We start from the raw sequence: 53,112 nt of genomic DNA on the forward strand, positions 1-53,112 counted from the left end.
TCCTCGACGGTGCGCTGCGCCCGGAACCGCGGCTCCGGCTTGCCGAACGTCGCGACCGTCGACGGCAGCGGCTGCCCCAGCGCGCTGGTCATCACGTCGAGCCGGGCGACCGCGTCGTCGTAGGCCTCGTCGACCCGCTCGTCGGTGCCGTTCCAGTTCACGGCGTTGGCGATCAGCGTGATGGTGCCCTCGTGGTGGTCGACGGCCGCCAGGTCGGTGGCCAGCAGCAGCAGCATGTCGGGCAGCCGCAGGTCGTCGACGGCCAGTTCGGGCAGCCGCTCCAGGCGGCGCACCAGGTCGTAGGCGAAGAACCCGACCATGCCGCCCGACAGCGGCGGCAGCCCGGGCACCGGTTCGGTCGCCAGCAGCGCCAGGGTGTCCCGCAGCGCGCGCAGCGGGTCCCCGCCCGTCGGCGCGTCCTGCGGCGCGGTGCCCAGCCACACGGCCTCGCCGTCGCGCACCGTCAGCGCCGACGGCGCCCCCGCGCCCACGAACGACCATCGCGACCACGACCGGCCGTTCTCGGCGGATTCGAGCAGGAACGTGCCGGGCCGGTTCGCGGCGAGTTTGCGGTAGGCCGAGAGCGGAGTTTCGCTGTCGGCCAAGACCTTGCGGGTCACCGGAACCACACGGTGCTCCGCCGCGAGGTGGCGGAACTCCTCCCGTGACGTGGTGGCGGCGAGGTGGGCGTGCACCGACCCATCCTCCCAGATGGGTCGCCGAGCCGATCGGGCGTAGCGTGACGCCCATGAAACCTGGTGACACCGTGGCCGACTTCGAGCTGCCTGACCAGACCGGTACGGCCCGCACGCTCAGCGCCCTGCTCGCCGACGGGCCCGTGGTGCTGTTCTTTTACCCCGCCGCGATGACGCCCGGCTGCACCAAGGAGGCCTGCCACTTCCGCGACCTGGCCTCGGAATTCGCCGCGGTCGGGGCCAACCGGGTCGGCATCAGCGCCGACCCGGTGGAAAAGCAGGCCAAGTTCGCCGACCTGCGCAAGTTCGACTACCCGCTGCTGTCGGACACCGACGGCACCGTCGCCACGCAGTTCGGCGTCAAGCGCGGCCTGCTGGGCAAGCTGATGCCGGTCAAGCGCACGACCTTCGTCATCGACACCGATCGCCGGGTGCTCGACGTGATCGCCAGCGAATTCAGCATGGACACCCACGCCGACAAGGCGCTGCAGACGCTGCGGGCGCGGTCCTCCGCCTAGCGCGTCAGGGGATCGCCGCCAGGAACAGGTACGCGGCGAGCAACACCAGGTGCACCTCGCCCTGCAGCCGCGTGGCACGGCCGGGCACCACGGTCAGCATGCTGATCACCACCGTCAGGGCGAGCAGCACCAGTTGGGACGGCGCGAGGCCGAGCACCAGCGGGCCTTTGAGCCAGATGCTGGCCAGCGCGATGGCCGGGATGGTCAGCCCGATGCTGGCCATCGCGGAGCCGTAGGCCAGATTCAGGCTGGTCTGGATGCGGCCGCGCCGCGCCGCGCGCACGGCCGCGAGCGTCTCGGGCAACAGGACCAGCATCGCGATCACGACCCCGACGAACGTCTGCGGGAATCCCACGGCGGTCACCAGGCGTTCGACCGCCGGCGATTCCTGTTCGGCCAGGCCCACCACCGCGACCAGTGCCACCAGCAGCAGCACGAGGCTGATCAGCGCCGAACGGGCGGTCGGCGGGTCGGCGTGGTTCTCGTCCTCCTCGAAGAGCCGTTTTTGGCCCCGCTGCGCGACCGGCAGGAAAAAGTCGCGATGCCGGACGGTCTGGGTGAAGACGAACAGCAAATACAGCAGCAGCGACGCGACCGCGGCGAAGATGAGCTGCCCGGGCGAGAACTCCTTGCCCGGGTGGCTGATGGTGAACGCGGGCATGGCGAGGCTGAGCGTGGCCAGCGTGGTGAGCGTGGCCAGCGCCGCCCCGCTGCCCTCGGCGTTGAACAGCGTCACGCCGTACCGGCGGGAGCCCCACGACAGCGACAAACCCGCGATCCCGTTGGTGGTGATCATGAACGCCGCGAAGGCGGTGTCCCGGGCCAGCGTCGCCGCCTCGTTGCCACCCGACGCCATCAGCTCGACGATGAGGGCCACCTCGATGATCGTCACCGCGCCCGCGAGCACCAGCGACCCGAACGGCTCTCCGACGCGGGCCGCGACCACCTCGGCGTGCTGGACGGCGGCCAGCACCGCACCGATCAACAGCACGGCCTGCAGCGCGACCAGCACCGCCCCCGGGTGCTCGCCCCAGGTGGCCGTCAGCACGACGACGGCAACCAGGGGCACCGCTGTGGTCCAGGACGTCCAGGGCAGCCGTTTCAACATCGCCCCGCCATTCTCATTCAAGATGGCCGCCGGCGCCCGACACCCTGGCGCGCATCACAATTTGGGGTTTGCCGCGCCCGCGACCTCAGTAGCATGCTCCCATGCCAGAAAGCGAAGGCCTGACCGAGGGACAGGTGTTCGCCGGATACACGATCATTCGTCGGCTCGGGTCCGGCGGCATGGGCCAGGTGTATCTGGCGCAGCACCCGCGGCTGCCCCGCCGCGACGCCCTGAAGATCCTGCCGCGCGAGTTGACCGCGAACGACGAATTCCGCCAGCGCTTCAACCGGGAGGCCGACCTGGCGGCGAGCCTGTACAACGAGCACATCGTCGGCATCCACGACCGCGGCGAGTACGACGGGCAGCTGTGGATCTCGATGGACTACGTGGAGGGCACCGACGCCGCGAAACTGCTGCGCACGAAATACCCGTCGGGGATGCCGAAAGCCGATGTCGTCGAGATCATTTCGGCCGTCGCCGACGCGCTCGACTACGCACACGAACGCGGGCTGCTGCATCGCGACGTCAAGCCGGCCAACATCCTGCTGACCGACGCGAGCCCCCGGCGGCGGATCCTGCTCGCCGACTTCGGCATCGCCCGCGAGCTCGGTGACATCAGCGGCCTCACCGCGACCAACATGCTGGTGGGCACCACCGCGTACTGCGCGCCCGAGCAGCTGCAGGGTTCGGATCTGGACGGGCGGGCCGACCAATACGCGCTGGGCTGCACCGCGTTCGACCTGTTGGCCGGGTCGGCGCCGTTCCGCCACTCCAACCCGGCGGTGGTCATCACCCAGCACCTGTCCGCACCGCCGCCGCACATCAGCGAGCGCCGGCCCGAGCTGGCCGACCTCGACGGCCCCATCGCCAAAGCTCTCGCCAAGAAACCCGACGACCGCTACCCGACGTGCGCCGACTTCGCGGCGGCGCTAGGCAGCCAGCTCAACACCGCCCCGTCCGAGGCGACGGCCGGCGCCACCGAGGTCATTCCGGCACCGACCGAGGTCATCGCCAAGCCGCGCCCCGCGCCGGCGCCGAAGGCGCGCGGCGGATCCCGCGGACCGGTGGTGGCGATCGGTGCGCTGGTCGCCGTCGCGGTGGTGGCGGTGGGCGCCTACTTCGGCGTCCGGGTGCTCGGCGCCCGAAACCACCCACACAACAACGCCACCTCCCCCGCGCAGTCGGCCGCGCCGCCGGCGTCCGGCGCCGCCCCTGCGGCACCGACGACGCCGGTTCTCAGGTTGTCCGGCCAGATCACCGATCAGGCGGGCGTGCTCGGCCCCCTCGAGTACGACGCCGTGAACCGGGCGCTCACCAGGCTCTACAACGGGCGCGGCACCCGGCTGTGGGTGGTCTACATCCAAACCTTCGGCGGCCTCAAGCCGTTCAAGTGGGCCGAAAACGTTATGGTCGCCAACAATTTCACCGACAGCGACGCCATCCTGGCCGTCGCCATCGACGGGCCGGCCTTCTCCTTCCGGGTGCCCAACGCGGTGATCACCGGGAAGGCCATCGACCTCGAAATGATTCGCCGCGACCGCATCTCGCCGGCCGTGTTCCGGCACGAATGGGCTCGCGCGGCCATCGCCGCCGCCCAGGGACTGGACGTCGCGCCCAGTTAACCGTCCGGGTCCAGCAGCACGTCGGCGTCGAAGCAGCTGTGATCGCCGGTGTGGCACGCGGCCCCGACCTGGTCGACCGTCAGCAGCACGGTGTCGCCGTCGCAGTCCAGGCGCACCGAGTGGACGCGCTGGGTATGGCCGGACGTCGCGCCCTTGATCCACTGCTCGCCGCGGGAGCGCGAATAGTACGTGGCCTCACGGGTTTCCAGGGTGCGGGCCAGCGCGTCGTCGTCCATCCACGCGACCATCAGCACGTCGCCGCTGCCGCGCTCCTGCACGACGGCGGCGATCAGACCGTCGGCGTTGCGCTTGAGCCGCGCCGCGATGTTCGGGTCGAGCGTCATCGGACCGTGATCTTTTCTGCGGCCATGGCGGCCTTCACCTGGCCGATCGTCAGCTCGCGGAAGTGAAAGACGCTGGCCGCCAATACCGCATCCGCACCGGCGGCGACCGCGGGCGCGAAGTGTTCGACCGCCCCGGCGCCCCCGCTGGCGATCACCGGCACCGTGACCGCGTCCCGCACCGCGCGCAGCATCGGCAGGTCGAACCCGGCCTTGGTGCCGTCGGCGTCCATCGAGTTGAGCAGGATCTCCCCCACCCCGAGGTCGGCGCCGCGGGCCGCCCACGCCACGGCGTCGATGCCGGTGCCGCGGCGCCCGCCGTGGGTGGTGACCTCCCAACCCGACGGCGTCGGCGCCGACCCGGCGGGAACGGTGCGGGCGTCGACGGACAACACGATGCACTGCGAGCCGAACTGCGTTGCCATTTCGGCCAACAGGTCCGGGCGCGCGATCGCCGCGGTGTTGACCGAAACCTTGTCGGCCCCGGCACGCAGCAGCGTGTCGACGTCAGCGACGGTGCGCACCCCGCCGCCGACCGTGAGCGGAATGAACACCTGCTCGGCGGTGCGGCGCACCACCTCCAGCATCGTCGCCCTGCCCGACGAGGACGCGGTCACGTCGAGGAAGGTCAGCTCGTCGGCGCCCTCGGCGTCGTAGGCCGCCGCCAGCTCAACGGGATCCCCGGCGTCGCGCAGGTTTTCGAAGTTGACGCCCTTGACCACCCGCCCGGCGTCGACGTCCAGGCACGGGATCACGCGCACGGCCAGCATCTCAGTAGTCCCCCGGATCGCCGACGGCGCTGAGGATCTCGAGGATCTCGGCGTGCGCGCCGGGCGCGGCGGCCAGCACCGAGTCCGACGTGGGGGTCCACGGTTTGCCGGCCAAATCGGTGACGATTCCCCCGGCCGCCCGCACCTGAGCCACCCCGGCGGCGTGATCCCACACGTGGCCGCCGAAACTTATTGCGGCACCCACTATCCCGTCGGCGACGTAGACGAGGTCGATCCCCGTCGACCCGTGCATGCGCAACCGCGAAGACACCCGGCTCAGGTTCTCCAGCAGCGCGATCCGGTAGCGCCCCGGGAACCGGCCCCGCGAGTCGGCGCTGAACGTCCCGACCGCGAGCAGGCTCTCACCCAGCTCCGTGGTTTCCAGCGGCGGCTGCGGCGCACCGTTTTTGACGAGCTGCCCTCCCGCGACGGCGGTGTAGCGCTCGTCGATGAACGGCAACCAGGTCAGGCCCGCCACCGGATCGCCGTCGTGCAGCAGGGCCAGCAGGATCGCCGCCATCGGCGAGCCGGCGGCGTAGTTGAAGGTGCCGTCCACCGGATCCAGCACCCACACCCACGGCGAGTCGACGTCGGTGCCGCCGAACTCCTCGCCGTGCACGCCGATTCCGGTGGTGGCCTGCAGCGCGGTGACCACCTGCCGCTCGATCGCGAGATCGATCTCGGTGGCAAAGTCGTTGCCCTTCTTGGCAACCGCGGATTCGGCGCGATGCCCGTCCAGGAAGCGCGGCACGGCGGCGTCGAGGATCTTCGACGCCACCGACACCAGCGCGTTGAGGTCCATGCGCTTACGCCCTCACCGCGGCCAGGGCCTCCGGCAGGGTGAACCGCCCCGCGTAGAGCGCCTTGCCCACGATGGCGCCCTCGACCCCGCGGTCGGTGAGCGTGGCGATGGCGCGCAGGTCGTCCAGGCTGGACACGCCGCCCGACGCGATCACCGGCGCCTCGGTGCGGTCGGCCACGGCGGCCAGCAGCTCGAGGTTGGGGCCGCCCAGCGTGCCGTCCTTGGTGACGTCGGTGACGACGAACCGCGAACACCCTTGGCTGTCAAGGCGTTTCAGCACCTCCCACAGGTCGCCGCCGTCGGTCTCCCAGCCGCGCCCGCGCAGCCGGTGCTCGCCGTGCACGATCTGGACGTCCAGCCCGACGGCGACCTTGTCGCCGTGCTCGCCGATCGCCCGGGCGCACCATTGCGGGTTCTCCAGCGCCGCGGTGCCCAGGTTGACCCGCGCGCACCCGGTGGCCAGCGCGGCGGCCAGGGAGTCGTCGTCGCGGATGCCGCCCGAGAGCTCCACGTTGACGTCGAGCTTGCCCACCACCTCGGCGAGCAGCTCGCGGTTGGAGCCGCGCCCGAACGCGGCATCCAGATCGACCAGGTGAATCCACTCGGCCCCGTCACGCTGCCAGCCCAGCGCGGCGTCCAGCGCCGAGCCGTACTCGGTTTCGCTGCCGGCCTTGCCTTGCACCAGGCGCACGGCGCGGCCGTCGACCACGTCGACCGCCGGTAACAGAATCAACACAGTCCCTCCCGCGCGCCGAAAGTGCTACTGGCGACACCGCTTCTCGGCGTTTGCGTCGCCAGTTGCACGTTCGCGACGTTGTTCACAGTCCCTCAACCCAATTGTTCAACACTGCCGCGCCGGCATCGCCGCTCTTCTCCGGGTGGAATTGGGTGGCGGAAAGCGGCCCGTCCTCCACCGCGGCCAGAAAAGGCACCTGGTGGGTGGCCCACGTCAGCACCGCCTCGGACGCACCCTCCCAACGCTGCGCGGCGTAGGAGTGCACGAAGTAGAACCGGGCGTCGGCGTCCAGCCCCTGAAACAGGACGCTGCCCGGCCCGGCCTGGACCACGTTCCAGCCCATGTGCGGGATCACCGGGGCGTCCAGGCGCGTGACCGCGCCCGGCCACTGGCCGCAGCCCTTCGTCTCGACCCCGAATTCGACGCCGCGAGCGAACAGGATCTGCATGCCGACGCACACGCCCAGCACCGGGCGCCCGGCGGCCACCCTGTCGGCGATGATCCGCTCGCCTGAGATCTTGCGCAGGCCCGTCATGCACGCCTCGAACGCGCCGACGCCGGGCACCACCAGCCCGTCGGCGGCCGCCGCGGCGCCCGCGTCGGCCGTCACCTCGACCGACGCCCCGACCCGCTGCAGCGCGCGCTGGGCCGATCGCAGGTTGCCCGAGCCGTAGTCTAGGACCACAACCGATTTCGTCACAGAACACCTTTGGTGGACGGCACGCCCGAGACCCGGGGATCGAGCTCGACGGCCTGGCGCAGCGCGCGGGCCACCGCCTTGTATTCCGCCTCGGTGATGTGGTGCGGGTCGCGACCGTGCAGCACGCGCACGTGCAGCGCGATGCGGGCGTTGGATGCCAGCGTCTCGAACACGTGCCGGTTGACGACGGTGTGATACGGCACCGAACCGCCGGTGATCGTGGTGTGCTGCAGGTGATCCGGCTCCCCCGTGTGCACGCAGTAGGGTCGGCCGGACACGTCGACCGCGGCGTGCGCCAGCGCCTCGTCCATCGGGATGAAGGCGTCGCCGAACCGGCGGATGCCCTTCTTGTCGCCCAGGGCCTGCCCGAGCGCCTGACCCAGCGTGATCGCGGTGTCCTCGATGGTGTGGTGGCCTTCGATCTCGACGTCGCCCTTGCTGCGCACGGTCAGGTCGAAGCTGGCGTGGCTGCCCAACGCCGTCAGCATGTGGTCGTAGAACGGCACACCGGTGTCGACGTCGACCTGGCCGGTGCCGTCGAGGTCGAGTTCGACGACGATGTCGGATTCCTTGGTACGCCGCTCGATACGCGCGCGTCGGGCTTCGGTGCTCACTGGGCTCCTACGGGTGTGGCGGGGGCCAATTCGGTGGCCGCGATCTGGGCGCTGACGCGCAGGAACGCGTCGTTCTCCTCTGCCAGCCCCGTGGTGGCGCGCAAAAAACCGGGGATCCCGACGTCACGGATCAAGACGCCGGCCTCCAGGTAGCGCTGCCAGGTGGCCGGGGCGTCGGCGAACTGTCCGAACAGCACGAAGTTGGCGTCGCTGGGGATGACGCGAAACCCCATGCCGCTCAACGCCTTGGTTACGCGCTCCCGCTCGGCGATCAGGGTGGCGACGCTGCCCAGCGTGTCGTCGGCGTGCCGCAGCGCGGCGCGGGCCGCGGCCTGGGTGACCGCCGACAGGTGATAGGGCAGCCGCACCAGCAGCATCGCGTCGATCATCGCCGGCGTGGCGATCAGGTAGCCGAGCCGCCCACCCGCGAAGGCGAACGCCTTGCTCATCGTGCGGGTGACGACGAGCTTGGTCGGATACTCCTCGATCAGCGCCACCGCGCTGGGCTGCGAGGAGAATTCGCCGTAGGCCTCGTCGACGATGAGGATGCCCGGCACCACGTCGAGCAGCCGACGCAGGTCGGGCAGCGAAACGCTTTGCCCCGACGGGTTGTTGGGGCTGGCGATGAAGACGACGTCGGGCTTGCGTTCGGTGATGGCGGCGACCGCCGCGCCCACGTCCAGGCCGAAGTCGTCGGCGCGGGCGGCTTCGAGCCACTCGGTGCGGGTGCCGTCGGCGATGATGGGGTGCATCGAGTACGACGGGACGAACCCGATCGCGGCGCGGCCCGGCCCGCCGAACGCCTGCAGCAGCTGCTGCAGGATCTCGTTGGACCCATTGGCGGCCCAAAGGTTTTCGACGGTGAGCGGAGTTCCGGTCTGCGCGGTCAGGTAGGCCGCCAGGTCGCGGCGCAGCGCCACCGCGTCGCGGTCGGGATACCGGTGCAGCTCCGCGGCGGCCTCGCCCACCGACCGCACGACGTCGTCGATGAGCGCCCGCGTCGGCGGGTGCGGGTTCTCGTTGGTGTTCAGCCGCACCGGAACAGCCAATTGCGGTGCCCCGTAAGGGGATTTGCCGCGCAGGTCCTCGCGCAGCGGCAGGTCGTCCAGCGTCGGCTTGTTGGGTTCGCTCATCGCTCGAACCTCCGCCGTACCGCCTCGCCGTGCGCCGGCAGGTCCTCGGCCGTGGCCAGCGTGACGACGTGTCCGGAGACGTCCTTGAGGGCCGCCTCGGTGTAATCCACGACGTGGATGCCACGCAGGAACGTCTGCACCGACAGGCCGCTGGAATGCCGGGCCGAGCCGCCGGTCGGCAGCACGTGGTTGGACCCGGCGCAGTAGTCGCCGAGGCTGACCGGCGCGTAGGGGCCGACGAAAATCGCTCCCGCGGAACGGATTCGCCCGGCGACCTGCGGCGCGTCGACGGTCTGGATCTCCAGGTGCTCGGCGGCGTAGGCGTTGACGACCTCGACGCCGGCGTCCAGGTTGTCGACCAGGATGATCGCCGACTGGGGTCCGCCGAGCGCGGTCGTCACGCGTTCGCGGTGCACGGTCGTCTGCAGCTGGGCGACCAGCTCGGCCTCGGTGGCCGCGGCCAGGTGCTCGCTCGCGGTCACCAGCACGCTGCCGGCCATCTCGTCGTGCTCGGCCTGGCTGATCAGGTCGGCGGCCACGTGCGCGGGGTCGGCGGTGTGGTCGGCCAGGATCGCGATCTCGGTCGGCCCCGCCTCGGCGTCGATGCCGACCCGGGAGCGGCACAGCCGCTTGGCGGCGGTGACGTAGATGTTGCCCGGCCCGGTGATCATGTCGACGGGCACGAGTGCCGAGCCGTCGGTGTCGGTGCCGCCGTAGGCCAGCAGCGAGACGGCCTGGGCGCCGCCGACGGCCCACACCTCCTCGACGCCCAGCAGCCGGGCCGCGGCCAGGATCGTCGGGTGCGGCAGCCCGTCGAAGCGGGCCTGCGGCGGGCTGGCCACCACCAGCGAGCCGACGCCGGCGGCCTGCGCCGGCACCACGTTCATCACCACGCTCGACGGGTACACCGCGTTGCCGCCCGGCACATACAGGCCGACGCGCCCCACGGGAACCCAGCGTTCCGTCACCGTCGCGCCGGGGCCCAGGGTGGTGGTGACGTCGGCGCGCCGCTGGTCGGCGTGCACGGCGCGGGCGCGTCCGATCATCACCTGCAGCGCCTCGGCCACGTCGGCGTGCAGCTCGCGCAGCGCCTTGTCGAGCGCCCCACCGGGCACCCGCACCGCCGGGGGCCGCACCCCGTCGAACGACGCCCCGTACTCCAGCGCCGCCTCGGCCCCACGCTCGGCGACGGCCTCCACGATCGGGCGCACCGTGGGCAGCACGCTGTCCACGTCGGCGCCGCCGCGGGGCAGCGCGGCCCGCAGCCGGGCGGCCGTCAGCTCCGCGCCGCGCAGGTCAATGCGGGCGATCGGCGACGGTTGGGTGGGGGTCACGTTGTTCATTGTCCCAGAGCAGCTCAAGTCGTTATCCGGCCGGTACAGTGCCGTCATGCCCAAAAAGGATCACCCCAACAACGCTCCCGGCGTTCCGATGGTCTTTCCCGTCTGGTTCGAGCGTTTCCAGATCAAATACTTCAACCCGGCGATCAAGCCGCTCGCGCGCTTTCTGCCCATCACCGCGACCATCAAGCACCGCGGCCGCACGTCCGGCAAGGAATACGAGACCATCATCACCCCCTATCGCAAGGGCAACGTGGTCGCGATCGCGCTGGCCCACGGGAAGACGAACTGGGTCAAGAACGTGCTGGCCGCCGGCGAGGCAGACGTGCGGTTCGGCCGCAACCGCGTGGTGCACCTCACCAATACGCGGATCCTGCCGGCCGGCTACGACGGCCCCGACGTCCCCAGCCTGCCGCGCATGGCGCGCATGCAGCTGAACCGGGTGGGGGTTTTCGTCGGCGATATCGCCTGACTTTCGCGGTTGCGTGTGCGCTCACGGCTTTCCGTGTGCGCGGAGGGCGGGATTCGGGCGATTTTCCCGCCAACGGTTCACACGCGGAAGCGCATAATCACATGTCCAGGCCGATGTCGAGCGCGCGCACCGAGTGCGTCAGCGCCCCGACGGCCAGGTAATCGACGCCGGTCGCGGCGTAGGTCGCTGCGTTCTCCAGGCTGAGCCCGCCCGACGACTCGAGGAGCACGGCGGGTGCCCGGGCGTCGCGGCGCTGCACGGCCATCTGCGTCTGCCACACCGGAAAGTTGTCCAGCAGGATCAGCTCGGGTTTTTCGCCCAGCACGTCGTCCAGCTGCTCGAGCGAGTCCACCTCCACCTCGCACGGCAGGTCGGGGGCGGCCTCGCGCACCGCCCGCAGCGCCTCGACCACCGAGCCCGCGGCCGCGACGTGGTTGTCCTTGATCAGCGCCGCGTCCCCGAGCCCGAGGCGGTGGTTGACGCCCCCGCCGACGCGCACCGCGTACTTCTGCAGCGCCCGCAGGCCCGGCAGGGTCTTGCGGGTGTCGCGGATCTTGGCCTTGGTGCCGTGCACCACGTCGACCCACGCGGCGGTCGTGGTCGCGATCCCCGACAGGTGGCAGATCAGGTTCAGCGCGGTGCGCTCCGCGGTCAGCAGGCCGCGGGTCTCCGCCCGCACCGTCAGCGCCGGCTCCCCCGGGCCCAACCGGGCGCCGTCCTCGACGCGATCGAGCACCTGGTAACCGCCGGTGCCGAGGACCTCGTCGAGGACCAGCAACGCGACGTCCAGGCCGGCGATCACCCCCGGCTCGCGCGGCACCATCGACGCCGTGGCCACCGCGCCGGCGGGCACCGTGGCCTGCGTGGTGACGTCGGGCCCGTAGCGCAGATCCTCGTGCAGGGCGCGCCGGATGGCGTCCCGGGCGGCGTCGAGTTCGCAGTCGGACAGCATCGTCAGCCCACCGCCGCCAGCGCCTGCACCAACACGGAGTCACCGTCGTCGGCCAGCCGGAGCACGCTGCTGCGGCCCTGTTCCGGCGCGGCGTCCGGGTACTCGGCGCGGTGGTGGCAACCGCGGCTTTCGTTGCGCGCCAACGCCCCCGCCGTCACCGCCCGGGCGGTCAGCGTCAACGCGACGTCCTCGAAATCGCGGCGGCCGGCCACGTTGCGCACCGGCGCCCCGGAAAGCTTGTCGGACAAGCGGTTCAGCCCGGCGACGTCGCGCACCACCGAGGCGTGCCGGCTCATCGCGCGATGCAGATCGCCACGCGGCAACCCGGTGGGGGCAGCGGTCTCGGGGGCGGCGGCTCTCACACGCCCGGTCACCGCGGCGTGCGCCGCCGCCGCGCGTCCCGCCCGACCGCCGACCACCAGGCCCTCCAGCAAACTGTTGGACGCCAGGCGGTTGGCGCCGTGCATGCCGGTGCGCGCCACCTCGCCGGCGGCGAACAGCCCGGGCAGTTCGGTCTGGCCGCACACGTCGGTGACGACGCCGCCGCAGCTGTAATGCGCGCCGGGCACCACCGGGATGGGCTGACGAACGGGGTCGATCCCGGCATCCCGGCACGCGGCGGTGACGGTGGGGAATCGGGCGGCGAAGCCGGCGATGCCCCGCGCGTCGAGGAAGACGCACGGGTCGCCGGTCTCCCTCAGGCGCGCGTCGATGGCCGCCGCGACGACGTCGCGCGGGGCCAGGTCGCCCATCGGGTGGACGCCCGCCGTGACCGAATTGCCTTGGCTGTCAACCAAAACGGCGCCTTCGCCGCGGATGGCCTCGGTGATCAGCGGGCGCCGCCCGCCCCCACTACCGAACAGCATCGTCGGGTGGAACTGGATGAACTCGAGGTCGCTGACCGCCACGCCGGCCCACAGCGCCAGCGCGATTCCGTCGCCGGTGGAGCCCACCGGATTGGTGGTGGCGCCGTAGAGGTGCCCAAGCCCGCCGGAGGCCAGGACCACCGAGGGCGCGTTGATGATTCCGTAGCCGTCCACGCCGCCCAGCAGGACCCCGGTGACGCCGTCGTCGTGCAACACGCGCAGGGCCACATGGCCGGCTCGGATGTCGAGCCTGGCCGCGGCGCGGTCGAGCGCCCGCTGCACCTCGGCCCCGGTCGCGTCGCCCCCGGCGTGCACGATGCGCCGCCGGGAGTGCCCGCCCTCGCGCGTCACGTCCCAGCGGCCGGGGACGACCTCGTCGAATCGCGCTCCGTCACCGACCAATTCGGACACCGCGCGGTAGCCGTCGGCGACGATCGAGTACACCGCGTCGGGATCGCACAGGCCGGCACCGGCGGCCAGCGTGTCGGCGACGTGGGCCTCGACCGAGTCCTCGTTGTCGGGCAGGACCACCGCGATGCCGCCCTGTGCGTAGTGGGTCGCGGTGCCCCCCTTCGCCTGGTCGGCCTTGCTCAGCACGACGACGCTGCGGCCGGCGCGATGCGCGGCCAGCGCGGCGGCCAGTCCGGCGACGCCGGTGCCGATGACGACGACGTCCGCGGCGTGGGTCCAGTCGGGACGGGTGATCATTCGCCGCCGCCCGGCTGCCCGATTTCGATCATGCGCTGCACGCTGCGCCGGCCCGCCGCCGCGATGTCCGGGTCGACGCGCACCTCGTCGGCGCCCTCGACCAGGCAGCGCAACAGCGCGGCCGGGGTGATCATCTTCATGTACTTGCAGGAGGCGCGGTCGTTGACCGCGCGGAAGTCGACTTGCGGTGCGGCCCGGCGCAACTGGTGCAGCATGCCGACCTCGGTGGCGACCAGGACCTTGCGGGCGTGGGTCTCGTGCGCGGCGTCGAGCATGCCGCCGGTGGACAGGATCTTCACCCGTTCCGCGGGGAAGGCGCCCTCGCCGGCGAGGTACAACGCCGAAGTGGCGCAACCGCATTCGGGGTGGACGTAGAGCTCGGCGTCGGGGTTGGCCCGCGCCTGCTCGGAAAGCTCGTCGCCGTTGATGCCGGCGTGCACGTGACATTCGCCGGCCCACACGTGCAGGTTCTCCCGGCCCGTCACGCGGCGCACGTGGGCGCCGAGGAATTGGTCCGGGCAGAACAGCACCTCGCGGTCGGGGTCGATGGACTCGACCACGTCGACGGCGTTGGACGAGGTGCAGCAGATGTCGGTGAGCGCCTTCACGGCGGCCGTGGTGTTGACGTAGGAGACGACGACGGCGCCGGGGTGCTCGTCGCGCCAGGCGCGCAGCTCCTCGGGGGTGATGGAATCGGCCAGCGAGCAGCCGGCCCGCTGATCCGGGATGAGCACGGTTTTCTCGGGGCTGAGGATCTTGGCGGTCTCGGCCATGAAGTGCACGCCGCAGAACACAATGGTGTCCTCGGGCGCGTCGGCGGCGATCCGCGACAGCGCCAGCGAGTCGCCGACGTGGTCGGCGACGTCCTGGATGGCGGGCAGCTGGTAATTGTGCGCGAGCAGGGTGGCGCCGCGCAGCGTGGCCAGCCGCCGGACCTCGGCCGCCCACTGCTCGTCGCCATCGAGGCCGGCGTAGCCGGTGGGCGTGTCGGTGATGCGGGCGGTCAGATCGGCCGCGAGCGTGTCCATGCGAGTCGAGACCGTCATGGCGGCTCCTTTCGCGCCGGGAGGTTTTCGACTTACAATCGAAAACATGGGCCATACTAGCACTGAACACGAGGTGCTCGCGGTCGTGTTCCAGGTTCGCCAGGTAACGGGCCCACCGCGCCGAGAGAAACCCGAGCTGAACGTGCTGTTATGGCAGCGTGCCAAGGATCCGCAGCAGGGCGCGTGGTCGCTCCCCGGCGGCCGGCTGCGCAACGACGAGGACATGACCACCTCCGTGCGCCGCCAACTGGCCGAAAAGGTCGACCTGCGAGAGCTGGCTCACTTGGAGCAACTTGCTGTGTTTTCCGACCCACATCGGGTGCCCGGCGCCCGGGTGATCGCGTCGACGTTCCTGGGCCTGGTGCCCTCCCCCGCGACCCCCGAGCTGCCGCCGGACACCCGCTGGCACCCGGTGAACGCGCTGCCGCCGATGGCGTTCGACCACGGCCCGATGGTGGAGCATGCCCAAACCAGGCTGGTCGCCAAGATGTCCTACACCAACATCGGCTTCGCCCTGGCCCCAAGGGAATTCGCGCTTTCGGCGCTGCGCGACATCTACGGCGCTGCGCTGGGCTACCAGGTCGACGCGACGAACCTGCAGCGCGTGCTGGCCCGGCGCGGTGTCATCAGCCAGACCGGCACCTTCGCGCAGTCCGGCCGCAGCGGCGGGCGCCCGGCGGCCCTCTACCACTTCACCGAAGCCCAGCTGCGGGTCACAGACGAATTCGCCGCGTTCCGGCCGCCCGGCCAGCCTTGAGCGGCTTTGCTCCCGACACGCCGGTAGATTGGGCGCAACACCCTCGCCGCTGAGCTGCAGGGACCGACGAGAACTGGCTCACAATGCGGCGATTACGTTTTGGCCACCACCCGTTCATGCGCGAGAATGCCGGGTGGCCAAGAAGGGACCGACGAATGGTTGAACTCGGCAATCTGGCGGGGACGCACGGCGCGCAATGGATCGCCAAGCCGCCGCACGAGGAACTGCGGCGCAAGGTGCGGCCACTGCTGCCCTCGGACGACCCGTTCTACCAACCGCCGCCCGGCTTCCAGCACGCCGAACCCGGCACGGTGCTGCGCTCGCGCGATGTCGAGCTGGCGTTTCTGGGCCTGATCCCGCAGCCCGCCACGGCCGTGCAGCTGCTCTACCGCACGATGGACATGAACGGCCAGCCCGAGGCGACGGTGACCACCGTGATCGTCCCGGCGAAGCTGGCGCCGGGGCAGACCTGCCCGCTGCTGTCCTATCAGTGCGCGATCGACGCGATGACGTCGCGCTGCTTCCCGTCCTATGCGCTGCGGCGCCGGGCGAAGGCGCTGGGCTCGTTGAGCCAGCTGGAGTTTCTGCTGATCAACGCCGCCGTCGCCGAGGGCTGGGCCGTCTCGGTCCCCGACCACGAGGGCATCCACGGTTCCTGGGGGGCGCCCTATGAGCCCGGCTACCGCGTCCTGGACGGGATCCGGGCCGCGCTGGGCTTCGAGCGGCTCGCATTGTCGCCGACGGCCCCGATCGGGCTGTGGGGGTACTCCGGCGGCGGCCTGGCCAGCGCCTGGGCCGCCGAGGTGTGCGCCGACTACGCACCCGACCTGGACATCGTCGGAGCGGTGCTCGGATCGCCCGTCGGGGACCTGGGCCACACGTTCCGCAGGCTCAACGGCGGCTTTCTCGCCGGCCTGCCCGCGCTGGTGGTGGCCGCGCTGGCGCATATCTACCCCGACCTCGACCGGGTGATCAAGGAGCACGCCAACGAGGAGGGGCGCGCCCTGCTGGACTCGCTGGAGAAGATGACGACCGTCGAAGCGGTGCTGCGCATGGCCGGCAAGAACATGGGCGACTACCTGGACGAGCCGCTGGAAGACATCCTCGCGACGCCCGAGATCACGCACGTCTTCGAGAGCATCAAGCTGGGCGCGGCCGTGCCGACGCCGCCGGTGTTGATCGTGCAGGCCGTGCACGACTACCTGATCGACGTGCACGACATCGACGCGCTCGCCGACGCCTACTCGGCCGGCGGCGCCCGGGTCACCTACCACCGCGACGCGTTCAACGAACACCTTGTCCTGCACCCGCTGTCGGCCCCGATGACGCTGCGCTGGCTCACCGACCGGTTCGAGGGCCGGCCGCTGACCGAGCACCTGATCAGGACCACGTGGCCGACGATGTTCAACCCGATGACCTACGTGGGCATGGCGCGGCTGGTCAAGATCGCGGCCAAGGTCGTCACCGGCCGGAAGGTGCCGCACCGTCCGCTATGAGACGGCGGCTTCCGGGGCCTCCGGCTCCACCGGCTGCGCGCCGGCCGGCCGGTCGGCCACCGGCAGCCCGCCCAGGTCGTCGCGAGCGTCGGCGGCCGCCATCAGCGCGTACACCAGCGCGGCAACTCCGGCGGGCCACATCAGGGTCATCGCGACCTGTAGCGCCTTTTGTGCGAAGAACACCGGCGGCGCCTGGATGACATAAGCCACCGCCGGGCTTCCCGACAGCGACACCGCGTCGAAGTTCACGGCGCCGTAGCGCAACCGGACCAGCAACACCCCCGTCGCCGCGGCGACCGCGGCGGCCGCCACCATGCCCAGCGACAGCGCCAGCACCATCGCGGGCCCGCGGTGCCGGCGCCACTGCCACACCAGCGCCGTGGCCACCACCGCCAGCACCGTCAACAGGCCCAGCATCAGGCAGGGCGCGGTGAAGAAGTGCTCGGATTCGGTGCCCAGATAGTCGTGCACCCGCTCGCCCGCGCGGGTGATCGCCACCACCGCGTGGATCGGCGGTGCGATCCACGCCCACAGCGCGCCGATCACCGCGCCGGTCGCGGTCACTCCCAGCGCCGCGGCGCCGATCGCCCGCCTGCGCGCCGCGCGGGGAACGCCCGTGGGCCCGACGGTCGGGGGGCCGGCCTGTTCCGTCACCGCTGGGCCTCCAGGTCCGCGGAGTCGACCTGGCCGTGGCGCGAGCACTGGGCGCGCCAGCCGTCAGGCCGGACCTGGACGATCATCCGGCGTCCGCATTCCGCGCAGAACCGGGGCGGCTCGAGGCCCAACTGGGCGGCCGTCGGCACGGCGGTGCCGCCCCGCTCCCCGGTGTAGACGTTGTAGACGCCGGCGCTGACCGGAGCGCCCAGATCGCGAACCACAGTCTCCAAGCCTCTTACAACGTGGCGTTGAGTGCCTTGATCGGCATCTGCAGGTCGCCGAGCAGCTCCAGGTCCGCCTCGGCGGGTCGGCCGAGCGTGGTCAGGTAGTTCCCGACGATCACGGCGTTGATGCCGCCCAGGATGCCCTGCTTGGCGCCGAGGTCGCCCAGGGTGATCTCGCGGCCGCCGGCGAAGCGCAGCATGGTGCGCGGCAGGGCCAGCCGGAAGGCGGCCACCGACTTCAGCGCCTCGGCGACCGGCAGGACCTCCAGATCGCCGAACGGGGTGCCCGGCCGCGGGTTGAGGAAGTTCAGCGGCACCTCGTCGGGTCCGAGTTCGGCCAGGTCGGCGGCGAACTCCGCGCGTTGCTCCAGGCTCTCGCCCATGCCGAGGATGCCGCCGCAACAGACCTCCATGCCGGCGTCGCGCACCATCGACAGGGTCTGCCAGCGCTCCTCCCAGGTGTGGGTGGTCACGACGTTGGTGAAGAACGAGCGGGCGGTTTCGAGGTTGTGGTTGTAGCGGTGCACCCCCATCGCCGCGAGCTGCTCCACCTGCTCGGCCGTCAGCATCCCCAGCGAGCAGGCGATGTTGATCTCCACCTCGTTGCGGATCGCCTCGATGCCGGCCGCGACCTGCGCCATCAGCCGCTCGTCGGGCCCGCGCACCGCGGCCACGATGCAGAACTCGGTCGCGCCCGATTTGGCGGTCTGTTTGGCCGCCTCGACCAGGCTGGGAATGTCGAGCCGCGCGCTGCGCACCGGCGACGAGAACAGCCCCGACTGTGAGCAGAAGTGGCAGTCCTCCGGGCACCCGCCGGTCTTCAGGCTGATGATGCCCTCGACCTCGACCTCCGGCCCGCACCAGCGCATCCGCACCTCGTGGGCCAGCGCCAACAGGTCGTCGAGCCGCTCGTCGCGCAGCTGCAGCACCGCTAGCACCTGGTCCCGGCCGAGTCCCTCGCCGCGTTCCAGCACCTGCTCGCGGGCAACCGCGAGAATGTCGTCGTTCGCGTCGCCGGCGTCGGTCGTCGGCCGAGTTGCCGCTTGAGTCACCAGGTACTCCCCTGCATCCTTTGCGTGCGCGCGCAGCCGCACCTGCCATCGCTGGCAGCCTGAATAGATTCGGTGTTCAAAGTAGGGTAACGGCCGCAGCAGACGGGGGCGGCCGGGGTATGCCTGCACCCGTGTGTCAGCCGAGTACGGCTAGCTGCCGATCGGGTGTGCGGACTTGGCCTTGCCGTCCCAGCGGCGCAGCCCCGTGAAGCGTCCGTCGATCTGCACCGGCCGGCCCGCGATGCGCAGCGCCCGCCCCAGCTGGTGCCCGCCGACGCGGCGGGCCAGGGTGACGTGTGCGGTCCACTGATCGGGCAGGCTGTTGGACATCGGCGCCGGCTCCAGATGCGGACGGCACAACCGGTGCACCTCGGCGTGCAGCGCCAACAGCTCGCCCGTGGGCACCACGAGCCGCGCGAACACGACATTCGCGCGCCCGAACAGCACCGGGGCGCCGATCGTGGCGGTCAGCGGCAGGCGCCGGGCAACGGGGGCCAGCAGCGCGTCGACGTTCGCGTCGATGCGTTCGGCGACGGCCAGGGTCACGTGCGGCCGGCTGGCCGGAGCCTGGCTGGGGATCCCGGCGTCGGCCAGGTCGGCCCAGATGTGACGTATCGCCGCCTCGGTGTCGGGGTCGAAGACGAGCTCGATCGAATGGACCATCAGCCCACCAGCGCGCTCACCCAGTCACGGTCGAACGCCGCGGCGCTCAGGGCCGCGAAGCCGTCGGCGTCCAGCGATCCGGCACCGGAGGGCAGCGCCGCCCGGACCGGCGCCAGCTTCTCCAGCGCGGCCACATTCGACGTCTCCGCCAGGCCGGGCCGCTCCGGCCAGCTGCCGATCACCAGCCCGGCACACGAAACCCGATGCGCGGCAAGGGCTTCCAGCGTCAGCGCGGTGTGGTTGAGGGTGCCCAATTCCGCGGTGACCGCGACGAGCGCGGCGGCGCCCAGCTCGGCGGCCAGGTCGCGCAGCGTGACGCCCGCGCCGGCGAGTTCGACCAGCAGGCCGCCGGCGCCTTCGACCAGCGTCAGCCGGCCCGGCCGGTCGAGGTCGCGGACGAGGCGCAGGACCTCCTCGCCGGCGGGCAACGGGATTCCGGCCCGCTCGGCCGCCGCGGCCGGCGCCAGGGGCAGCGGATACCGCGCCAGCCCGGCGAGCTCGCTGATCCCGGACAGCCGCGCCACCTCGGCCAGATCGTCGTCGCCGCAGTCGGTTCCGGTCTGGACCGGTTTGCACACCGCCACGTCGAGGCCCGCCTGGCGGGCGTGGCACGCCAGCGCCGCGGTGACGACCGTCTTGCCGACCCCGGTGCCGGTGCCGGTGACGACCAGGACGGTCAACGGCGGGCCTTAACCCAGCCCGGCGAGCACGTCGGTCAGCACCCGGCGCGCGATCTCCAGGTCGGCGGCGTCCAGCGACGCGCGCGCGGACAGGCGCAGCCGCGACGTTCCGGCGGGCACGGTCGGCGGCCGGAAGCAGCCCACCCGCACGCCGGCGTCCAGGCAGGCGGTCGCCGCGGCCAGCGCGACCTCCGGATCGCCCAGGATCACCGACACCACCGCCGACGCCGGCTCGTCGGGCACGCCGCAGGTCTCGGCGAGGAAGCGCGCGTGCGTCAGCACGGCCTGCGGGCGCCACGCCTCGGCCTGCAGGACGCGCAGCGCGGCCCGCGCGGCGCCCACCGCCGCCGGGGCCAGGCCGGTGTCGAAGATGAACGGCCGGGCCGCGTCGATCAGGTGCGCGCGCACCTGCGCCGGCCCGACGACCGCGCCGCCCTGACTGCCGAGCGCCTTGGACAGCGTCGTGGTCATCACGATGTCGGGCGCGCCCGCCAGCCCGAGCTCGTGCAGCAGGCCGCGGCCGCCGCCACGCACGCCGAGGCCGTGCGCCTCGTCGACGATGAGCAGCGCACCGTGGCGGCGGCACACCGCGTGCAATTCACGCACCGGGGCCAGCGAGCCGTCGGCGCTGAACACCGAGTCGGTGACGACGACGGCGCGTTGCTCGTCGCGGGCGCCCAGGGCCGCCGCCACCGCGTCCACGTCGCGGTGCGGCGCCACGACCACCCGGGCGCGCGACAGCCGGCACGCATCAACCAGCGACGCGTGCGACAGGGCGTCGGACACCAGCAGCGAGCCGGGGCCCGACAGCCCGACGACGGCACCCAGGTTGGCGGTGTATCCCGACGAGAACAACAAGGCGGAGGCGGCACCGACGAACTCGGCGAGCTCGGTCTCGAATTCCTGGTGCAGTTCCGTGTCGCCGGTGACCAGCCGCGAGCCGGTGGCGCCGGCGCCCCAGACGCGCAGCGCCGCCACGCCCCCCTCGATCACCTCGGGGTGTTGCGACAGGCCGAGGTAGTCGTTGGACGCCAGGTCGAGCTCGGTGGCGACGGCCGGACGCGGCCGCAGCGAGCGCCGCAACCCGGCGTCGCGGCGCTGCTGCTCCACGGCCTCCAACCAGGCCAGCGGTGACGTCTCGATCGGTGCCCTCATCGCGGTTCAGCCTACGAGGCGGCAGACCCCGACCATCCCGCAGGTGAACCGCGCGACTCACTACGGCGTAATGACCTGGCCGGGGGCGCCGGGGTTGCCGTTGACGAGGGTGCCGCTCGCGCCGGGCCCGCCGCTGCCGAAGTGGGCATTGGTCGGCGTCACCGCGAACACGTTGCCGCCGGCACCACCGTCGCCGCCGGTGCTGCCGCCACCGCCGCCGCCGCCGGTGCCGCCGTAGGCGGCTCCGCTAGCCATGAAGTTGTACGCGGTCCCGCCCGTTCCGCCGGTACCGCCAATGGTGACACCGCTACCGCCCGCGCCACCCACACCGCCGGTGGCAGTTCCCCAGTTGGCGGGGTATTGCAACAGGCCGTCGAAGGTGTCGACGAAGTTGAAGGGGCCGATGATCGCGGCGCCCCCGTGGCCGCCGTTGCCTCCGGCGCCGACCGTGCCGGCGCCGCCCATGCCCCCGGCCCCGCCGGTGGCGGTTCCCCAGCCCAGGTTGTACGCCACACCGCCGGCGCCGCCGTCACCGCCGGTGGCGCCGGTGCCGCCGGCACCGCCCAGACCGCCGAGCGCAAAGCCGGCCCCGCCGGCCCCACCGGTGCCGCCCGCACCGCTGACGCTGTTACCGCCGGCCCCACCGGTGCCGCCGGACGGAACGCCGAAGCCAAAGTCGGCGCCGCCGAGAAAGCCGACGTTGCCGCCGGCCCCGCCGGTGCCACCGGTCGCGTCGATGGCGCTGCCGCCGGCCCCACCGGCACCGCCAACGCCGAAGTAGAAGCCACCCTGCCCGCCTACCCCGCCGTTACCGCCATTCACGCCGGAGACCGTGGAGTTCCAGCCGGGCCCGCCCGCCCCGCCATTGCCCACCCAGACGGCTGCTCCACCGTTCCCACCGGTCCCAGGGGCCACAAGGGTCGTACCGGGGCCACCAGCTCCCCCGTTGCCGCCGTTGCCGAGAATGCCGGCCGTCCCGCCGTTACCGCCGTTCACACCGGCGACCGTGGAGTCCCAGCCGTTGCCGCCGTTGCCCAGCAACAAGCCGCCGTTTTGGCCATTCGGGCTGGCCTGGGTCCCGTTCGCGCCGTTGTAGAACAGCGGCTGACCGACGAACTGCCGGCTGGTCTGGTTCAGCTCGTACATCACCGTGCCCAGCGGATCCGTCCTCGGCGGCGGCGACGCCCCGGAGGCATCGGCGACCGCGGCGGGCCACGACGACGGAGTCAATAGCTGGAGGGACAGCACCTCCGCTTCTCTGAACGCCTCGCCCGCCTGATTCAGCGCCTGCACAATCTGGTCCGCAACGGCCTGGGCCTCTTTGAGCAGCGCCTGAAATTCCTGGCCGACCTCGGAAAACAGCGTCGCGATCGCCTTGGACACCTGGTCACCCGCGGATCCCGGCACCCAGACGATCGGGAGGTCCGCCGCCGCGCTCGCGGCCTTCACGGAGGAGTTGATGGTCGCCACATTCGCCGCTGCCGCCGTCAACGCATTCGGCGCGACGACCACATACGACATTGCTGACCTCCGAAGACCGCGGAGGTGGCACCCTTAACCACGGTCACGATTACGGGCACTATAAACCTATCTCGTTGCACACGTGTAGATCAGCTTTTCCGGGAAAGGCGGCGCGACGCCGCGGCCAGGCCGGCCCGAGATGATTGGTTCGGCTACAGCGACACGACGCTGCCGGGGCCGCCCGCGGTTCCGCCGAGCCCACCGGCCGCGCCGCCGGCCCCGACGGTGGCAGTGCCCGTAGGGGTTGCGTAGACGTTGCCGCCGGTGCCACCGTTGCCGCCGGTAAGACCGGTGCCACCGGTGCCGCCCATGCCGCCGAAGGCGGCTCCGCCCGCCAACAAGTTGTACGCTGTCCCGCCCGTCCCGCCGGTACCGCCGACGGTGGCGCCGACGCCGCCCACGCCGCCGACACCGCCGTAGGTGGTGCCCCAGTCGGTGGGGAGATACGTCAGCAGGCCGTCGAAATTGTCGACGGCAATGTTGAAGGGGCCCATCATCGCGGTGCCGCCGTGGCCCCCGTTCCCGCCGGCGCCGACGGTGCCGACACCGCCCACTCCACCGGCCCCGCCGGTGGCGGTTCCCCAGCCCAGGTTGAACGCCAGACCACCCGCGCCGCCGTCGCCACCGGTGGCGCCAGAGCCACCGGCCCCGCCGGTGCCGCCTACCTCGAAGCCCGACCCGCCGGCCCCACCGACGCCGCCCTGACCGGTGACGCTGTTACCGCCGGCCCCGCCGGTGGCGCCGGTCGGAACGCTCAAGCCCAGATCCGTGCTCCCGAGGAAGCCCGTATAGCCGCCGGCCCCGCCGGCGCCGCCGGTCGCGTCGATGGCGCTGCCCCCGGCCCCACCGACACCACCGGTACCCCAGAAAAGCCCGCCGGCCCCGCCATTACCGCCATTACCGCCGTTCACGCCGGAGATGGTGGAGTTCCAGCCCGCCCCGCCGGCCCCGCCGTCGCCCACCCAAATGGCCGCGCCGCCGGTGCCACCGGTCCCGGGGGCCTGGCCGACCGCACCGGGACCCCCGGTCCCGCCGGCGCCACCGATGCCGATGAGCCCGGCCTGCCCGCCGTTACCGCCATTGACACCGACGAGTGTGGAGTTCCAGCCGTTGCCGCCGTTGCCCATCAACAAGCCGCCGTTTTGGCCGTTCGGGCTGGCCTGCGTCCCGTTGGCACCGTTGTAGAACAGCGGCTGTCCCAGGAAGGTCTGGCTGGTCTGATTCAACTGATACATCACCGTCGCCAGCGGTTCCGTCGGAGGCGGCAGCGATCCCGTGGAGGCTTCCGCCACCGCGTGCGCGAAGATCTGCATCGGCGTTTGGAAGGCCGCCGCGGGGGCCGCGAACGCCGACGCATTCGCCGCCTCGGCCGCCGCATAGGTGCCGCCCGACCCGGTCAGGGCTTGCACGAACTGGGCGTTCAGCGCCGCGGCCTGGTTGCTGAGCGCCTGAAACTCGGCGCCGACGCGGGAAAACACGGAAGCGACCGCCGCCGACACCTCGTCACCCGCGGCGGCCGCCATCGCGGTGGTCGGGGCAGCCGCCGCCGCGCGCGCAGCATTGAGCGACGAGCCGACTGCGGCCACATCCGCCGCCGCCGCCGCCAACGCGTCCGGCGCCGCGATCAAATACGACACTGCTGACCTCCGAAGACCGTCGGGGTGATACATCCGCCGTTACGGTCACCATCACTAGCGAGTCAAAACCTATCCCGTTGCACACCTGTAGAACTAGGTTTCGCCAAATTTCGTGGCCGCCCCCGCCGCCACGCCCGGTCCGGACAGCCAGAGCACGCAGCGCACTTCGGGACCGCCGGATGTCGCTGTCACCGTGGCTTGCCGGGGCGTCGACGGTCCGCAAAGAAATCGGCGGTCGGTCGCGCCGAAGCGGAGCACGATGCCGACTTCTATGTCGACTATCAATTACTGGAATGCATTCCGGGCGGATGGGCATCTGGACGGAATCCAAAAACAAACATTTTCAGCATGGGCGCCGCTCCTGAAGCGTTGGCCAACTCGGCGGCCTGATGACCAGATTCGTTGGGCCACAAGGGTATTCGATCTGCTATTCGTCCAGCAGCACCCGGTGCAACAAGCGCATTAAAGAATGCTTTTAGACACACGTTTAATTGGCTGAAAGTTTACCAAGGCGATTATCGCAACCGGTTTCATATCGAAAATTTATGGGTATGGACATGGGCGTGGCACATAATGGGGTGATCGGGCGGGAATCAGTCGCGGCCGTGATTGGGGGGACAGTGACGGAGGGCGACTTCGAAGCCGCCGTGGGTGCGGCGGCGCAGGACGCGGTGTGGAAAACGCAACATCCGCTGACCCATCAGTTGGCAGAGGACGACCCGCGCCGGGCGGAGTACCTGCGCGAGTACCAAATGTCCGTCGGTCGACAGGTGCTCAAGGCGATCGAGAACCTGCGACGCGGCACTGCGAGCCGTGGAGAACCCAGCGAATCCGGCCCCGAAGTACCCCCGAACGCCGACTGCTATCCCGGCGGAGGACGTTCCGCGCGCGTGCCGTTGGCGCCGGGGTGATCGTCTCGTCGCTTTGATCTCTGTCCGGTGCGGCTGAGCGGCCGGCCGCGCGCTGAACCAAACGGATGATGCAGCGCGCGGCAATCGCGCACATCCCCCGGTGACCGACGGTAGTTTCAGTCCTGCGCCCGTGTTGGGGCGGCCGGACGGACGAAGGAGCGTCGGTGAAAACCATTCCCAAGATGTTGGTTTTTGGGCTAGTCGAACTCCTCGTGTTCGGCTCGATGCTGTTTATCCCGGCGGGCACGTTCAATTACTGGCAGGCGTGGGTGTTTCTCGTGGTGGTCGGCGTGACGGCCTGGATCCCCGCGGTGTACCTGCTACGGATGAACCCGGCCGCGCTACAGGCCCGGATGCGCGGGGGACCCGCGGCCGAGGCGCGGATCGCGCAGCGGGTCATCATCGCCGGCTTGTATCTGTCGCTGGCGGCGATGGTTGTGGTGAGCGTCCTCGACCATCGCTTCGGCTGGTCGCCGGTGCCGACGGCGATCTGCGTGGTCGGCGACGTGCTGGTCGCCATCGGGCTGGGTGTGGTGGCGCTGGTGATCATTCAGAACAGCTACGCCGCCGCGACCGTCCAGGTGCAGGCGGGCCAGAAGGTCGTCTCCAGCGGGCTGTATGGGCTGGTGCGGCATCCGATGTATACCGGCAACGTGATCATGATGGTCGGCATCCCCCTCGCGCTCGGTTCCTACTGGGGACTGGTTTTCGTCGTTCCCGGCCTCCTCGTGCTCGCCTCACGCATCCGCGACGAGGAGAAGCTGCTCCAAAGAGAGTTGGACGGATACCTCGAGTACACGCAGAAAGTGCGTTATCGCCTCGTGCCGACGATGTGGTAGCAACGGCACGCTCTAGAGGTCGGGGATGACGGGAACCTCTTCGATCGAGCAGGCGTGCCCGCCCAGCCGCTGGCTCAAGCGTCGGACCGACGGGGCCTCGAACAGAGCGGTGACCTCGAGGTTGGCATCGAGCGCGGTGTTGATCGTGGCGGTGGCCCGCATCGCGCCCAGCGAGTCGCCGCCGAGGTCGAAGAACGATTCGTCGACTCCGACCCGGTCCACGCCGAGCACCTGCGTGTAGATCCCGGTCAAGATCTGCTCGATCAGGCTGGTCGGGGCGTGGTTGCCGGCACCGTTGTGATGGTGTTCGGGTACGGACACCGCCGGGGGCGCCGGCTGCGCCACCGGCGCGTGGTTGCCGGACCTGTCGGCGCGCGCGTGCCTCCCCTCGTCGGGTCCGTCGAGCGACGCCAGCGGTCGGGCCGGGTCGGTGGTCATGGCCACCAGCGTGTCCTGGAACCGCTCGATCAGTGCCTCGATGTCGGCCTGGTCGAAGACGTCCGCGCGGAATTGGACGTGCAGCTCCAATTCGCGGCCCGGCAGCGCCTGGACGGTCAGCGGGTAGTGGTAGTAGTCGCGGTTGGTGATCTCGGTGATAGCCAACCCGTCGCCCCCCGACAACGCGGCGGCATCCGCCGGATAATTCTCGTACACGAAAACGGTGTCGAAGAGCCTTGCGTGGCCGGTGGCACGGTGAATCTCGCTCAGCGCCAGGTGCTGGTGGTCCAGCGTGCGGTTGTGGTCGCCCTGCAGTTGATCGAGCAGGTCGGTGGTTGTGGTCCCGCCGTTGAGGCTCGCCCGCACCGGGACCGTGTTGATGAACAGGCCCACCATCGAGTCCGCGCCCGGCACCTCGGCCGGCCGCCCCGAGACCACGGCGCCGAAGGCGACATCGCGCTGGCCGGTCAGCCACATCAGCAGCTGCGCCCAGGCGCCCTGCAGCACGGTGCTCACGGTGGTGTGACGCGAGCGCGCCAACTCGTTGATCGCCCGCGTGGTCTGTTCGGGCACCCGGAACGACGCGACGCCGCGCCGGCCCACCCCGAACCAATCCGGCGGCCCGACCAGTGTGGGCGCGGCGAAGCCGGCGAATATGTCCCGCCACACCGCGCGGGCGCCCTCCAGGTCGCGACCGGCCAGCCAGGACACAAACCTGCGATACGAACCCGCCGCGGGCAGCCGCTGGCCGTAATAACTGGCGAACAATTCGCCCAGCAGGATCGGCAGCGACCACCCGTCGAGCACGATGTGGTGATTCGTCAGCACGAAGCGGTGCCGGTCTTCCGCGGTGCGGATCAGAGCGACCCGCAAGGCGGGATGGTCGGCCAAGTCGTAGACCGCGGCGCGTTCGGCGGCGCAGACCTGCTGGATCTGCTCGTGGAGGTCACCCTCCCCCTCGCTGAGGTCGAGATACCGCCAGGGCACCACGGGGTCGGCGGGGATGATCTGCACCGGCTGGTCGAACCGAGCGCTGAAGCGGGCCGCCAGGTTGGGGTGGCGGGCGACCACCGTGTGCACGGCGTCCCGCAGGCGGTGCTGGTCGAGCCGGCCGCTGAGCGTGACGTCGAGCTGCACCGCGTACACGTCGTCGCCGCCTTGGGCGGTGCTGGCGTGAAACAGCAACCCCTGCTGCAGCGGGGTCAGCGGCAGCACGTCGGCGATGCGGTATTGCCGCGAGAGCTCGTCGATCTGCAGCTGGCTAAGCCGGGCCGGCGCGATGTCCGACGGCGTCAACCCGCCGCCGCCGCCGCGCACATGCGCGCAGATGCCGGCCAGCGCGTCGAACCACAACCGGCTCAGCCGGCTGACCTGCGCCTGATCGAGGGCCGACGGCGCCCACGTCCAGCCCGCGCGCAGCCGCGGACCGGTGTCGGCGTCCAGGGTGCCCGCGTTGAGCTCCACGGTGTGCATCAGCGGCATGGGCGTCGCCGCGGCGACGCCGGTCACTGCCCAGCCGTCCTGGCGGATCTCCCAGATGTCGCCGGACACCTGGGTCGACGCGGCGCCCAGCCGCCCCAGGTAGTTGAACCCGATCGTGGGGTCGGCCCCCGCCAGGTCGACGTCATCGTTCAAGTAGCGCAGCAGCCCGTAGGTCAAGCCGTCCGGGAGGGCCCGAAGCTGCTCCTTGGCGTCTTTGATCACCGCCCCGAGCCCCACGTCGCCGGCCAGTACCTGCGCCCAGTCCAGCCCGCCGACCGCGAGCGCCACCGGATACTTGGTGGTGAACCACCCCACCGTGCGCGACAGATCGACGCTCGAGTCCAGCTCCTCTTGGCGGCCGTGACCCTCCGCATCGATCACGATCGGCGCGGCGCCGCTCCCCAAGAACTCGGCGCACGCCAACGCGAACGCGATCAAGAGGATCTCGTGTATCCCGGCGTGGAACGCCGCCGGCACCTCACCGAGCAGCATCCGGGTGGTCTCGGCGTCCAGCTCCACCGCCAGGTTGCCGGCGGTCGCATAGGTGTCGACGGCCGGCTGCACCGCCGGCAACTCCGCGGGCAGCGCGGCGATGCGCCGCCAGGCGGGCGCCTGCTGGACCACCTCCGGCCGGTGGGCGTGCTCGGCCAGCAGCGCCGCCCAGCGGGCGAACGACGTCCTCGGCGCCGGCAGCACGACCTGCTGCCCGCCGCGGTGCTGCGCCCACGCGAGGTTGAGGTCCTCGAGCAAGATCCGCCAGGACACCCCGTCCACCGCCAGATGGTGAACGATCAACAGCAACTGGCCGGTGGGCGCCGCCCACAGCGCGCTCACCATCACCCCGGCGGCCGGGTTCAACCGCGATCGCGCCGCCACCACCGCGTCGTCGGACAGCACGTCCACGGTCTGCAGGCACCCGCGCGCGTCCACCGAACCGGGTTCGGCCACCGTCACCGACCACCCGGCGGCGCCGTCGGCCCCGTCGTCTGAGACGCGCAGCCGCAACGTGGCGTGCCGATCGAGCAGGGCCTGCAGCACCGCCACCACGTCGGACGAGGTCACCCCGACCGGGGCCTGCACCAGCACCGTCTGGTTGAACTCCGCCACCGGGCCCTGGACGCTCTGCAGCCAGCGCATGATCGGGGTCGCCACCACCGCGCCGACGCCCTCGTCGATCACCTCGGCGTCGTCGGCGACCACCCCGGCCACCCGGGCGAGCTTGGCCACGGTCTGCTCGACGAAGATGTCGCGCGGCCGGCACACCACGCCGGCGGCGCGCGCCCGCGCCACCACCTGCATCGACAGGATGCTGTCCCCGCCGAGTTCGAAGAACGACTCCTCGACGCCGACCCGTTCCAGCCCCAGCACCTGCGCGTAGATGCCGGCCAGGATCTCCTCCACCGCGTCGGCGGGGGCGCGGTAGTGATCGACATCCTGATACTCCGGCGCCGGCAGGGCGCGGGTGTCGAGTTTGCCGTTGACCGTCAGCGGCAACGCGTCCAACGCCATCACCGCGGCCGGCACCATGTAGGCCGGCAGCCGCTCGGCCAGCGCGGCGCGCACGTCGGCCGGGTCCACCGCGCCGGTCACGTAGCCCACCAGGCGCTTGTCCCCGGGGCGGTCCTCGCGGGCGATCACCACCGCCTGCTCCACGCCGTCGAGGCCGTTCAGGGTCGCCTGAATCTCACCGAGCTCGATGCGATAGCCGCGGATCTTGACCTGCTCGTCGGCGCGCCCCATGTAACGCAACTGCCCGTCGGCGCCCCAGCACATCCGGTCGCCGGTGCGATACATGCGCGCTCCCGGCCCGCCGAAGGGACACGCGACGAACCGCGTCCCCGTCAGCCCCGCGCGGCCGACGTACCCGTGCGCCAACCCGGCGCCGGCGACGTACAACTCGCCGACCACACCAGGGGGCACCGGCTGCAACGACCCATCGAGCACGAAGAAACCGAGGTGGGCCAACGGCACCCCGATGGGGCTCACGGCGGTGCAGGCGTCCGCGGCGACGATCTCACGGAACGAGGCATGCACGGTGGTCTCCGTGATGCCGTACATGTTGATCAACCGGGGCCGGGCCGGGTGACTGTCCAGCCACGAGCGCAGGCGCTGCGGTTCGAGCGCTTCGCCGCCGAACACCACGGCCTCCAGCTCCAATTGCGATCCCAGCTCGGGCTGCAACGCATCCGCGGCCTGCAAGGCGTAAAACGCCGACGGGGTCTGGCTCAAGACGCTGACCCGCTCGGCCACCAGCAGCGCGTGCAGGTCTTCCGGCGAGCGCACCACCGCGTCGGGCACCACCACCACGCGCCCGCCGTAAAGCAGCGCGCCCCAGATCTCCCACACCGAGAAGTCGAAGGCCAGCGAATGGCACTGCGTCCACACGCGTCCGGCGAGCTCCATGTCACCGGCCAGCGTCGCAAGCAGCCGCGTCACGTTGCGATGCGGGACCGCCACGCCCTTGGGGGTTCCGGTCGTGCCCGAGGTGTAGATGAGGTAGGCGACGTCGTCCGGGCACGCCACCGACATCGCGGTGCCGGGCCGGCCGTGCCCGGCGTCGTCGTGCATATCGATGACGCGCAGCGCGCGCCCCTGTAGCCGCGGGCGGTATTCCGCGGTGGTGATCGCGGCGATCGGCGCGGCGTCGTCGAGCACGAACTGCATGCGTGCCGCCGGAACCGCCGGGTCGATCGGCACATACGCCGCGCCCGTCTTGACCACCGCCAGGATCGCCACCACGGCCTCGGCCGACCGGGGCAACAACAGCGCCACCCGCCGTCCCGGGCCCACGCCCGCATCGGCCAAGAGGTGCGCCAACCGGTTGGCCGCCTCGTCCAGTTCCCGGTAAGTCATCGACGAGCCGTCGAAGGTCACCGCCGCGGCGTCCGGCACCCGCGCGACTTGCTGGGCGAACACCGCCGGAATCGACACCGGCGGGCCATCCGGCGCCGTCAACACCGCCCGGTTACCCCAGTCCTCCAGCCGGGCCCGCTCGACCTCGTCGAGCACGCCGATGGACGACAGTCGCCGAGCCGGGTCGGTGGTCATCGCGATCAGCACGCGCCGCAAACGCTCGATCAGTGTTTCGATGCTGGCCGCGTCGAACACGTCGGTGCGAAATTCGACCGACCCCGCGATGCCGGCCGGCTCACCGTCCTCATCAAGGTGCTCTTCCAACGCAAGCGCCAGGTCCATGCGGGCGGTGCCGGTGTCCACGGGCAGCTGGGTGAGCTCGAGGTCCCCCAACGCCAGCTCGACGTCGTCGTCGATGGCGTGCAGGGTCCGCCACGCCAACATCACCTGAACCAGGGGGTGGTGGGTCAGCGATCGCGTGGGGTTCAGCCGCTCGACGACCACTTCGAAGGGCACATCCTGGTGCTCGTAGGCGGCGAGGCTGCGTGCCCGCACCTGGGCCAGCAGGTCGGCGACGCTGGGATCGCCGGTCAGGTCGACGCGCAACACCAACGTGTTGACGAAGAAGCCGACCAACTCGTCGAGGGCCGGGTCGCGGCGCCCCCCGATCGGGAAGCCGACCGCCACATCGGAACTCGCGCTCAGCTTGCCCAGCAGCACGGTCAGGGCGGCCTGCATCACCATGAAACTGGTCGCGTTGTGCTCGCGGGCCACCCGGGCTACCTGCCGGTGCAGCTCGGCCGGCAACCCCACCAGCACGGCGGCGCCCCGCTGATCGGCCACCGGAGGGTAGGGCCGGTCGGTGGGCAGCTCCAGCCGCTCGGGCATCCCCGCCAGGGCCTGCTGCCAGTACGCCAGCTGGGCGGCGATGGGGCTGTCGGCGTCGCCGAGGTCGCCGAACTGCGCGCGCTGCCACAGCGTGTAATCGACGTACTGCACCGGCAACGGCGTCCACCCGGGAGCCTGCCCCACACTTCGGCTCGCGTAGGCCACGGCCATATCGCGCACCAGCGGGTCGATCGACAGGCCGTCGGCGGCGATGTGATGCACCACGGCCACCAGCACGTGTTCGTCGTCGGCGACGCGGAAAAGCTTGGCGCGCAAGGGGATTTCGGCTGCCAGATCAAAGCTGTGCCGCGCCGCCTCCTCGATGGCCTCCTGCAGCCGGCCCGGCGACCACGCGGTCGCGTCGACGACGTCCCAGGCGAAGTCGGCCCGCTCGGCGGCCAGCACCAGCTGTTGCGGTATCCCGTCGGGGGCGGCGAACAGCGTGCGCAGGCTTTCATGGCGGCGCACCACGTCGGCCAGCGCCGCGCAGAACGCGTCGGCATCCAGCGGCCCGCGCAGCCGCAGCGCCACCGCCAGGTTGTAGACCGGGGACGGGCCCTGCAATTGGTCGATGAACCACAACCGGTTCTGCGCGAACGACAAAGGAATCACCGCGGGCCGCTCGACGGCCACCAACGGCTCCAGCCCGCCCTCACCACCGTGGATGCGCGTGGCCAATTGGGCCACCGTGGGCGCCTCGAACACGGCCCGCACCGCGACGCCGGCGCCCAGGCCGGTGTTGATCGCGGCGACCAGACGCATCGCCGACAGCGAATCCCCGCCCAGGTCGAAGAACGAGTCGTCCACCCCAACCCGGTCCACGCCCAACACCTGGGCGTAGATGCCGGCCAGGATCTCCTCGGTCGGGTTGGTGGGTGCGCGGTAGCTGTCGGTGGCCTCGTATCCCGGGGCCGGCAGCGCCCTGGCGTCGAGCTTGCCGTTGACCGTCAGCGGCAACGCCGCCAGCCCCACCACCGCGGCGGGGACCAGGTAGGCCGGCAACCGCTCGGCCAGCGCGGATCGCACCGCTGCCGGATCGGCGGTCCCGGTGATGTATCCCACCAGACGCTTGTCGCCGGGACGGTCCTCGCGCGCGACCACCACGGCCTGCTCCACGCCGTCGACCGCGGCCAGCGCGGCCCGGACCTCGCCGGGTTCGATGCGATAGCCGCGGATCTTGACCTGCTCGTCGGCGCGGCCCAGGTATTGCAGCTGCCCGTCGGCGCGCCAGCGCACCAAGTCGCCGGTGCGATACATGCGGGTTCCGGGCGCGTCCGCGCCGGCGAACGGGCAGGCCACGAAGCGCGAGGCGGTCAGCCCGGTGCGGCCGACGTACCCGACGCCCACCCCCCGGCCGGCCACATATAACTCTCCGACCACACCGGCCGGCACCCGCCGCAACGACTCGTCCAGGACGAACAGCGCCGCCGTCGACACGGGCGCACCGATCGGGGCCGCCCCCGACCCCGGCTGCAACGGCGCGCTCATCGACGCATACACCGTGGCCTCGGTGGGCCCGTAGGCGTTGATCACCACCCGCCCGGGCGCAAACTCGTCGACCACCTCGGCCGTACACGCCTCGCCGCCGAGCAGCAACGCCTCGGACTCCAACCGTTGCGGGGACAGCGCGGCCACGGCCGACGGGGTTTGGGTGAGGACGTTGACCCGTTCACGGGCCAGCAGGTCGTGGAAATCGTCCGGGGAGGCGACGACCGACGCGGGCACCACCACCAGCCGCCCACCGCCGAGCAGCGCGGCCCAGATCTCCCACACCGAGAAATCGAACGCGTACGAATGGCATTGCGTCCACACCTGTGTCGCCGGCAGCGAGGTGGGCGTTGACTGCGCCAAGTGGGCCAGGTTGCGGTGCGCGATGGCCACACCCTTGGGCGTTCCGGTGGTGCCCGAGGTGTAGATCAGGTACGCGATGTCGTCGGCCGCCGGTGCCCGCGGCGCGGTGGCGGGCTGGTGGTCGACGGCGGGGTCGTCGACGTCGATGACGGTCAGGTCCCGCGCGTCCAGCCGGCCGGCCAATGCGGCGGTGGTGACCGCGGCGACCGGTGCGGCATCGTCCAGCATGAACCCGACCCGGGCCGCCGGCAGCGCCGGGTCGATCGCCAGGTAAGCCGCCCCGGTCTTCAGCACCGCCAGCATGGCGACGACGGCCTGAGCCGACCGCTCCAACAGCAACGCCACACACGCACCGGGCCGGACACCATGGCCAGACAGCAGGTGCGCGAACCGGTTGGCGGCCTCATCGAGTTCCCGGTAGGTCATCGACCGGCCCTCGAAGGTCACCGCCGGCGCCTCGGGGTCGCGGACCACCTGGGTGGCGAACAGCTCCGGTATCGACAGGTCGACGGGTGCGGGCTCCGCCAGCACCGCGCGGTTGCCCGCCTCGTCGAGGCGGGCGTGCTCGGCCTCGTCGAGCAGGTCCACCGACGACAGCCGCCGGCCCGGATCTGCCGTCATGGCGACCAGCACCCGCTTGAGCCGCTCGATCAGCGTTTCGATGCCGGCGGCGTCGAACACGTCGGTCCGGAATTCCACCCCTCCGGCGATGCCGGCGGGCTCGCCGGCGGCGGTCCACGTCTCGCCCAGGGAGAACGCCAGATCGGTGCGGGCCGTCCGGGTGTCGAGCGGCAACGGCGTGACCTGCAAGCCACCCAAGGCCAACCCGGCCGCCGGGCCGGTGGTGCCCTGGCCCTGCCCGCTCTGCCAGGCCAGCATCACCTGCACCAGCGGGTGATGGGTCAGGCTTCGGGTCGGGTTGAGCCTTTCCACCAGTACCTCGAAGGGCACGTCCTGGTGCTCGTAGGCGGCCAGGCTGCGCGCCCGCACCTGGGCGAGCAGGTCGGCGATGGTGGGATCACCGGCCAGATCGACCCGCAACACCAGCGTGTTGACGAAGAAGCCCACCAGCTCGTCCAGCGCGGGGTCTCCGCGCCCGGCGATCGGAAATCCCACGGACACATCGGAACTCGCGCTGAGTTTGGCCAGCAGCACGGCCATGGCGGCCTGCATCACCATGAAGCTGGTGGCGTTGTGTTCGCGGGCCACCCGGGCGACCTGCGCCTGCAGCTCGGCCGGCCAGTCCACCGACACGCTCGCGCCGCGGTAGTCCGCGACCGGCGGGTAGGGCCGATCGGTGGGCAGCTGCAGGTGCTCCGGCATTCCGGCGAGCGCCTCTTGCCAGTAGGCCAGCTGCGCGGCGATGCGGCTGCCGCTGTCGCTGAGATCCCCGAGCTGCGCCCGCTGCCACAGCGTGTAGTCGGCGTACTGCACCGGCAGATCGGGCCAGTCGGGGGCCCGCCCGAGGCTGCGGTTGGCGTAGGCCACCCCGAGGTCCCGCACCAGCGGGGCGATCGACGCGCCGTCGGCGGCGATGTGGTGCACCACGGCCACCAGCACGTGTTCGTCGTCGGCGACCCGGAAAAGCCTCGCGCGCATGGGGATCTCGGCCGCCAGATCGAACTGGTGACGCGCCACGGTGTCGAACGCCTCGTACAGCCGGCCTTCCGACCAGCCGGCCGCGTCGACGATGGACCAGCCGAAGTCGGCCCGCTCGGGACGCACGATCAGCTGGCAAGGTACGCCGTCGTGCGCGGCAAACAGCGTGCGCAGGCTCTCCTGCCGGGCCACCACGTCGGCCAGCGCGGCGCCCAGTGCGTCCGCATCCAGCCGCCCGCGCAACCGCAGGGCGACCGCCATGTTGTAGATCGTCGAGGGGCCCTGGAACTGGTCGATGAACCACAACCGGCTCTGGGCGAACGACAGCGGAATCACCTCGGGCCGCGGGGCGGCCGCGAAAGGCGCCAGCGGCTCCAGCCGAGCTTCATCCCCACCGATGCGCGTCGCCAACTGGGCGACCGTGGGCGCCTCGAACAACGTGCGCACCGACAGACCGGCGTCCAGGCCGCTGTTGACCGCGGCGATCAGCCGCACGGCGGACAGCGAATCCCCACCGAGGTCGAAGAACGACTCATCCACCCCGACCAGCCGCGGCGCCTGGACACCCAGCACCTGCGCGTAGATGCCGGCCAGCAACTCCTCGACCGCGTTGGTAGGGGCGCGGTAGTGGTCGCCATCCTGGTATTCGGGCGCCGGCAGGGCCCTGGTGTCGAGTTTGCCGTTGACCGTCAGCGGCAGCGCGTCGATCGCCACCACCGCGGCCGGCACCATGTAGCCCGGGAGCCGGTCGGCCAGCGCCGCGCGCGCCGACGCTCCGAAGGAGGCCGGATCCGCGACTCCGGTGACGTAGCCGACCAGGCGCTTGTCCCCGGGGCGGTCCTCTCGGGCGATCACCGCCGCCTGCTTGACGCCGTCCAGCGCGGCGAGTGCGGCCTGGATTTCGCCGAGTTCGATGCGGTAGCCGCGGATCTTGACCTGCTTGTCGGCGCGTCCGACGTACCGCAGCTGCCCGTCCGCGCCCCACCACACCAGGTCCCCGGTGCGGTACATCCGTTGCCCGGACGCCCCCGCGCCGACGAACGGGCAGGCCACAAACCGCGTCGCACTCAGCGCCGCCCGGCCCACATAGCCGTCCGCCACTCCGGCGCCGGCCACGTACAACTCCCCCACCACACCCGGTGGGACCGGCCGCAGCCACCCGTCGAGGACGAAGAACTCCAGATGGGCCAGCGGCACGCCGATGGGGCTGGCGACGCTGTCGGCGTCGCCGACGACGATCTCCCGGAACGACGCGTGCACCGTCGTCTCGGTGATGCCATACATATTGATCAGCCGCGGCAAACCCGGATGGTTGTCCAGCCAGGTCCGCAGCCGCTGCGGCTCCAGCGCCTCGCCGCCGAACACCACGGCCTCGAGCTTCAGGCGGGGCTCCGGCTCGGGCTGTGCCGCATCCGCGGTCTGCAGCGCGTAAAACGCCGACGGGGTCTGGCTCAACACGGTGACCTGTTCGGCCACCAACAACGCGTGCAGGTCTTGCGGCGAACGGACCACCGAATCGGGCACGATCACCAGCCGGCCGCCGTACAGCAGCGCGCCCCAGATCTCCCACACCGAAAAGTCGAAGGCCAACGAATGACACTGCGACCAGACCTGCCCCGCCAGCTCCAGATCGGTGTCCAGCGTCTCCAGCAGCCGGGTCACGTTGCGGTGCGGGATCGCCACGCCCTTGGGGGTTCCGGTGGTCCCCGACGTGTAGATGAGGTAGGCGATGTCGTCGGGCGCCGGCGCCGGCAACGCGGTGCTGGGCTGGCGGTCGATGGCGGGGTCGTGGACATCGATGATTGCGACGTCGCGCCCGTCCAGGCGATCCGCCAGGCCGGCGGTGGTGACCACCGCGATCGGCGCGGCATCGTCGAGCACGAACCCCATCCGGGCCACCGGCACCGTCGGATCGATCGGCACGTACGCCGCCCCGGTTTTCAGCACCGCCAACATCGCCACGACCGCGTCGGCCGACCGCGGCAACAACAGCGCCACCCGCTGCCCCGGACCCACGCCCCGGTCGGTCAACAGGTGCGCCAACCGGTTGGCCGCCTGCTTGACCTCGCGGTAGGTCCACGACCGCTCCCCGGCGCTGATCGCCACCGCGTCCGGCGTGCGCGCCACCTGGGCGCCGAACAGCACCGGAATGGACACCGGCACACCGACCGGCTGGGCCAGCCCCGTGCGGTTGCCCCACCTCTCGAGCAGGGCGTGCTCGGCGGCGTCGAGCACATCCATCGACGACAGCCGCCGCCCCGGATCGGCGGTCATCGCCGCCAGCACCCGCTGGAACCGCTCGATCAGCGTGTCGATGTCGGCCGCGTCGAACACCTCGGTGTCGAACTCGACGCGAAGACCCATTTCCGTGCCCGGCATGGCCTGGACCGCGAGCGGGTAGTGGTTGTACTCGCGGTGGGTGAAATCGGTGATGGCCAACCCTTGGTCACCTTGGCCGCCCGACAGCGCGGCCGCGTCGAGCGGGTAGTTCTCGTACACGAAAAAGGTGTCGAACAGCTGGTCCAGGCCGGTGACGCGGTGCAGCTCGCTGAGCGCCAGGTGCTGGTGGTCCAGCGTGTGGTTGTAGGCGTTCTGCAGTTGGTCGAGCAGGTCGGCGGTGGTGGTCGTGGCCGCGATGTTCGCCCGCACCGGCACCGTGTTGATGAACAGGCCCACCATCGAGTCCGCGCCGGGCAGCTCGGGCGGCCTGCCCGAGACCGTCGTGCCGAAGGCGACGTCGGGCCGGCCCGTCAGCCCCACCAGCAGTCGCGCCCAGGCGGCCTGCACCACGGTGCTGACGGTGGTGTGGTGCGAGCGCGCAAGCTCGCCGAGCGCCCGCGTCGTCTGCTCGGGCACCCGGAACGATGCGACGCCTCGCGGCCCCAGGCCCAGCCGGCCGGGCGGGGCCAGCAACGTGGGGGTGTCGAATCCGGCCAGCGCCTCACGCCAGGCGTCGCGCGCGGCATCAACGTCGCGGCTCGTCAGCCAGGCCACGAAGCTGCGGTACTTCGCCGCCGCGGGCAGCCACCGCCCGTGATAGCCGGCGAATATCTCCCCCAGCAGGATCGGCAGCGACCAGCCATCCAGCACGATGTGGTGATTGGTGAGCAGCAACCGGTGCTGATCGTCGGCGGTGCCGATGAGCGCGGCGCGGAAGGCGGGCTGGTTGGCGAGGTCGCAGACGGCGGCGCGTTCGGCGGCGCACACCTGCCGGATCTGCTCGTCGAGGTCCGGGCCGGCCTGACGAAGGTCGACGTAGCGCCACGGCACCACGGGGTCGGCCGGGATGATCTGCACCGGCTGGTCGAACTTGTCGGAGAATCGGGCGGCCAGGTTGGGATGGCGGCTCACCACCGCGTGCACCGCGTCGCGCAGGCGGTCCTGATCGACCGGACCGCTCAACGCGATCTCCAGCTGCACGGCATAGACGTCGTCGCCGCCCGAGGCGGTGATGGCATGGAACCACAGCCCCTGCTGCAAGGGGGTCAGTGGCAATACGTCAGCTATCCGCATATTGCCGCTGCAGGTCGTCGATTTGTTGCTGGCTGAGACCGGCAGCGATGTCCGACGGCGTCAACCCGCCCCCGCCGCCGCGCACGTGCGCGCAGATGCCGGTCAGCGCGTCGAACCACAACCGGTTCAGCCGGCCGACCAGCGCCTGATCCAGGACCGAGGGCGCCCACGTCCAGCGCGCGTGCAGCTGCGGGCCGGTGTCGGCGTCGACCGTGCTGGCGTTGAGCTCCACGGTGTGCATCAGCGGCATCGGGATGGCCGCGGCAACGTCGGTGACCGACCAGCCGTCCTGGCTGAGCCGCCACACGTCACCGGACACCTCGGCCGCCCCGCCGAGCCTGCCCAGATAGTTGAACCCGATCGGCGGGTCGGCCGGTGCCAGCTCGACATCGCTGTTCAGGTAGCGCAAGGCGCCGTAGGTCAAGCCGTCCGGCAGCGCGCGGAGTTGCTCTTTGGCGTCCTTGACCACCGCGCCCAGCCGCGCATCACCGGCCACCACCCGCGCCCAGTCCAGCCCTCCGACCGCCAGCGAGACCGGGTATTTGGTCGTGAACCACCCGACGGTGCGGGACAGGTCGACGTGGGGGGCCAGTTCCTCCTGGCGCCCGTGCCCCTCCACGTCGATGACGATCGGCGCGCCGGCGCCGGCGAATTCCGCGACGGCCAAGGCGAACCCGATCAACAGGATCTCGTGCACCCCGGCATGAAACGCGGCCGGCACCTCATCCAGCAGCGCCCGGGTGGTCTCGGCATCCAGCTGCGCCGACAGGTTGCCCGCGCTCAGATAGGTATCCACGTCCGGACGCACGGCCGGCAGCGCCGCGCGCGCGGACGCGATCTGCCGCCAGGCGTCGGCCTGCGCCACGACTTCCGGGCGGTGCGCGTGCTCGGCCAGCAGCGACGCCCAACGGGCGAAAGAGGTCCCGGGCGCCGGCAACACCAACTGCTGCCCACCGCGATGCTGGGCCCAGGCGATGTTGAGGTCCTCGAGCAGAATGCGCCACGACACCCCGTCGACGGCGAGGTGGTGAACGATCAACACCAACTGCCCGACGTCGGCCACCCACAGCGCGCTCAGCATCGACCCGGCCGCCGGGTCCAACCGCGACCGCGCCTCGATCACCGCCTCGTCGGACAACGCCGGCACCGCGCGCAGGCACGCGCGGGCATCCACCGAGCCGGGCTCGGGCACGGTCAACGACCAGCCGCCGGCGCCGTCGTCCTCGACCCGCAACCGCAGCGTGGCGTGCCGATCCAGCACCGCCTGCAACACCGCGACCACGTCGGCCTCCGTCACCCCGGCCGGGGCCTGCACCGACACCGCCTGGTTGAACTGATCGACCGGTCCCTCGACACCGTGCAGCCAACGCATGATCGGTGTCGCGACCACCGCGCCGATGCCCTCGTCGCTCTCGTCGGCGTCGCCGGTGGCCACTTCGGCCACGCGGGCCAGCTGGGCCACGGTTTGCTCGACGAAAATGTCTCGCGGCCGGCACACCACCCCGGCGGTCCGCGCGCGCGCCACCACCTGCATCGACAGGATGCTGTCCCCGCCGAGCTCGAAGAACGACTCGTCCACCCCGACGCGCTCCAGCCCGAGCACCTGCGCGTAGATGTCTGCCAGGATCTCCTCGACCGCGTTGCCCGGGGCCCGATACCGATCGACGTCCTGGTACTCGGGCGCCGGTAGGGCTCGCTTGTCGAGTTTGCCGTTGACCGTCAGGGGCACCGCGTCGATCACGACCACCGCGGCCGGCACCATGTACGACGGCAACCGCTCGGCCAGCGCAACGCGCGCCGACGCTGCGAACGAGGCCGGCTCGGCGGGTCCCGTCACGTATCCCACCAGGCGCTTGTCGCCGGGGCGGTCCTCGCGCGCGATCACCACCGCCTGCTCGACCCCGCCCAGTTCCGCGAGTGCCGCCTGGACCTCACCCAGTTCGATGCGGAAGCCGCGGATCTTGACCTGCTGATCGGCGCGCCCCACGTACCGCAGCTGCCCGTCGGCGCCCCACCACGCCAGGTCCCCGGTGCGATACATGCGCGCCCCGGGCTCCCCGAACGGGCACGCGACAAACCGCGTCGACGTCAGGCCCGGCCGCCGCCAGTACCCACACCCCGCGCCGCCGCCGGCCACATACAGCTCACCCACCACCCCGGGCGGGACGGCCTGCATCCACGCATCGAGGACGAAGAACGCGTACTGGCCCAACGGCACCCCGATCGGGCTGGCGGACCGCTCGACATCATCGGCGACGATCTCCCGAAACGAGGCGTGCACCGTCGTTTCGGTCGTCCCATACAAGTTGAGCAGCCGGGGGGTTTCCGGATGGTTGTCCAGCCACGTCCGCAACCGCTGCGGTTCCAGTGCTTCACCGGCGAAGATCACCGCCTGAAGCTGGAGTTGACGTCCCAGCTCGGGTGAGAGCGCGTCCGCGGTTTGCAGCGCGTAGAACGCCGACGGGGTCTGGCTCAAGACTTCGACGTGTTCGTTGACCAACAACGCATGGAAATCCTCGGGCGAGCGGGCCACCGACTCGGGCACCACGACGAGGCGGCCGCCGGATGCCAACGCACCCCAGATCTCGCACACCGAGACGTCGAAGGCCAACGAATGCCACTGCGACCACACCTGCCCCGGCCACAGCTCGACGTCCAGGGACTCCAGCAACCGGGTCACGTTGTGGTGGGTGACGGCCACCCCTTTGGGGACGCCGGTGGTCCCCGAGGTGTAGATGAGGTAGGCGATGTTGTCCGGCTCGGGCGCCGGCAGCGCCGTACTGGGTTGGCGGCCGACCTCAGGGTCGGCGACGTCGATGATCAGCAGGTCGCGGCCACCCAACCGATCGGCCAAGCCGGTGGTGGTGATCGCCGCGATCGGCGCGGAGTCGTCGAGCATGAACTCGATCCGGGTCGCGGGCACCGCGGGGTCGATGGGCACGTACGCGGCCCCGGTTTTGAGCACCGCCAGGATCGCCACGATCGCCTCGGCCGACCGCGGCATCAGCAGCGCCACCCGCTGGCCCGGGCCGACCCCGTGGCCGGCCATCAGGTGCGCCAACCGGTTAGCGGCTTGTTCGACCTCGCCGTAGGTCCACGATGATTCCCCGAACGTGATCGCCACCGACTCCGGGGCGCGGTCAGCCTGCGCGGCGAACATCGCCGGAATCGACTGCGAAGCCGGTGCCGGCCGGCTCAACACCGCACGGTTACCCCACCCGTCCAGCCCGTCGAGCTCGGCGGCGTCGTGCAGATCCATCGACGAGAGCCGCCGCCCCGGGTCGGCGGTCATCGCCGCCAGCGCCCGGCCCAACCGCCTCGCCAATTCGGAGACCTCGAGCTTCGCAAACGGGCCCCCGGCGCCCGCGGTGCTGAGAAAGAGCTGGTCGCCGCCGCCGGAGAAGATCAACGCGAAGTCGCCCACCTGAACGGGATTGGTGAAGGACGCCGACGCCGCGACGCCGGCGAAGTCCATCGTCATCTTCGACGGCATGAAGTTCACGCTCACCCGGCCGGCTCGCTGGCCCGCGCCCCGCGGGTCGGCCTTGCGTTCCAGGGCGTGCACGGGGAACCGCTGATGGTCGAGCGCCTCCCGTATTCGCGCGTCGACATAGGCGCAGAAATCGGCGACCGTGGCTTGCGGCGGGACGCTCAACACGAGCGGCACCACCCCGGAAAGCATGCCCGGCAGCGTCTTTGACTCCGGCCGCACGCGCCTGCTGACCGGGAAGTCGAGCACCACCTCCGAGCCCTCGGCGCACCACCCGCGCGCTAACAGGGCACACGCGGCGGTGATGACCGACGATCGAGGCATATTCCACGAGTCGGACAATTCTTGAACTCGGCGCAGCACGGCAGCGTCCAGTCGAACCGGCGCAGAAGGCTGGGACGGATCGTCCTCATCCACGGCCGGGAGAAACCCGTTGTGCGGTCCGCTTTCGGGTGGCAGATTCTTGGCCCAATAGTCCTGATCGTCCACATAATCGGTGGACGCTTCGTATTCTGCCTCGCAGCGAACCAGGTCCTGCAGCGAGCCGAAGAAGGCCGGCGGAATGGGTGCATTCGAAACAATCGCCGCGTAGACCGTTGCAATCCGGTTTGCGATTAATGTAATTCCGGAGCCGTCGACGATTATGTGATGAAAGCACCCGAACAAATAGAATTCATCGGACCAGGTCTGGAACAAAGTGAAATTGAACAGCGGGCCGTCCGAGGGCATTGGCGTGTGCTGGATGGATAGCGCCATGCGACGGGCTTCCTGTACCGGATGGCGGGTGTCGCTCAGGTCGTGGAAGGCCATCTCGAAGTGCGGGTAATCGACCGCCCTCTGGAAGACCTGGCCATCGACCTCGCAGACGGCGGCCCTTGCCGGTTCGGCCTCCCCCATCACGTGACGGATCGCGCGCTGAAGCGAATCGCGGTCTACCGCGCCGTCGAATCGCACAAGAACGCCAAGCTGCCACTCCGTACCGGAGTGACCCGTTTCCTGCGCGAGCCAAATGTCCAGCTGTCCCCGCGTCAGGGGGAGAGCCCGGTCATCAAGTTCCATCCGGATTACCTATCAAACCCCTGTCCCGCCGCTAACCTTTCGCGCAGAGTTTTTGGCCGTATATCGGTCCAGTTCTGTTCGATGTAGTCCAGGCACGCTGCGCGGTCGGCTTCGCCATACACCACCTGCCAGCCGGCTGGAACATCGGCGAAGGCCGGCCACAGGCTGTGTTGTTCCTCGTCGTTGACCAAGACGAAGAAACTGCCGTCGTCGTCGTCGAACGGATTAGTGCTCACCGCGTCTCCAGACCGTCTACTGGACATGGGTATAACAAGTTCTAAACCATACTGGAGCCCCACAGAGCTTGTCTAAGCCTTCGCAGAATTAGCGGCGGCGGGGCTCTACCAACACCACCGCATCCAGAACGTTGCCTAGGCGAACTATTGGTATGGTTTCCCTCCGTCTGCCCTACCGGTGGTCTGCAAATCGGTGCCGGTCCGGTTGGCTCCGCCGCGGCCGGCCGCGATGCACGAGGCGATCCTTGGGCGATCCGCCTCCCCGGTGGCGCCCTGAATTCTCGGACGCGACGACGCCAACTGGGAGGGAAGCACCATCGCACGGACCGACGGGCCGCCGTGGCGCCTGGGACCGTCGACCGCGGCCCTGCGGGCACATATGCATCAAGTGGGGAATCGGCGCGTCGCGGCGCGGGCAAATCGTGAGTCTCCGGAGCCCCGCGGTGCCCAGCCCCGTCCGCGCGAACCCACGCCCGGAGCGCCGGCGGTCGCGGTCGCGCTGTCGTGGGCCTCGGGGCTCATCGGAACGCGAGAAGACGGCGAAGCGGCGATCTTCGCGATGGCGCGCATCGCCCCGGCCGCGCGGCCCGCGCAATGTATTGAGGCGACGCGATGAGCCGAAGGACCCGGTCGAGGTGAATTGAAGACGTCTCGACCACATGAATTTATAAGGCCTAACCCGTGCAGGTTGACCCCCTACCCGACGCGGAGTGGTCGTGTAGCATCCAACGTGCTTGGGCGGCACGCTGGACCGTGTATTCCGAGTCAAAATATTCACAATATGGACACCATGTGACCGATCATGGGTCAAAGCGGATCTGGTTGGGGCGACATAAATGGACAGCCATAGCGAATCTTCGGCGCAGGTTGAATCGACGGATAATTCATCAGTGGCGATGTCGGAGCACCTCGCTGACGACCTGCTTTCCACGACCGCCGTTGGCTGGAAAAGTTTTTATAATTTGCTCAGCCGCCGGCTAGAGGACGCCGGGGTCGCCGATTCATCTTTTTTCCTCAACTATGGGTACGCCTCGCTAGGTTCCAATGACGAATCCGCGTTCACCATTCGACCGGGAACTTTCAACGCCAACTCGGTCCGGCTGGTGCTCGAAGTCGTCGGATCGGTTGACCTCAACGGCCGCACAGTCGTCGAAATAGGATGTGGTCGCGGCGGCAACGCGGCGCTTGTCGCGGAGAAGTTCAGCGCCGAGGTGATCGGCATTGACATGTCCTCGGAAGCCATCGCTTTCTGCAGCAAAACTCACGTGAAGCGGCCGATCGACTTCAGAGTCGGCGACGCATTGAATATTCCCCTTCCCGATGCGTCGTGCGATGCCATCGTCAACATCGAGTCCTCACATTCCTACGGCAATTTGCCGAAGTTCCTGAGTGAAGTTCGCAGGATTTGCCGACCCTCGGGATGGTTCTTACACACCGACTTTCTGAGCCCCGAGGACTGGGACCAGGTGAGGATGCGTTTGAAGCGATCGGGCTTCGTCACCGAAAACGACCGCGATATCACCGGTAACGTGCTGGCGTCGCGCGATCAGGCGAGTGATACATGGGCTCAGGTTTATGGCGACGGAAATGCCCGTGTCGCGAACTTCCTCGCCCTGCCCGGGTCCGCGATCTACGAACAGATGCGGGCCGGCTTATTGGAATACCGGATACTGAGGTCTCAACTGCGCCCCGACGCCGCCTAGGGTCGGCCCCCGCGGCCGGCCCGGCCGCGGGGTGTTGCGCAGTCGACTACGTTGGCTCGGCCAAACCGACCGAATCCGCCTTGTCCGACTCCGGTACCTGGCCGGCCAGGTACTCGGCCAGCGACCCGATGGTCGGGTAGTCGAACACCGCGGTCGCGCTGATCGTGAACGCGCCACCGAACTGCGGAAGCAACCGGTTGCTGAATTCGACCGCCATCAGTGAGTCGGTCCCCAGCTCCAGGAACCGGCTCGTCGCGGCCGGCGGTTGCGCGAGCCTCAGGAAATTCTGGACTTCGTACCGCAGGTACTCCGTGAGGAAGCTGCCGCGTTCCGCCTCGGGCACCTCGTGCAGTTGGCGCAGCAACTCGCTGTCGCCGCGAGTCGCCGTGGCAGCGCTCGGCAGCACATGGTCCAGCATCGCGGGGCGAGTGGCGCCCAACCCCTTCGCGGCGCGCTGCCAATTCGCCTTGATGACGGTTGCCTGCCCCGTTCCGTGGGCGACAATCTCGTCGAGCGCGTTGAGCGCGGCCGAGGGTTCCAGCGGGATGAGACCCTGCGCACTGAGGTTGGCGCGCGCGGCGTGCGACGTGGCCATGCCACCCTTTGCCCACGGACCCCAGTTGATCGCCGTCGCCGGCAGGCCCTGGGCCCTGCGCTCCGCAACGAGCCCGTCGAGCAGCGCGTTGGCGGTCGCGTAGTTGGCCTGGCCGGGCGAACCGATCACGCTGGAGGCCGACGAGTAGACGATGAAGAAATCAAGATCGTCGTCCTTGGTGAGCCGGTGCAGGTAGCAGCCGCCGAAGGCCTTGGGCGCCAACGCCTTCCGGAAGCTTTCGGGGCTCTGCTGCGGCAGTAGCGCGTCGTCGAGGACACCCGCCAGGTGCGCGACCCCCGCGAGCGGCGGCAACTCCGCGCGGATTCGCTCCAACACCGCCGTGATCTGCGCTTCGTCGCCGACGTCGGCGGCGAAGACGTGGATGCGGGTTCGGTATCGCTCGGTGATGTCATCGATGGCCCGTTGCGCGTCGGCGTCCGGCAGGCGCCGACTGGTCAGGACGATGTCACCGGCCCCGAGCTGGGCCAAGTGGGCCGCCGTGTGCAGGCCGAGCGCGCCGACGCCGCCGGTGATCAGGTAGCTCCGATCGCCGCGCGGCTGCAGCGGTTTCGGCATCTGCAGCACGATCTTTCCGATGTGCCGGGCCTGTTGCATCCGGCGGAACGCGGTCTTGGCCTCCGTCACCGGGTAGACCTCGGCAGCGATCGGCTTCAATTCGCCCTTGGCCATGCTGTCGGCCACCTCGGCCAGCAACTTCCCCGTCCGCTCGGGTTCGTGCTCGATGCAGGCGTCCAGCGCGATGATCTCGTAGGCGATATCGGGACGGGCCGCCGCCATCTGCTCCCGGGTCCAGATATCGCGCTTGGCGATTTCGGCGAACCGGCCGCCCTGTGCGGTCGCCCGCACGGTCGCCGCGATGAACCCTTCACTGGTGAGGCTGTTCAGCACGACGTCGACGCCGGCGCCGCCGGTGTCGGCGAGGATCTGGTCCGCGAAATCCGTGCTGCGCGAGTCGTAGACGTGTTCCACGCCCATCTTGCGCAGCGCCGCCCGCTTGTACGTGCTGGCGGTGGCGAAGACGGTCGCACCGCGCTGCTGGGCGATCTGGATTGCGGCCAGACCGACGCCACCGCTGGCGGCGTGGATGAGAACCCGGTCGCCGGGTCCCACCTTCGCCCAGTCGAACGCCAGCCGGGTCGTCAGCGCCCCGGCGGGTAGGGTCGCCGCCCCGACCGCGCTCACCCCGTTCGGCACCGGCGCCAGGAACTGGGCCGGCACGTTGGCCCGGGTGGGGAACCCGCCCGGCATGAAGCCGAAGACGCGCTGGCCGACCTCGAATCCGGTGACGCCGGCGCCGACCTCGGTGACGACGCCGGCGAGGTCGCCGCCACCGGGCTGCCCCGGGTCGCCCGGGTACAGGCCGAGCACGTTCAGCACGTCGCGGAAGTTGAGGCCCGCGGCCTCCACCCGGATCTGCACCTCGCCCGCGCTCGGCGGCCCGACGTGCGTCTCGACCAGATGAAGGTTGTCGATCGCACCGCGTTCGGTCGGCTCCAGGTTGTAATCGGCAGCGCGGGGCACCGGGAGTTGGCCGCTGCGCGCCCACGGCAGCAGCCGCGGCACCAAATACTTTCCTTGTCGCAGTGCGAGTTCGGGTTCGTCGGCGGGTGCGCCGAGCAGGCTCGCCAGCGAGCGCACGGCATCGTCGGCCCCGTCGGAGTCGACCAGCCGGCAGCGCAGGCTGGGCTGCTCGGTGATGACGGTCCGCCCGAAGCCCCACAGCGCCGCCTGCGCCGGGTCCACCGGCTCGCCGGGCTCGGTCGCCACGGCTCGTTCGGTGACGATCCACAGTCCGCCGGTGAGTTTCAGGTCTTGCTGGGCCAACAGCGTGCGCACGACCGTGAGCAGCTCATCGAGCTCGGTCTCCAGCCGCGCGGCGAACTCGGCGCCCGACTCTTCCGCCTCGGGCCGACCGGGGCTGCGCCAGACCAATCCGGAGACGGGCGCGCCGCGGTCCTGAGCCTCGGCGAACACGTGCTTGAAGCGCTCCGGATCCGTGGCACGGTCCACGGACACGCAACCGGGCACGTCGGCCGCCAGCTCGTCGAACCCGGCGATCAGCCAGGTGCCGTCGCCGTTCCCGCCGGTGCCGCCCGACGCCGGCGCCGGCACTTCCTCCCAGCCGAGGGTGTACAAGTTGCGGGTGGCGTCGCCGCCGAGCCCGCGCAGCAACGCCTCGCGGGGCGCGCGCTTGACCGTGAAGTCGCGAATCTCGCCCAGCTGGCGACCGTCGCGATCCACGAAATCGAGATCGAACGCCTGCGTTTCGCTGTCCAGGCCGCCGCTCTGCCACCGGGCGCGGCAGTAGAACCGCCGTGGCATCTCGTCATGCAGCACCACCCGGCCGTAGCGCAGCGGCAAGAACAGGTCGCTCAAGCCCCCGCCATCCTCGGTCTCCGCGAGCGCCGCCTCCAGGGCCGGGAACGCAATTCCGGTGCACAGATCCAGCAGCACCGGGTGGATCGGCTCGCTGCCGAGCTGCTCGGCAAGCTCGTCGCCGATGGCGATATCCCCGATCGCCTCGCCGTCGCCGGCCCACAGCGATTTGAGCGACGTGGACCAGGTGGGGCCCCAGGTCAGCTCCATGTCGGCGAAGGTGTCGAACAGCTGCTGCGGACGCGCGCGGCCCAGCCGCTCGCAGGCCGCGTCGATGGATTCCGCCGGCTCCAGCGCGGGCTCGTCAGCGACATCAGCGCCGCCGCTGACGATCCGGCCGTCGGCGTTCAACGACCACTCGGCGCCGCGGTCACCGAACGGGCGGCTGTGCACCTGGAAGGTCCAGCCGCCGTCATCGACCGGATGCACCGTCAGCTGCACCTCCCGGGAAGTCTTGTCGCCCAGGATGATCGGCTCGTAGAAGAAGACCTCGCGCACCTGCGCCGGTGCCCCGACGGTGGCGAGGGCCATCGCCGCGTACGTTGCGCCCGGCACAACGACGGAGCCGTAGATGACGTGATGCGACAGCCACGGCTGCGTGTTCACGGACCACCGGCTGGTGTAGACGGAGTCGCCGGAGGCCAGGTCCTTTGCGTTCCCCAGGATTCCGGTTCCGGTGGCCCCATGTCCGTCGATGCCGCGGATATCGGCGTTCTTCGGCCAGAAGCGGCGGCGCTGGAAGGCGTAGGTGGGCAGTTCGAGCTTGCGGCGCGGCCGATGGTGCAGCGCGGCGAATACGGGCCGGTGGCCGCTGACGTACGCTGCGGCCAGCGCCTCTGCCATCTGACGCCGGGCATCGGCGTCCTTGCGCAGGGACACGATCGCCCGCGGCGCGGCCGAGGACTCGGGCCAGGCCTGCATGGCGGCGTTGGTCAGCACCGGTAGCGGACCGATCTCCATCAGCACCGAGCAGCCCAGCGCCGCCACGGTGCGCACGCTCTCGGCGAACTGCACCGGCTGGCGAGAGTGCCGCCGCCAATACTGGGCGTCGAGCGGGGTGTCCGCGGTGAGCAGCGCACCGGTCCGGTTGCACACCAGGGGCAGCGTCGGCACGGCGTATTCGAATTTGCTTGCGTACGACTCGAATTCGTCGAGCACCGGGTCCAGCAGCTCGGAATGGAACGCGTGGCTGGTGTCCAGCCAGGTGCAGCGAACGCCGTCATCGGTCAGCTTGGCGACGATCTGCTCCAGGTCCGCGCCGGGACCCGACAGCACCGTGTTGGGCCCGTTGTAGGCGGCGACGGAAATGTGCGGGAATTCTTCGGCGACGCCGTCCACTTTTTGTGCGTCGGCGAACACCGCGACCATCCGCCCGCCCTCGGGCAGGCTGCCGAACAGCCGGCCGCGTTCGGCGATCAGGCGCGCCCCGTCCTCGAGGCTGAACACCCCGGCCACGCACGCCGCCGCGTACTGGCCCACGCTGTGGCCGAGCACCACGTCCGGCTCGACGCCCCAGGACTGCCAGAGCCGCGCCAGGCCCATCTCGACGGCAAACAGCGCCGGCTGCGCAAAAGAGGTGTGCCGCAAGGTGTCTCCGGCCTCGCCGTCGGTGTCGAACAGCACCTCCAGCAACGGGCGGGGCAACATCGGATCGACAGCCTCCGCGCAACGCCGCACCGTGTCGGCGAACACCGGCTCGGTGTCGAACAGCTCACGCGCCATGCCCGGGTACTGGCTGCCCTGACCGGTGAACAACCACGCCGTCTTCGGTGGGTCGCCGCACACGCCGCGCACCGCACCCGGCCCCAGCCGGTTCTCGGCCAGCCCGGCCAACATCTCGCGGGCTGCCGCGACCGAGTCCACGACCAACGCGGCGCGGTGTTCGAAATGCGAACGCCCGACGCCCGCCGTGTAACACACGTCGGCGACATCGGCATCCGGGTGCTCCTCCAGCCACGTGGCGTACCGCTGCGCCATCACCGCCAGCGCCTCCGGCGATCGCGCCGAGAGCGGCAACACGCCGACCGGTTGCTCTTCGGTGGCGGGCTCGGGAACCGCGTCACCGTCCGGGGCGGCGTCGGCCGCTGGTGGCGGCGCCTCCTCGATGAGGACGTGGGCGTTCGTGCCGGAGAACCCGAAGGAGCTTGTTCCGGCGCGGCGCGGCCTGCCGTTGGCGTGCCACGGAATCGCCTGGTCCACAACGCGGACCGGCAGCGAGTCCCACGGAATGTTCGGTGACGGGTTCTCGAAGTGGAGGTTCTGCGGCAGCACCTCGTGCTGCAAGGACAACACGACCTTGATCAGGCCGGCGATCCCCGCGGCGGACTCGAGGTGGCCGATGTTGGTCTTGGCCGAGCCGATCAGCAGCGGCCGGTTCGGCTCGCGGCCGGCGCCATAGGCGGCCGCGGCGGCCTGGACCTCGATCGGGTCGCCCAGCGAGGTGCCCGTGCCGTGCGCCTCGAGGTAATCGACGTCGCCGCCGACGAGGCCGGCGCGAGCCAGCGCCGCGGTGATAAGCCGTTGCTGCGCACCACCGTTCGGCACCGTCAGACCACTGGAAGCGCCGTCCTGGTTGACCGCGCTGCCCCGGATGACCGCGCAGATGTGATCGTTGTCGCGCTGGGCATCGCTGAGGCGCTTGAGCACCAGGATCCCGCAGCCTTCACTGCGCGCGTAGCCGTTCGCGGCGGCGTCGAACGTCTTGCACCGGCCGTCGGCGGCCAGCATGCGGGCGCGCGCGGTGGCGACGATGGATGCCGGGCTCACCAGGACGTTCACCCCACCGGCCAGCGCCATGTCGCAATCGCCGGAATGCAGGGCCTGGCACGCCTGATGCACCGCCACCAGCGAGGCGCTGCACGCGGTGTCCACCGCCATCGCCGGGCCTTCCAGCCCGAGCGCGAACGCCACCCGGCCCGCGATGACGTTGAGGGCATTGCCGGTGATGAAGTGGGCCTCGATGGTCTCGACCGAGTTGGCGTTCAGCAGCTGGGAGTATTCGTTGGCGGCCACGCCCACGAACACGCCGGTTCGACTGCCGCGCAACGCCGCGGGCGCGTACCCGGCACGCTCCAGGCCCTCCCACGCGATCTCCAGCATCAACCGCTGCTGCGGATCCATCCACACTGCTTCGCGCGGGGAAATGCCGAAGAACTCCGGGTCGAACCCGTCGATGCTCTCGAGGTATCCGCCGTAGCGGGTGTAGATCTTGCCTGCCGCCTCGGGATCCGGGTCGTAATACTCGTCGACGTCGAAACGGTCGTCCGGGATCTCCCGGATCGCATCGACGGCGCCGGACAGCAGGTCCCAGTACGCCTCGGGATCGGGCGCACCCGGGAAGCGGCAGGCGACCGCGACGATCGCGATCGGCTCGTCCGTGCGCGTGGGCGCCGCGACCGGCGCGGGCTGCGCCGCCGCACTCGCCGGCGCCGGCGCGTCGAGGCTGAGGACGTCGTTGATGAGGAAATTCGCGACGTCGGTGATACGCGGGTAGTCCATCGCCAGGGTCGACGGCAGCTCCGCGCCCACCGCTCGCTCCAGGCGGCGCCGCAGTTCGACGGCCATCAGCGAATCCATGCCGAGGTCGAACAGCCCCGCCTCCTCGCGGATTTCCGCGGGGTCGATCCGGACCACGTCCGCGACCGCATCGCGCAGGTAGTCCACGACGAGTTTCTTTCGCTGCTGCACCGGCGCCGCGGTGAGCCGGTCGACCAATTGCGTGGTCCCGGATTCCGACGGTGCCTGTTCGGATTCGGGCACCTCACGCTGCAGCTGCGTGAAGAAGGCCCGCTTCCCCGCCATCTGGTAGAGCGGCAGGAAGCTGGCCCAGTCGATCCGGGCCACCACCCCGTGCGAGGTGCCCTTGCCCGACGACGCCATGATTTCGGCCATCCCCGCCAACGCATCGGCCGGCGACAAGGGCCGGACCCCGCGCTTGTCCAGTTCCGCGCGGGCGGCCTCGTCGGCCATGCCCGCGTTCGCCCACGGGCCGAAGTTCACGCTGATGCCGGGGACGCCCTGCTCACGCAGCCGCCAGGCCAACCCGTCCAGGAAGGCGTTGGCCGCGCTGTACGCGGTCTGGCCGCCGGCGCCCCACACCCCGGCGATCGAGGAAGTGCTGAGGAAGAAGTCCAGCTTCAGGTCCGCGGTGGCCTCGCTCAAATTCCAAGCGCCCCAGACCTTCCCGGCGAACACCCGATCCACTTCGGCGTCATCCAGGGCTTGCAGCGGGGTGGTGCTGATCTCGCCTGCGGCATGCACGACCCCGGCCAGCGGGGGCAGTTCGGCCCGTACGGTGGCCAGGACGTGCGCGACGTCGTGCGGGTTGGAAACGTCGGCCGTGATGACCCGGAGTTCGGCGCCGGTCTGTTCGCCGATCGCGTCGATGCGTTGCTGCGCGGCCTCGCTGGGGGCGCGCCGGCTGGTCAGCACCAGGTGCCGGGCCCCGTGCGCGGCAAGGTATTCCGCGACTTCCAGTCCGATCGCGCCCAGCCCGCCGGTCACCAGATAGGTCGCGTCGTCGCGGAGTGCCAGCGGTGTCCCGGCCGGCTGCCCGGCGCGTCGGGTCAGCCGTGGAACGTAGACAGTTTGGTCCCGAAGCGCGAATTGGTCTTCGCCGGCCGGTGCCGCCACCAGCTGGTCGATCAGCCGGGACCACACCCCGCCGTCCACCGCGCCGCCCGCGGGCAGATCCGCCAGCCCGCCCCACAGGCGGGGGTGCTCCAGCGCGGCGGCGCGACCGAAGCCCCACAGGCAGGACTGCGCCGGTGACACGGTGTCCGTGCCAGTGACCCGTTGTGCGCCACGGGTAATCAGCCAGATCGGGGCACGCAGTTCCGCGGCGGCCGCGGCACAGAAGAGCCGTCGCGTTCCGCTCAGCACTTGGTGTTGCATGCGTAACAGCGATTGGGTCGACGGTGCCGCGTCCGATCCGACGGCCGCGAGGTGCAGGACGCGCAGCGTCGGTTCGTCTGCTAACGCGGTGCGCAACGTT

Annotated in this window: 32 protein-coding genes and 1 pseudogene; 8 read left to right on the forward strand and 25 right to left on the reverse strand. The window is 70.6% G+C overall.

Translation table 11 applies throughout. The annotated features are described in order from the left end of the window. Positions 1-695, reverse strand: a pseudogene (locus A5673_RS17895) (anthranilate synthase component I); the annotation flags it as partial. 53 nt (positions 696-748) lie between these two features. Between A5673_RS17895 and A5673_RS17900 the strand changes: the two are divergent. Further along, the gene (locus A5673_RS17900) at positions 749-1,213 is read left to right on the forward strand and encodes a peroxiredoxin (RefSeq protein ID WP_068235142.1); all 465 of its coding nucleotides are present in this window, start codon (positions 749-751) and stop codon (positions 1,211-1,213) included. A 4-nt stretch (positions 1,214-1,217) separates the two neighbouring features. Here A5673_RS17900 and A5673_RS17905 read toward each other — a convergent pair whose 3' ends face one another. Further along, the gene (locus A5673_RS17905; RefSeq protein ID WP_068235145.1) at positions 1,218-2,321 is read right to left on the reverse strand and encodes a calcium:proton antiporter; all 1,104 of its coding nucleotides are present in this window, start codon (positions 2,319-2,321) and stop codon (positions 1,218-1,220) included. A gap of 101 nt (positions 2,322-2,422) precedes the next feature. On the opposite strand from A5673_RS17905, the gene A5673_RS17910 reads away from it, so the two are divergent. After that, positions 2,423-3,943: a serine/threonine-protein kinase gene (locus A5673_RS17910; RefSeq protein ID WP_068235149.1), complete on the forward strand. Its 1,521-nt coding sequence runs from the start codon at positions 2,423-2,425 to the stop codon at positions 3,941-3,943. Here A5673_RS17910 and hisI read toward each other — a convergent pair. From hisI to hisD, 8 genes are all read right to left on the reverse strand, one after another. Further along, complete coding sequence (hisI, locus tag A5673_RS17915) at positions 3,940-4,287, reverse strand: phosphoribosyl-AMP cyclohydrolase (RefSeq protein ID WP_068235154.1); 348 nt, start codon at positions 4,285-4,287, stop codon at positions 3,940-3,942. The two genes, A5673_RS17910 and hisI, sit on opposite strands and share 4 nt — an antisense overlap. Beyond that, positions 4,284-5,054, reverse strand: coding sequence for an imidazole glycerol phosphate synthase subunit HisF (gene hisF / locus A5673_RS17920; protein WP_068235156.1), 771 nt, complete (start codon positions 5,052-5,054; stop codon positions 4,284-4,286). Before hisF ends, hisI begins: the two co-directional genes overlap by 4 nt. A gap of 1 nt (position 5,055) precedes the next feature. Further along, positions 5,056-5,856 carry an inositol monophosphatase gene (locus A5673_RS17925; RefSeq protein WP_068235160.1) on the reverse strand — a complete coding sequence of 267 codons (801 nt, stop codon included), beginning with the start codon at positions 5,854-5,856 and terminating at the stop codon, positions 5,056-5,058. 4 nt (positions 5,857-5,860) lie between these two features. Then, positions 5,861-6,592, reverse strand: a complete 732-nt coding sequence (priA, locus tag A5673_RS17930) for a bifunctional 1-(5-phosphoribosyl)-5-((5-phosphoribosylamino)methylideneamino)imidazole-4-carboxamide isomerase/phosphoribosylanthranilate isomerase PriA (protein ID WP_068235169.1) — start codon at positions 6,590-6,592, stop codon at positions 5,861-5,863. An 82-nt stretch (positions 6,593-6,674) separates the two neighbouring features. After that, a complete protein-coding gene (gene hisH / locus A5673_RS17935; protein WP_068235171.1) occupies positions 6,675-7,292 on the reverse strand; it encodes an imidazole glycerol phosphate synthase subunit HisH in 618 nt (205 codons plus the stop codon). Further along, a complete protein-coding gene (hisB, locus tag A5673_RS17940; protein ID WP_068235174.1) occupies positions 7,289-7,906 on the reverse strand; it encodes an imidazoleglycerol-phosphate dehydratase HisB in 618 nt (205 codons plus the stop codon). Before hisB ends, hisH begins: the two co-directional genes overlap by 4 nt. Continuing rightward, positions 7,903-9,039 carry a histidinol-phosphate transaminase gene (locus tag A5673_RS17945; RefSeq protein WP_068235176.1) on the reverse strand — a complete coding sequence of 379 codons (1,137 nt, stop codon included), beginning with the start codon at positions 9,037-9,039 and terminating at the stop codon, positions 7,903-7,905. The genes hisB and A5673_RS17945 overlap by 4 nt, the downstream gene beginning before the upstream one ends. Beyond that, positions 9,036-10,382 (reverse strand): histidinol dehydrogenase, encoded by a 1,347-nt coding sequence (hisD, locus tag A5673_RS17950; protein WP_068235179.1) that lies wholly within the window; start codon positions 10,380-10,382, stop codon positions 9,036-9,038. The genes A5673_RS17945 and hisD overlap by 4 nt, the downstream gene beginning before the upstream one ends. Positions 10,383-10,428: 46 nt before the next feature. Between hisD and A5673_RS17955 the strand changes: the two genes are divergently transcribed. Next, positions 10,429-10,851 carry a nitroreductase family deazaflavin-dependent oxidoreductase gene (locus tag A5673_RS17955; protein ID WP_068235225.1) on the forward strand — a complete coding sequence of 141 codons (423 nt, stop codon included), beginning with the start codon at positions 10,429-10,431 and terminating at the stop codon, positions 10,849-10,851. Positions 10,852-10,948: 97 nt separating this feature from the next. Here A5673_RS17955 and nadC read toward each other — a convergent pair whose 3' ends face one another. The 3 genes from nadC to nadA are packed head-to-tail and all read right to left on the reverse strand — an operon-like array spanning position 10,949 to position 14,423. Then, positions 10,949-11,803 (reverse strand): carboxylating nicotinate-nucleotide diphosphorylase, encoded by an 855-nt coding sequence (nadC, locus tag A5673_RS17960; protein ID WP_197518415.1) that lies wholly within the window; start codon positions 11,801-11,803, stop codon positions 10,949-10,951. A 2-nt stretch (positions 11,804-11,805) separates the two neighbouring features. Then, the gene (locus A5673_RS17965; protein ID WP_068235183.1) at positions 11,806-13,377 is read right to left on the reverse strand and encodes an L-aspartate oxidase; all 1,572 of its coding nucleotides are present in this window, start codon (positions 13,375-13,377) and stop codon (positions 11,806-11,808) included. After that, positions 13,374-14,423 (reverse strand): quinolinate synthase NadA, encoded by a 1,050-nt coding sequence (gene nadA / locus A5673_RS17970; RefSeq protein ID WP_068235186.1) that lies wholly within the window; start codon positions 14,421-14,423, stop codon positions 13,374-13,376. The genes A5673_RS17965 and nadA overlap by 4 nt, the downstream gene beginning before the upstream one ends. 46 nt (positions 14,424-14,469) lie before the next feature. Here nadA and A5673_RS17975 point away from each other — a divergent pair, with 46 nt between their 5' ends. Both A5673_RS17975 and A5673_RS17980 read left to right on the forward strand, forming a co-directional pair. Then, complete coding sequence (locus tag A5673_RS17975) at positions 14,470-15,180, forward strand: NUDIX domain-containing protein (RefSeq protein ID WP_068235189.1); 711 nt, start codon at positions 14,470-14,472, stop codon at positions 15,178-15,180. A gap of 155 nt (positions 15,181-15,335) precedes the next feature. After that, positions 15,336-16,676, forward strand: a complete 1,341-nt coding sequence (locus A5673_RS17980) for a lipase family protein (protein WP_068235192.1) — start codon at positions 15,336-15,338, stop codon at positions 16,674-16,676. Here A5673_RS17980 and A5673_RS17985 read toward each other — a convergent pair. From A5673_RS17985 to A5673_RS30455, 8 genes are all read right to left on the reverse strand, one after another. After that, positions 16,671-17,330, reverse strand: coding sequence for a DUF2567 domain-containing protein (locus tag A5673_RS17985; protein ID WP_068235197.1), 660 nt, complete (start codon positions 17,328-17,330; stop codon positions 16,671-16,673). The genes A5673_RS17980 and A5673_RS17985 overlap by 6 nt on opposite strands. Further along, entirely contained in the window at positions 17,327-17,554 is a 228-nt protein-coding gene (locus A5673_RS17990) for a hypothetical protein (RefSeq protein ID WP_068235202.1), read from the reverse strand. Before A5673_RS17990 ends, A5673_RS17985 begins: the two co-directional genes overlap by 4 nt. Before the next feature lie 14 nt (positions 17,555-17,568). After that, entirely contained in the window at positions 17,569-18,609 is a 1,041-nt protein-coding gene (gene bioB, locus A5673_RS17995) for a biotin synthase BioB (RefSeq protein ID WP_068235228.1), read from the reverse strand. Positions 18,610-18,759: 150 nt separating this feature from the next. Beyond that, complete coding sequence (locus A5673_RS18000; RefSeq protein ID WP_068235204.1) at positions 18,760-19,272, reverse strand: 2'-5' RNA ligase family protein; 513 nt, start codon at positions 19,270-19,272, stop codon at positions 18,760-18,762. Continuing rightward, positions 19,272-19,952 (reverse strand): dethiobiotin synthase, encoded by a 681-nt coding sequence (gene bioD, locus A5673_RS18005; RefSeq protein ID WP_068235206.1) that lies wholly within the window; start codon positions 19,950-19,952, stop codon positions 19,272-19,274. Before bioD ends, A5673_RS18000 begins: the two co-directional genes overlap by 1 nt. Positions 19,953-19,961: 9 nt before the next feature. Then, complete coding sequence (locus A5673_RS18010; RefSeq protein ID WP_068235209.1) at positions 19,962-21,107, reverse strand: 8-amino-7-oxononanoate synthase; 1,146 nt, start codon at positions 21,105-21,107, stop codon at positions 19,962-19,964. A 60-nt stretch (positions 21,108-21,167) separates the two neighbouring features. Then, positions 21,168-22,628 (reverse strand): PE family protein, encoded by a 1,461-nt coding sequence (locus tag A5673_RS18015; RefSeq protein WP_068235211.1) that lies wholly within the window; start codon positions 22,626-22,628, stop codon positions 21,168-21,170. 152 nt (positions 22,629-22,780) lie between these two features. Then, positions 22,781-24,265: a PE family protein gene (locus A5673_RS30455; RefSeq protein ID WP_068235213.1), complete on the reverse strand. Its 1,485-nt coding sequence runs from the start codon at positions 24,263-24,265 to the stop codon at positions 22,781-22,783. Between the two features lie 551 nt (positions 24,266-24,816). Here A5673_RS30455 and A5673_RS18025 point away from each other — a divergent pair. Together A5673_RS18025 and A5673_RS18030 are read left to right on the forward strand one after the other, a co-directional pair. Beyond that, positions 24,817-25,176 (forward strand): hypothetical protein, encoded by a 360-nt coding sequence (locus tag A5673_RS18025; protein ID WP_156748340.1) that lies wholly within the window; start codon positions 24,817-24,819, stop codon positions 25,174-25,176. A gap of 164 nt (positions 25,177-25,340) precedes the next feature. Next, the gene (locus A5673_RS18030) at positions 25,341-26,015 is read left to right on the forward strand and encodes an isoprenylcysteine carboxylmethyltransferase family protein (protein WP_068235217.1); all 675 of its coding nucleotides are present in this window, start codon (positions 25,341-25,343) and stop codon (positions 26,013-26,015) included. 12 nt (positions 26,016-26,027) lie between these two features. On the opposite strand, the gene A5673_RS29205 is transcribed toward A5673_RS18030, so the two are convergent. Genes A5673_RS29205 through A5673_RS18045 form a run of 3 tightly spaced genes read right to left on the reverse strand, consistent with a single transcriptional unit; the run spans position 26,028 to position 43,424 of the window. Further along, the gene (locus A5673_RS29205) at positions 26,028-38,621 is read right to left on the reverse strand and encodes a non-ribosomal peptide synthetase (protein WP_304442576.1); all 12,594 of its coding nucleotides are present in this window, start codon (positions 38,619-38,621) and stop codon (positions 26,028-26,030) included. 4 nt (positions 38,622-38,625) lie between these two features. Further along, complete coding sequence (locus tag A5673_RS18040; RefSeq protein ID WP_156748344.1) at positions 38,626-43,188, reverse strand: non-ribosomal peptide synthetase; 4,563 nt, start codon at positions 43,186-43,188, stop codon at positions 38,626-38,628. A gap of 5 nt (positions 43,189-43,193) precedes the next feature. Next, on the reverse strand, positions 43,194-43,424 hold the full coding sequence (locus A5673_RS18045) for an MbtH family protein (protein ID WP_066960386.1): 231 nt from the start codon (positions 43,422-43,424) through the stop codon (positions 43,194-43,196). Positions 43,425-44,260: 836 nt separating this feature from the next. Between A5673_RS18045 and A5673_RS18050 the strand changes: the two genes are divergently transcribed. Beyond that, entirely contained in the window at positions 44,261-45,127 is an 867-nt protein-coding gene (locus tag A5673_RS18050; RefSeq protein ID WP_082958817.1) for a class I SAM-dependent methyltransferase, read from the forward strand. Positions 45,128-45,173: 46 nt separating this feature from the next. Here A5673_RS18050 and A5673_RS18055 read toward each other — a convergent pair. Beyond that, on the reverse strand, positions 45,174-53,112 hold a 7,939-nt coding region (locus tag A5673_RS18055; protein WP_068235230.1), incomplete at its 5' end, for a type I polyketide synthase.

It is taken from the genome of Mycobacterium sp. E3198 (genome assembly GCF_001667015.1).
Classification (GTDB): Bacteria; Actinomycetota; Actinomycetes; order Mycobacteriales; family Mycobacteriaceae; genus Mycobacterium.

What these genes read in the sequence shown, in the direction of transcription:
- nadC (WP_197518415.1), bottom strand. Translation starts at nt 11,803, where the DNA reads ATGCTGTCCGACTGCGAACTCGACGCCGCCCGGGACGCCATCCGGCGC.
- A5673_RS17965 (WP_068235183.1), bottom strand. Translation starts at nt 13,377, where the DNA reads ATGATCACCCGTCCCGACTGGACCCACGCCGCGGACGTCGTCGTCATC.
- A5673_RS17980 (WP_068235192.1), top strand. Translation starts at nt 15,336, where the DNA reads ATGGTTGAACTCGGCAATCTGGCGGGGACGCACGGCGCGCAATGGATC.
- A5673_RS18025 (WP_156748340.1), top strand. Translation starts at nt 24,817, where the DNA reads ATGGACATGGGCGTGGCACATAATGGGGTGATCGGGCGGGAATCAGTC.
- A5673_RS18040 (WP_156748344.1), bottom strand. Translation starts at nt 43,188, where the DNA reads ATGGAACTTGATGACCGGGCTCTCCCCCTGACGCGGGGACAGCTGGAC.
- A5673_RS17945 (WP_068235176.1), bottom strand. Translation starts at nt 9,039, where the DNA reads ATGAGCGAACCCAACAAGCCGACGCTGGACGACCTGCCGCTGCGCGAG.
- A5673_RS17975 (WP_068235189.1), top strand. Translation starts at nt 14,470, where the DNA reads ATGGGCCATACTAGCACTGAACACGAGGTGCTCGCGGTCGTGTTCCAG.
- A5673_RS17910 (WP_068235149.1), top strand. Translation starts at nt 2,423, where the DNA reads ATGCCAGAAAGCGAAGGCCTGACCGAGGGACAGGTGTTCGCCGGATAC.
- A5673_RS18050 (WP_082958817.1), top strand. Translation starts at nt 44,261, where the DNA reads ATGGACAGCCATAGCGAATCTTCGGCGCAGGTTGAATCGACGGATAAT.
- hisI (WP_068235154.1), bottom strand. Translation starts at nt 4,287, where the DNA reads ATGACGCTCGACCCGAACATCGCGGCGCGGCTCAAGCGCAACGCCGAC.
- A5673_RS17900 (WP_068235142.1), top strand. Translation starts at nt 749, where the DNA reads ATGAAACCTGGTGACACCGTGGCCGACTTCGAGCTGCCTGACCAGACC.
- A5673_RS18010 (WP_068235209.1), bottom strand. Translation starts at nt 21,107, where the DNA reads ATGAGGGCACCGATCGAGACGTCACCGCTGGCCTGGTTGGAGGCCGTG.
- A5673_RS17955 (WP_068235225.1), top strand. Translation starts at nt 10,429, where the DNA reads ATGCCCAAAAAGGATCACCCCAACAACGCTCCCGGCGTTCCGATGGTC.
- hisF (WP_068235156.1), bottom strand. Translation starts at nt 5,054, where the DNA reads ATGCTGGCCGTGCGCGTGATCCCGTGCCTGGACGTCGACGCCGGGCGG.
- A5673_RS17925 (WP_068235160.1), bottom strand. Translation starts at nt 5,856, where the DNA reads ATGGACCTCAACGCGCTGGTGTCGGTGGCGTCGAAGATCCTCGACGCC.
- A5673_RS18015 (WP_068235211.1), bottom strand. Translation starts at nt 22,628, where the DNA reads ATGTCGTATGTGGTCGTCGCGCCGAATGCGTTGACGGCGGCAGCGGCG.
- nadA (WP_068235186.1), bottom strand. Translation starts at nt 14,423, where the DNA reads ATGACGGTCTCGACTCGCATGGACACGCTCGCGGCCGATCTGACCGCC.
- hisD (WP_068235179.1), bottom strand. Translation starts at nt 10,382, where the DNA reads ATGAACAACGTGACCCCCACCCAACCGTCGCCGATCGCCCGCATTGAC.
- A5673_RS18000 (WP_068235204.1), bottom strand. Translation starts at nt 19,272, where the DNA reads ATGGTCCATTCGATCGAGCTCGTCTTCGACCCCGACACCGAGGCGGCG.
- A5673_RS17905 (WP_068235145.1), bottom strand. Translation starts at nt 2,321, where the DNA reads ATGTTGAAACGGCTGCCCTGGACGTCCTGGACCACAGCGGTGCCCCTG.